Annotated in this window: 52 protein-coding genes, 1 tRNA gene and 3 pseudogenes; 34 read left to right on the top strand and 22 right to left on the bottom strand. The window is 63.3% G+C overall.

The annotated features are described in order from the left end of the window. The 6 genes and pseudogenes from H535_RS26965 to H535_RS26960 form a co-directional block, all read left to right on the top strand. Window positions 1–1,184, top strand: a pseudogene (locus tag H535_RS26965) (DDE-type integrase/transposase/recombinase); the annotation flags it as partial. After that, a complete protein-coding gene (locus H535_RS0120115) occupies window positions 1,181–2,245 on the top strand; it encodes an ATP-binding protein (protein WP_035770298.1) in 1,065 nt (354 codons plus the stop codon). The pseudogene H535_RS26965 and the gene H535_RS0120115, both read left to right, overlap by 4 nt. After that, complete coding sequence (locus H535_RS0120110; protein WP_026820953.1) at window positions 2,220–3,692, top strand: TniQ family protein; 1,473 nt, start codon at window positions 2,220–2,222, stop codon at window positions 3,690–3,692. Before H535_RS0120115 ends, H535_RS0120110 begins: the two co-directional genes overlap by 26 nt. Before the next feature lie 432 nt (window positions 3,693–4,124). Then, entirely contained in the window at window positions 4,125–4,493 is a 369-nt protein-coding gene (locus H535_RS30445) for an ArsR/SmtB family transcription factor (protein ID WP_081416845.1), read from the top strand. Continuing rightward, a complete protein-coding gene (locus H535_RS0120100; protein ID WP_026820951.1) occupies window positions 4,480–4,911 on the top strand; it encodes an SRPBCC family protein in 432 nt (143 codons plus the stop codon). Before H535_RS30445 ends, H535_RS0120100 begins: the two co-directional genes overlap by 14 nt. Before the next feature lie 13 nt (window positions 4,912–4,924). Further along, a complete protein-coding gene (locus H535_RS26960) occupies window positions 4,925–5,398 on the top strand; it encodes an SRPBCC domain-containing protein (protein WP_035770297.1) in 474 nt (157 codons plus the stop codon). 7 nt (window positions 5,399–5,405) lie between these two features. Here H535_RS26960 and H535_RS29205 read toward each other — a convergent pair whose 3' ends face one another. The 3 genes from H535_RS29205 to H535_RS26955 form a co-directional block, all read right to left on the bottom strand. After that, window positions 5,406–5,552, bottom strand: coding sequence for a hypothetical protein (locus H535_RS29205; protein ID WP_155838798.1), 147 nt, complete (start codon window positions 5,550–5,552; stop codon window positions 5,406–5,408). Between the two features lie 6 nt (window positions 5,553–5,558). After that, on the bottom strand, window positions 5,559–6,122 hold the full coding sequence (locus tag H535_RS0120085; RefSeq protein ID WP_026820950.1) for a dihydrofolate reductase family protein: 564 nt from the start codon (window positions 6,120–6,122) through the stop codon (window positions 5,559–5,561). 298 nt (window positions 6,123–6,420) lie between these two features. Beyond that, window positions 6,421–6,912, bottom strand: a complete 492-nt coding sequence (locus tag H535_RS26955; protein ID WP_051299590.1) for a winged helix-turn-helix transcriptional regulator — start codon at window positions 6,910–6,912, stop codon at window positions 6,421–6,423. Window positions 6,913–7,003: 91 nt separating this feature from the next. Here H535_RS26955 and H535_RS0120075 point away from each other — a divergent pair, with 91 nt between their 5' ends. Together H535_RS0120075 and H535_RS28045 are read left to right on the top strand one after the other, a co-directional pair. Further along, window positions 7,004–7,744, top strand: a complete 741-nt coding sequence (locus tag H535_RS0120075) for a DUF899 domain-containing protein (RefSeq protein ID WP_026820949.1) — start codon at window positions 7,004–7,006, stop codon at window positions 7,742–7,744. A gap of 161 nt (window positions 7,745–7,905) precedes the next feature. After that, on the top strand, window positions 7,906–8,454 hold the full coding sequence (locus tag H535_RS28045; RefSeq protein ID WP_155838797.1) for a class I SAM-dependent methyltransferase: 549 nt from the start codon (window positions 7,906–7,908) through the stop codon (window positions 8,452–8,454). Between the two features lie 414 nt (window positions 8,455–8,868). Here H535_RS28045 and H535_RS26945 read toward each other — a convergent pair whose 3' ends face one another. After that, on the bottom strand, window positions 8,869–9,861 hold the full coding sequence (locus H535_RS26945; protein WP_051299588.1) for a GlxA family transcriptional regulator: 993 nt from the start codon (window positions 9,859–9,861) through the stop codon (window positions 8,869–8,871). Window positions 9,862–9,914: 53 nt separating this feature from the next. Between H535_RS26945 and H535_RS26940 the strand changes: the two genes are divergently transcribed. Beyond that, window positions 9,915–11,183 carry an APC family permease gene (locus tag H535_RS26940; protein ID WP_081416846.1) on the top strand — a complete coding sequence of 423 codons (1,269 nt, stop codon included), beginning with the start codon at window positions 9,915–9,917 and terminating at the stop codon, window positions 11,181–11,183. A 171-nt stretch (window positions 11,184–11,354) separates the two neighbouring features. Further along, on the top strand, window positions 11,355–12,005 hold the full coding sequence (locus H535_RS0120055; protein ID WP_026820948.1) for a class I SAM-dependent methyltransferase: 651 nt from the start codon (window positions 11,355–11,357) through the stop codon (window positions 12,003–12,005). Between the two features lie 111 nt (window positions 12,006–12,116). On the opposite strand, the gene H535_RS0120050 is transcribed toward H535_RS0120055, so the two are convergent. Beyond that, window positions 12,117–12,893 (bottom strand): SDR family NAD(P)-dependent oxidoreductase, encoded by a 777-nt coding sequence (locus H535_RS0120050; protein WP_026820947.1) that lies wholly within the window; start codon window positions 12,891–12,893, stop codon window positions 12,117–12,119. 318 nt (window positions 12,894–13,211) lie between these two features. Between H535_RS0120050 and H535_RS0120045 the strand changes: the two genes are divergently transcribed. From H535_RS0120045 to H535_RS0120025, 6 genes are all read left to right on the top strand, one after another. Further along, window positions 13,212–13,760, top strand: a complete 549-nt coding sequence (locus H535_RS0120045) for a P-loop nucleotide/nucleoside kinase family protein (protein WP_026820946.1) — start codon at window positions 13,212–13,214, stop codon at window positions 13,758–13,760. Further along, entirely contained in the window at window positions 13,643–14,485 is an 843-nt protein-coding gene (locus H535_RS30440; RefSeq protein ID WP_081416843.1) for a DUF4111 domain-containing protein, read from the top strand. Before H535_RS0120045 ends, H535_RS30440 begins: the two co-directional genes overlap by 118 nt. Beyond that, complete coding sequence (locus H535_RS0120040) at window positions 14,377–15,039, top strand: TetR/AcrR family transcriptional regulator (RefSeq protein ID WP_425387306.1); 663 nt, start codon at window positions 14,377–14,379, stop codon at window positions 15,037–15,039. The genes H535_RS30440 and H535_RS0120040 overlap by 109 nt, the downstream gene beginning before the upstream one ends. Then, window positions 15,026–15,256 carry a hypothetical protein gene (locus H535_RS26935; RefSeq protein ID WP_162144919.1) on the top strand — a complete coding sequence of 77 codons (231 nt, stop codon included), beginning with the start codon at window positions 15,026–15,028 and terminating at the stop codon, window positions 15,254–15,256. The genes H535_RS0120040 and H535_RS26935 overlap by 14 nt, the downstream gene beginning before the upstream one ends. A gap of 300 nt (window positions 15,257–15,556) precedes the next feature. Beyond that, window positions 15,557–16,576, top strand: coding sequence for an ATP-binding cassette domain-containing protein (locus H535_RS26930; RefSeq protein WP_245580398.1), 1,020 nt, complete (start codon window positions 15,557–15,559; stop codon window positions 16,574–16,576). Continuing rightward, window positions 16,573–17,403, top strand: coding sequence for an ABC transporter permease (locus tag H535_RS0120025; RefSeq protein ID WP_026820944.1), 831 nt, complete (start codon window positions 16,573–16,575; stop codon window positions 17,401–17,403). The genes H535_RS26930 and H535_RS0120025 overlap by 4 nt, the downstream gene beginning before the upstream one ends. A gap of 253 nt (window positions 17,404–17,656) precedes the next feature. Here the strand turns inward: H535_RS0120025 and H535_RS0120020 are convergent, their stop codons facing one another. Then, entirely contained in the window at window positions 17,657–18,091 is a 435-nt protein-coding gene (locus tag H535_RS0120020; protein ID WP_026820943.1) for a VOC family protein, read from the bottom strand. 199 nt (window positions 18,092–18,290) lie between these two features. Next, window positions 18,291–18,743, bottom strand: a complete 453-nt coding sequence (locus H535_RS26925; protein ID WP_081416842.1) for a hypothetical protein — start codon at window positions 18,741–18,743, stop codon at window positions 18,291–18,293. A gap of 522 nt (window positions 18,744–19,265) precedes the next feature. Here H535_RS26925 and H535_RS0120010 point away from each other — a divergent pair. Next, a complete protein-coding gene (locus H535_RS0120010; RefSeq protein WP_026820942.1) occupies window positions 19,266–19,445 on the top strand; it encodes a hypothetical protein in 180 nt (59 codons plus the stop codon). A gap of 71 nt (window positions 19,446–19,516) precedes the next feature. Here the strand turns inward: H535_RS0120010 and H535_RS0120005 are convergent, their stop codons facing one another. Beyond that, entirely contained in the window at window positions 19,517–19,873 is a 357-nt protein-coding gene (locus H535_RS0120005; protein ID WP_026820941.1) for a VOC family protein, read from the bottom strand. A gap of 234 nt (window positions 19,874–20,107) precedes the next feature. Here H535_RS0120005 and H535_RS26920 point away from each other — a divergent pair, with 234 nt between their 5' ends. Genes H535_RS26920 through H535_RS0119990 form a run of 3 tightly spaced genes read left to right on the top strand, consistent with a single transcriptional unit; the run spans window position 20,108 to window position 21,933 of the window. Continuing rightward, window positions 20,108–20,383 (top strand): SHOCT domain-containing protein, encoded by a 276-nt coding sequence (locus H535_RS26920; protein ID WP_035770294.1) that lies wholly within the window; start codon window positions 20,108–20,110, stop codon window positions 20,381–20,383. After that, window positions 20,370–20,993, top strand: coding sequence for a hypothetical protein (locus tag H535_RS0119995; protein WP_245580397.1), 624 nt, complete (start codon window positions 20,370–20,372; stop codon window positions 20,991–20,993). Before H535_RS26920 ends, H535_RS0119995 begins: the two co-directional genes overlap by 14 nt. A gap of 22 nt (window positions 20,994–21,015) precedes the next feature. Beyond that, a complete protein-coding gene (locus tag H535_RS0119990) occupies window positions 21,016–21,933 on the top strand; it encodes a ketopantoate reductase family protein (protein WP_026820938.1) in 918 nt (305 codons plus the stop codon). A gap of 31 nt (window positions 21,934–21,964) precedes the next feature. Here H535_RS0119990 and H535_RS26915 read toward each other — a convergent pair whose 3' ends face one another. Beyond that, window positions 21,965–22,435, bottom strand: a complete 471-nt coding sequence (locus H535_RS26915; protein WP_081416841.1) for a MarR family winged helix-turn-helix transcriptional regulator — start codon at window positions 22,433–22,435, stop codon at window positions 21,965–21,967. 102 nt (window positions 22,436–22,537) lie between these two features. On the opposite strand from H535_RS26915, the gene H535_RS0119980 reads away from it, so the two are divergent. Then, window positions 22,538–23,623 carry an FAD-dependent oxidoreductase gene (locus H535_RS0119980; RefSeq protein WP_026820937.1) on the top strand — a complete coding sequence of 362 codons (1,086 nt, stop codon included), beginning with the start codon at window positions 22,538–22,540 and terminating at the stop codon, window positions 23,621–23,623. Between the two features lie 63 nt (window positions 23,624–23,686). Next, window positions 23,687–24,916: an MFS transporter gene (locus H535_RS26910; protein WP_051299585.1), complete on the top strand. Its 1,230-nt coding sequence runs from the start codon at window positions 23,687–23,689 to the stop codon at window positions 24,914–24,916. Between the two features lie 83 nt (window positions 24,917–24,999). Here the strand turns inward: H535_RS26910 and H535_RS0119970 are convergent, their stop codons facing one another. Further along, complete coding sequence (locus H535_RS0119970; RefSeq protein ID WP_026820936.1) at window positions 25,000–25,731, bottom strand: 3-keto-5-aminohexanoate cleavage protein; 732 nt, start codon at window positions 25,729–25,731, stop codon at window positions 25,000–25,002. 165 nt (window positions 25,732–25,896) lie between these two features. Here H535_RS0119970 and H535_RS0119965 point away from each other — a divergent pair, with 165 nt between their 5' ends. Then, a complete protein-coding gene (locus H535_RS0119965; protein WP_026820935.1) occupies window positions 25,897–26,352 on the top strand; it encodes an Lrp/AsnC family transcriptional regulator in 456 nt (151 codons plus the stop codon). Window positions 26,353–26,423: 71 nt separating this feature from the next. On the opposite strand, the pseudogene H535_RS26905 reads toward H535_RS0119965, so the two are convergent. Together H535_RS26905 and H535_RS29705 are read right to left on the bottom strand one after the other, a co-directional pair. Then, window positions 26,424–26,882: pseudogene (locus H535_RS26905) on the bottom strand (dihydrofolate reductase family protein); the annotation flags it as partial. A gap of 51 nt (window positions 26,883–26,933) precedes the next feature. Continuing rightward, window positions 26,934–27,122, bottom strand: coding sequence for a hypothetical protein (locus H535_RS29705; RefSeq protein WP_211236644.1), 189 nt, complete (start codon window positions 27,120–27,122; stop codon window positions 26,934–26,936). 22 nt (window positions 27,123–27,144) lie between these two features. Between H535_RS29705 and H535_RS0119955 the strand changes: the two genes are divergently transcribed. Further along, on the top strand, window positions 27,145–27,906 hold the full coding sequence (locus tag H535_RS0119955; RefSeq protein ID WP_026820934.1) for a hypothetical protein: 762 nt from the start codon (window positions 27,145–27,147) through the stop codon (window positions 27,904–27,906). 51 nt (window positions 27,907–27,957) lie between these two features. On the opposite strand, the gene H535_RS0119950 is transcribed toward H535_RS0119955, so the two are convergent. Continuing rightward, window positions 27,958–28,212, bottom strand: coding sequence for a cell division protein CrgA (locus H535_RS0119950; RefSeq protein ID WP_026820933.1), 255 nt, complete (start codon window positions 28,210–28,212; stop codon window positions 27,958–27,960). 218 nt (window positions 28,213–28,430) lie between these two features. On the opposite strand from H535_RS0119950, the gene H535_RS0119945 reads away from it, so the two are divergent. The 3 genes from H535_RS0119945 to H535_RS0119935 are packed head-to-tail and all read left to right on the top strand — an operon-like array spanning window position 28,431 to window position 30,051. Then, entirely contained in the window at window positions 28,431–29,228 is a 798-nt protein-coding gene (locus H535_RS0119945) for a class E sortase (protein WP_026820932.1), read from the top strand. 11 nt (window positions 29,229–29,239) lie between these two features. Continuing rightward, window positions 29,240–29,410 (top strand): hypothetical protein, encoded by a 171-nt coding sequence (locus H535_RS29500; protein WP_026820931.1) that lies wholly within the window; start codon window positions 29,240–29,242, stop codon window positions 29,408–29,410. After that, window positions 29,407–30,051, top strand: a complete 645-nt coding sequence (locus H535_RS0119935) for an anthranilate synthase component II (RefSeq protein ID WP_026820930.1) — start codon at window positions 29,407–29,409, stop codon at window positions 30,049–30,051. Before H535_RS29500 ends, H535_RS0119935 begins: the two co-directional genes overlap by 4 nt. Here the strand turns inward: H535_RS0119935 and pknB are convergent. The 7 genes from pknB to H535_RS0119900 are packed head-to-tail and all read right to left on the bottom strand — an operon-like array spanning window position 30,048 to window position 39,536. Continuing rightward, window positions 30,048–32,093 (bottom strand): Stk1 family PASTA domain-containing Ser/Thr kinase, encoded by a 2,046-nt coding sequence (pknB, locus tag H535_RS26900; RefSeq protein ID WP_051299591.1) that lies wholly within the window; start codon window positions 32,091–32,093, stop codon window positions 30,048–30,050. The two genes, H535_RS0119935 and pknB, sit on opposite strands and share 4 nt — an antisense overlap. A gap of 17 nt (window positions 32,094–32,110) precedes the next feature. Then, complete coding sequence (locus H535_RS26895; RefSeq protein ID WP_081416839.1) at window positions 32,111–33,859, bottom strand: protein kinase domain-containing protein; 1,749 nt, start codon at window positions 33,857–33,859, stop codon at window positions 32,111–32,113. After that, window positions 33,856–35,292, bottom strand: a complete 1,437-nt coding sequence (locus H535_RS0119920) for a peptidoglycan D,D-transpeptidase FtsI family protein (protein WP_026820929.1) — start codon at window positions 35,290–35,292, stop codon at window positions 33,856–33,858. The genes H535_RS26895 and H535_RS0119920 overlap by 4 nt, the downstream gene beginning before the upstream one ends. Beyond that, window positions 35,289–36,722 (bottom strand): FtsW/RodA/SpoVE family cell cycle protein, encoded by a 1,434-nt coding sequence (locus H535_RS0119915; RefSeq protein WP_026820928.1) that lies wholly within the window; start codon window positions 36,720–36,722, stop codon window positions 35,289–35,291. Before H535_RS0119915 ends, H535_RS0119920 begins: the two co-directional genes overlap by 4 nt. After that, a complete protein-coding gene (locus H535_RS26890) occupies window positions 36,719–38,299 on the bottom strand; it encodes a protein phosphatase 2C domain-containing protein (RefSeq protein WP_245580396.1) in 1,581 nt (526 codons plus the stop codon). Before H535_RS26890 ends, H535_RS0119915 begins: the two co-directional genes overlap by 4 nt. A gap of 2 nt (window positions 38,300–38,301) precedes the next feature. Continuing rightward, window positions 38,302–38,784: an FHA domain-containing protein FhaB/FipA gene (locus tag H535_RS0119905; RefSeq protein WP_026820927.1), complete on the bottom strand. Its 483-nt coding sequence runs from the start codon at window positions 38,782–38,784 to the stop codon at window positions 38,302–38,304. Between the two features lie 8 nt (window positions 38,785–38,792). After that, entirely contained in the window at window positions 38,793–39,536 is a 744-nt protein-coding gene (locus H535_RS0119900; protein ID WP_026820926.1) for an FHA domain-containing protein, read from the bottom strand. Between the two features lie 305 nt (window positions 39,537–39,841). Between H535_RS0119900 and H535_RS0119895 the strand changes: the two genes are divergently transcribed. The 3 genes from H535_RS0119895 (at window position 39,842) to H535_RS0119885 (ending at window position 41,612) form a co-directional block, all read left to right on the top strand. Beyond that, window positions 39,842–39,928, top strand: a tRNA-Leu gene (locus H535_RS0119895). 101 nt (window positions 39,929–40,029) lie between these two features. Beyond that, window positions 40,030–40,665, top strand: coding sequence for a hypothetical protein (locus tag H535_RS0119890; protein ID WP_026820925.1), 636 nt, complete (start codon window positions 40,030–40,032; stop codon window positions 40,663–40,665). 14 nt (window positions 40,666–40,679) lie between these two features. After that, window positions 40,680–41,612, top strand: a complete 933-nt coding sequence (locus tag H535_RS0119885; protein WP_026820924.1) for a CPBP family intramembrane glutamic endopeptidase — start codon at window positions 40,680–40,682, stop codon at window positions 41,610–41,612. Between the two features lie 3 nt (window positions 41,613–41,615). Here H535_RS0119885 and ku read toward each other — a convergent pair whose 3' ends face one another. Then, on the bottom strand, window positions 41,616–42,596 hold the full coding sequence (gene ku / locus H535_RS26885) for a non-homologous end joining protein Ku (protein ID WP_035770292.1): 981 nt from the start codon (window positions 42,594–42,596) through the stop codon (window positions 41,616–41,618). Window positions 42,597–42,682: 86 nt separating this feature from the next. Here ku and H535_RS0119875 point away from each other — a divergent pair, with 86 nt between their 5' ends. Beyond that, a complete protein-coding gene (locus H535_RS0119875) occupies window positions 42,683–45,316 on the top strand; it encodes an ATP-dependent DNA ligase (RefSeq protein WP_026820923.1) in 2,634 nt (877 codons plus the stop codon). Further along, window positions 45,313–47,811, top strand: a complete 2,499-nt coding sequence (locus tag H535_RS26880) for a phosphoketolase family protein (protein ID WP_081416838.1) — start codon at window positions 45,313–45,315, stop codon at window positions 47,809–47,811. The genes H535_RS0119875 and H535_RS26880 overlap by 4 nt, the downstream gene beginning before the upstream one ends. Before the next feature lie 70 nt (window positions 47,812–47,881). Here the strand turns inward: H535_RS26880 and H535_RS0119865 are convergent, their stop codons facing one another. Next, on the bottom strand, window positions 47,882–48,304 hold the full coding sequence (locus H535_RS0119865; RefSeq protein ID WP_026820922.1) for a ChaB family protein: 423 nt from the start codon (window positions 48,302–48,304) through the stop codon (window positions 47,882–47,884). A 203-nt stretch (window positions 48,305–48,507) separates the two neighbouring features. Between H535_RS0119865 and H535_RS0119860 the strand changes: the two genes are divergently transcribed. Both H535_RS0119860 and H535_RS26875 read left to right on the top strand, forming a co-directional pair. After that, window positions 48,508–49,512: a pirin family protein gene (locus H535_RS0119860; protein ID WP_026820921.1), complete on the top strand. Its 1,005-nt coding sequence runs from the start codon at window positions 48,508–48,510 to the stop codon at window positions 49,510–49,512. A 149-nt stretch (window positions 49,513–49,661) separates the two neighbouring features. After that, a pseudogene (locus tag H535_RS26875) lies at window positions 49,662–50,239 on the top strand (hypothetical protein); the annotation flags it as partial.

The raw sequence follows: 50,239 nt of genomic DNA, 5'->3' as shown, positions 1-50,239 counted from the left end.
ATGTCGCCAATGTCCTGTTCCAGGTGGTGCGCCCACCGGCCGGTGACGATGCCGGGGATGGTTTTCCGTATCACGGTGTGCCGAAGAATGTTCTCGTCCCCGGCGGTGAAGAGGCCTTGGATCGGGGGTGTGTGCCGTCGACGGTGGTGGTCGATCACGGCAAGCAGTATGTGTCTGATCATGTGATTGGTGCCTGCGCCCGGCTGGGGATTAATGTGCAGCCGGCGATTCCGCATAAGCCGACGGACAAACCGGCAGTGGAGCGGTTCTTCAGGACACTGCGGGAATCGTTCCTGCAGCACCTGCCTGCCTATAAGGGCCCGGACGTCTATTCACGTGGTAAGGATATCGAGGATCAGGCGTACTTGTTGGTCACGGAGATGGAGCAGTTGATCCGCGAATGGGTCGGGACCGTGTATCACGGAACGAAGCACTCGAGCCTGCAACTGCCCGACCTGCCGGGGATGTTCTTCTCCCCGGCGGAGTTGTTCGATATCGGCCGGGCCCGCACCGGTGTGCTGCGGCTTCCCGCCCGGCCGGAATTGGCCTATGAGTTCCTGCAGGTGCACTGGCGGACCATCCAGCATTACGGGGTGGAGGTGAAGGGCCAGATTTATAACGGGCCGGGACTGAATGGGTACCGGAACATCAAGTCCGCCTACCGCGGCCGTCACGCCGGCAAGTGGCCCTTCTTCTACGACGCCCACGACATCCGCCAGATCTACTTCCGCGACCCCGAGACCGGTGACTGGTCGGCACTGGAGTGGCAGTTCGCCCAGGGGCTGGATGCACCATTCAGCCAGGACGCGGCGGACTATGCTAAGACGGTTGCCATCCGGGAAAACCGTCACGTGGACCCGCATGAGGCGGTCGGGCAGCTGCTGGCCAGTTGGGCCAAGGGGGAGGTCGGCAGCCGCCGCGACCGATCACTGGCGCGCCGGCTCAGCGCCCAACGCACCACCGACCCGTCCCTCGACGACGAAAGCCGGCACGACGGCAAGGATCGTGAGGATGCACGCGTGGCGGCCTCCTATCCCGGTGTCATTGACTTGTTGAGCAGGCGCAGCCCGAAGAAACCTGAACCGGCCGGCAATCCGACCGGGCAGGAGGATGATGAGGGGTTGGATGTGTTTGAGAGGTATTACCGGGATCATCCCGAGGGCGGGTTGGAGTTCATGGAATGAGCACCAACATCTGGTCCCGTTGGTTGCGGGATAATCACCCGCGGGGGTTGGGGTTTTCCCATCGGTCGGGGTGGTTCGCCTTCGCCGAAGATCAGTCCCGCCGCCCGTTGCGGCGGTTGTCGATGGCGGAACTGTCGAAGCTGGGGGAGGAGGAGCGGGAGGATTATGATGAGTGCCGCCGGGTATGGAATGTGAATATGCCGGTGATCCGCACCCACCAACTGACCGCGGTGGTCAGTGTGTTGGATCAGGTGATGTATTCCAATGCCCGCGACGGCGGCCGGATCAAAGGCGGCGTGGCCATTGATGCTCCGCCGGGGTTGGGCAAGACCACGATCGCTGCCACTTACGCCCGGCGCTTCCACCGCCGGCAGATCCGCCGACTGGGTGAGAGGACTTCGGCGGGGCATCAGCGGGTGCCGGTGGTGTTCGTGTCGTTGGCGGCGAATATGACATTGAAGTCGCTGAACCGTCAGATCGTGGAGTTCTACGGGCACCCGGCCATTGAGAAGCTCACGGCGGCGAAACTCGCCTCACTGGCCACCGAATATGTGGGCCGGTGCGAGACGGGACTGATCGTGGTCGATGATCTGCATTTTGTGGATTTCCGCCACCGTACCGGGGTGGAGGTGAGTAATCATTTGAAGTGGCTGGCCAACGAACTGCCGGTCACTTTCCTCTATACCGGCGTCGGGCTGGCTTCGAAGGCGTTCTTCAATGAGGGGATGACCGGTGAGTCGGCTGCGATGGCGCAGACGGCGAGGCGGACCACGTTGTGCCCGGTCGAACCCTTCACGATCTCCACTGATGCCGGGGCGAGGGCCTGGGCCGACGTGCTGGCAACTATTGAGCAGCACATCATCCTCGCCGACGCCCGAACCGGGATGCTGACCGATCATGCGGAGCTGATGTTTGAGCGGACCCAGGGCCATATCGCCTCGCTGGTGTCGTTGGTGGACCGGTGCTGCTTTATGGCCATCACCGGCGGGGCGGAGACGATCACACCGGCGATGATCCGTTCAACGGCACTCGATAATGCTGCGGCCCGCGCCACCGCCTGAACCAGCCGAGCCAGGCGCCGGCCCCGGTGCTGCCGACGGGGTGGTGCCATCGGCGGATACGGGGCCATGGCCATTACGGATTGAGCCGGTCGGGGGCGAGACGTTTGGCAGCTGGCTGCAGGCCATGGCCGGGATCTACCAGTCGGACCCGAAGACTATCGCCAAGGCCATGGGCCTGCCGATCAGGAAACAGAACCTGGACACCTTCCACCGGGCGGCCGCCCGGGACGGGTGGCAGGCCGCATCGGCCACCGGCCACCCCACCTCGACGATCCGGGCGATGGGTGAGGCCTGGTTCCGGCCCACCCTGACCTCCTACATTCTCCGGACCCATGGGACGGTGCTGGGTCCGGCCATGCCGGGCAGCTCGTTCTGCCCGGCCTGTTTGCAGGCGAATCATGGGCGGTGGCTGGCCGATTGGCTCCACCCGATGGCGGTGATCTGCCCGGCCCACCACGTCCGGCTGGAAACCGTCTGCCCGGCCTGCGGGCAGCGCCCGTGGCGGGGCACGGCCTGGCTGTGGACCCGGGCGCCGGGATGCGAATGCGCCGGCACCATCATTACCCACCGGGATGGGCGGCGGCGCACCCGCCGCTGCGGCCACGACCTGCGCCAAACCGATCCGATAGCGGTAGACGATCCTCAGGCAGCCGCCGGACAGCAGACACTGTTGGAGTTGTCCCGGAATGCAGACCGGTGGCCCAACGCCATCAGCGAGTGGTTCGGCACCGACGTGATCAACCGCGAAGCATTCAACCACTACCTGGGAATCCTCGACTTCCTCGACGGATTCACCCTCAAACCCACTCCGAACCCGGCAGGGTCCGCCGCCCGAATCAGGGCAGCCAACCTGCTATCCAAACTCGCCGCCGGACACCGGAAGCTGATAGAAACCATCACCACCATCGACGCCACCACGGCGCTTCCAGCAGCAGCCACCACAAGCGTCCAGCCGCCGGCAGCACGCACGGCGGCGGCCGCCGCGTGCAGTGTGCATCTGGCTGACCGGGTCCCGGCCGGATACTTCCCCGACATCCTCGACACCCTGAACATCGGCATATCGACGTTGAACCGGATCGGGATGGCCGTGCTCACCGTCAGGCTCGGCACCGGCGAATCATGGTCCCGAACCGGCAACCGGCTCGGACTGCAATACAAGGACCACTTGCGCATCCCAAGTTGGTGGCACAAGATTCAAGAACAACACGACACCACCGAAATCACCACAACCCTGCAGCGGCTCGCAGCACGGCTCAGGGACGCCGAGGACCCCATCGACTACGGACAGCTACGCCGCGAAGCGGCCCACCCATCCTTCTTCGACACCGCCGCGGATACTGGCGACGGTTCCCACGGCGGGCAAGGCAATGAGCTGCTGCGGCAGTGGGCCGATCACACCGGCGGCGACCCCAGCTTCCCACCTGCGAACTACCAACACCTCTGCTGAACCGATTTGTCATTGGAACATTTGGACTGGTCGCTATGAGACTGACGTCTGACGGCAGGTGGATCTGTACAGGCGCGTTCTTTGTCAGCCAGGACCAGGGTGGCGTTCCACAGCCTTGACCGATTAACGGGCGAAGCAATATTCGGTGTGGTTGTAGGGAGCATCTGTTAGCGAGGGGTGTGCAGATCAGGGTAGACCTCGACATCGAATTTGAGGTCCGGCGGTTGCCCGTTAGTGAGACCAAAGAAGTGGACTTTGCCGGTCGGTGTGCGGCCCACGACTCCATACGTCGTTAATCGCTTGGTCCTCTGATCTCCGCTGCCGTGAGCTGCTCTCATAGAGGGCGAAGCCTTTCTTCCTTTGATCACGAGAGCGGGGTATTTATTTTACCGAGTGGTTGAATGTTGCTGGTGATCATGTTTTACTGACCGGGTGACAACTCAAAGCGCCACACTTGACAGAACGTTTCATGCGTTGGCCGATCCCACCCGCCGCACCATTGTCCGCAGCCTTAGCGAGGGTGAACGCGGCATCGTTGAACTCGCCGCTCCATTCGAAATCTCGCTTGCCGCGGTTTCCAAGCACGTTCGCGTGCTGGAGAGTGCGGGCCTGGTGCACCGGGAAGTCCGCGGCCGTGATCATCGGTGTCGCCTATGTCCGCAGCCAATGGCTGCTGTAACGCAGTGGCTGCAGCATTATGAGCAGCTTTGGAGCGACTCCTTGAGCGCCATGGACGAACTCCTCCAAGAAGAACCAACACCCGGAGCATCGCAGAAAGGACAAGCAGATGGATTCCGTTAAGACCCTGGACACCGTGGTCACCAAGCAACTGAAGTCCGCGCCGGAGAAGGTCTTCGACGCCTGGATCGATCCCGGCCTCGTGCCGCACTGGTTCAGCCCTGGTCTGGGTGAAATGGTCCGGGTTGAGACGGATCCTCGTGTTGGCGGAATTTTCCGTTTCGACCAGCAAAGAAGGGAAGGACTGGCCCGGCACTGGGGCACCTACCTCGCCGTCGAGCGTCCTCACCGCCTATCGTTTACTTGGTGCGTTGATGAGCACATTGAACCCGACACAGTCACCATCGACATAGCGCCGGCAGCTAGTGGAAGCATCGTCACCATCACCCACCAAATGTCAGCTGAATTCTCCGGCTACGCCGAACAGACGGCTTCCGGATGGGGAACCATGCTTGAAGGCGTACGCTCCATCGTCGAATAGATCAGGAGGCATCATGAGCTCTGAAATCACAGTAGACCGCACCGATCCGAACAATTCCGTCCTGCTCCTGAGACGCAGCTTGCCGTACTCGGCGACGCTGGTGTGGCAGACGATCACCGACCCCGAGGAGCTGGTCCACTGGTTCCCATGTCGTCTCGAGTACGAGCCGCGCGAAGGTGGGCGCATCGCATTCCTGTTCGAAGGCGAAGAGGCGGAATACTCTCGCGTGACAGAGTTCAACCCACCGCGCGTGTTCGCGTTCGACTGGTCGGGTGAGCACCTGCGCTGGACCGTGGAGCCAGACGGCGACCGGTCCGTCCTATACCTGAGCAACACCATCCTCGACCTCGAATGGATGCCCCGCATCGCAGCCGGCTGGGACACCAGCGTCGAAGCTCTCGAGGCGCACCTGGCGGGGGAGCCCTTCGACCACGATCCCAGCGACGACGAGGCAAAAGCCACACACTATCGCGACGTCCTCGGGTGAGGGGAGACTACTCCACCTGGACTTCCACTTCGAAGGAATTGGACTCGGCGTCGAGCACTGGGCCAATGAGATCCCGGCCCATTTCCTCAACTTCGCCGTCGACCAAGGACGTCTCCCGTTTGGGGAGCGTTTGCCGGTGCGCTTCTTGCAGCATGGGGCGTCAGTGGCGATCTACTTCGTAGGTGACTTGGAGCATTCCGTTGGTGAAGCGTCGGTGGCGCGTGAGGCGCAGACCGGCAGAAATGCCCACTGGGAACACTGAGGTTCCCCCGCCGACCAGGACGGGGCAGAGGAGTAATTCTATGACGTCGACGACGCCAAGTTTCAGGGCGCTCTTGGCCAGAGTTGGTCCTTCGATGGTCAGGTCACCTTCCGCCTCGTGCCGCGCCCTTTCGACGGCGGCGATCGACAATTCGGGTTCGAGGCGTGTGTGAGCGGTCCGTACTTCGGTCAGCGACGATGAGAAGACCACTTTATCGGCGGCCTTCCATGTTTCAGCGAAGACAGCGGATTCGGGTGACTGGGCTGCGATGGAAGGGTCGGTTTCCCAACCTTCCATCGCCTCGTACATGCGACGCCCGTAGAGATAGGTGCTCACATCCGCTAAGTCGCCAGTCACTGCAGCGATGACTTCCTCATTTGGCATGGCCCATGAGAAGTCGCCCTGGGCATCGGTGTTGTAACCGTCCAGCGAAGAAGCAACAGAGTAAATTACACGTCCCATTGGTCCACGCAACCAACGTCGGGACTGGTTGCCACTATGCAGCTTGTCATGAATTCTCCCTTCGCTATTTCCATCCTCGGATCTAGACGGGATGTATCACCGAAAATCATCGGTGAACTCCATTCGGGCCCGCTTTCGGGGATGGACTTGCTGTAGGGCATCGTGACATCCTCGCGCAAATCCGATCCCTTGCGTCTGCGGCGCCAGGCCCGTGGAGCTCAGGACCCTCACAGCCAAACTTCGCAGCGCCCGGCGGTGTGACCCGACAGAACCCAGCCCCGTCGCGCCTGCCGATGGTTCACTGGGATGGGCGATTCTCCATGGCAGCGCGTTGATATGCGGTTGCGCCTGGCCCCGTGCGTGCGACCACGTCGGTGCCACTAGGGTGGGCTTCGCAACCGGTGCACGTCGTGGTCATGGCCACCGTACCGCCGCAACCGGCGTGCTCATAGACGACCGGAGGGCCGTTGGGTGCCGCCCACCGGTCTCCCCATGCCGTCAAGACCATGATCACCTCGTTCAGCTCGCGACCCTTGGCGGTAAGCCGGTAGCTCCGTCCGCGCGGTCCCGCCTCACTGTCTACTACTTCCATGAGCCCGTTTGTTACGAAGTCAGCGAGCCGCTTGGCGAGGATGTTGGGCGCCACGCCGAGGCGGCGTTCGAACTCGGAGAAGCGGGTCATGCCGGCGAACGCGCCGTTGCGGATAATCAGCAAACTCCACCTCTCGCCCACGAGTTCCAGCGCGCGCGCCGCGGAGCAGTTCTCGCGTTCATACGTCCGACCCAGCATGACATCGAATCTACCTCAACTACTTGCATGATGATAGTGCGACTCCTTACAGTTACTTGTATCACGCACACTTAGATGCTTGGAGGGAACCATGGCACGTCCACAAGTTGTCACCCGTGAACAGTGGCTGCAGGCTCGTCGGGAGCTGTTGGCCAAGGAGAAGGACATGACCCAGGCACTGGACAGGCTCAGCGCCGAGCGCCGGCGGCTGCCTATGGTGCGGGTCGAGAAGGACTATCGGTTTACCGGCCCGGACGGTGAGGTCGCACTGGTGGACCTGTTCGAGGGACGTAACCAGCTAATACTGCAGCACTTCATGTTCGATCCTTCGTGGGAGAAGGGTTGCCTCAGCTGCACCGGGATGGCCGACGACCTGAGCGACGGCACCCGCGCTCACTTGGCCGCGCGCGACACCTCCTTCGCCGCCGTGTCTCGCGCCCCATTCCCAAAACTGGCCGCCTACCGGCAAGCCCGAGGCTGGACGTTCCCCTGGTATTCCTCGCACGGCAGCGACTTCAACTACGATTTTCACGTCTCGCTGGATCCGGACGTCACACCCAACAGCTACAACTTCCGGGACACCGACGAACTGCCGGCCGCGGGAATGGCATGGCTGGTCGACTATGTCGGTGAGCAGCCAGGGATCAGCGCCTTCCTGCGTGATGGTGACGAGATCTTCCACACCTACGCCACCTACGGCCGTGGGGTCGAGGTGATGATGCACGCCTATCGGCTGCTCGATATCACCGCATTGGGACGCCAAGAAGACTGGGAGGAGCCAAAAGGCCGATTGGCAAACGCACACGTCGCCGATCCAACCTTCACCAGCTAACAGCGCGATTTAAGCTCAGCGGGGGATGGTGCAGCGGACACCATATAGCTGTTGGTGTTTGGTCAATCCGGTCGCTTGGTGAGATGGGGTCGATGTCGTCACTGTGGTTCTTATGCGGGCATCAATTGAGTCGTATGGTGCTGCGGCGCGACAATAATTCTGTGCCTACACCGAGGGATTACGACGCCGACCCAGACCGCTACCGGCTCGGCGTCCGCCTCACGGCCGCCCACGGCGGCCACGGAGCGGATCTGCACGCCCGAATCGTCCAGTTCCTGCTCGAAGCCTGTGCCGTGCAAGTGCTCGACACAGGGTGCGGCGAGGGTGCCCTGGCTTCAGCGGCAGCCGATAGCACGCTGCAGGTGACCGGCGTCGATGCCGCCGCCGCCATGGTCGAAGCCGCGCGCCGGTACGGACCGGCGCTGCACGCCGACATCACAGCGCTTCCCTTCCCGGATGCAGGGTACGACGCCATTGTCGCGGTCAATGTGCTGGACCACCTGGAGCGGCCCGAGTGCGGGCTACGCGAGGCACACCGGGTGTTGCGCCCGGCGGACTTTTCATCGCGGGCACGATCTCCCACGCCGACTCACCGGAGCTGGCACCGTACTGGCGCCCGAGCCGGACCCCATTCGACACCGAGGACGCCCCACGCCTGGTCGAGGCTGTCTTCGGATCGGCTGCAACCGAGCCTTGGGACGCGCCGCTGATCCGGCTGCCTGACTGCGAAGCCATCCGGGACTACCTCCGCGCCCGCTTCGTCCCTCAGCCGCAGGCCGACCAGCTTGCTGGCGTACTGGCTACCCGGGGCCCTCTACCACTGCCGGTGACCAAACGCGGGGCCCTGGTGATGGCGCGGCGCTCACAATAAACGGGCTTGGCCGACCCGTCGCGCGCTACTTCAAGGACCTATCCTGATCATCTCTACCCCGACACCGGCGATCGATGTCCCGCAGGCTGAACGGCATGCGGTGATGCATCAGCCGTGGGCAGGGTACCGTCGGACAACTCCTCCGTCACCGCAAGCGGATCGGCTACCGGGTCGGCGTGGGCCCCTTGAGATCATGACCGAGCAGTCGTGGTCGCCGGGGATGGCACCGCCTTGATCGAAGGCACGTCGTCTTTCACGCCACGCCGTGGGTCGCCCTATCCTGGCCCGGTGTTCGTGTGGCGCCGAAGGTGCTTCGGAAGGCGGATGGGGCGACGCCGAATGTCCGTGTGAACTGTGCGCGGAGGTTCGCGGCACTGCCGAATCCGGCCTGCCTGGCGATTGCCTCGATGGTGAGATGGCTGCTCTCGAGAAGTTCCTGGGCCGCGGTGAGTCGCTCGCGCCGGAGCCACTGCTGTGGAGTGAGGTTGGTGCGGGACTTGAAACGACGCACCAAGGTGCGATGGCTGATCCTGCCGTGGGTAGCCATCGCGGCGACGGTGGCCGTGTCAAGGTGCGCCCTCGCCCAGGAATGGATATCGGCGTCGTCGGAACTCACGCGGCGCGGGCTCCGGATGAACTGCGCCTGGCCGCCGTTGCGGTGTGGCGCGGTTACCACCCGACGGGCCACCTCGTTGGCGATAGAGGCCCCGAGGTCGGCGTGGACCAGCTCCAGGCAGAGGTCGATCGCGGCCGCGCTGCCGGCGGAAGTCCAGATCCCGTCATCCTCGACGTACAGGGCACTGGCGTCAACCTGAACGTCCGGGTAGCGATGGGCCAAGAGGTCGGCGTGCATCCAGTGGGTAGTAGCTCGCCGGCCGCTCAGCAATCCTGCTTCGGCAAGGACGAAAGCGCCCGAGCACAGTGACACGATCCGGGTTCCGCGCCTGTGAGCCGCACGAAGTGCGTCCAAAACATGGGGTGGGCTGGCCCCGTGCACGTTTGCGCAGGCGGGAACGATGACGGTGTCGGCATCAACGAAGGCAGCCAGGCCCCGGCCACTCGGTGCTAGCAAGCCGCCGCCGATGGTGACCGCGTCGCCGCTGGCCACGAGCTCAAAGTCGTACCAGTCGTCCGTGATGTCGCTGCGGTCGGTGCCCAGAATCTCAATGGCGGACGCCAACTCGAACACCGGGACACCGGGAAGAGCGACAGCGACTACCCGATGTGTGTCAGATTTCTTGCGCATACTGGCTATTGTGCCACTTCCTTCAAGTGATGTCCGCTGCCAACGTTGAAGGCATGGCCACACCCGCTGATGCTCAGCAGTCTTCCGGTCTGCGTCGACACATTGGCCTCGGGCACGGGATCGCTCTATACGTGAGCGCAATCCTCGGCGCCGGGGTACTTGTCCTGCCCGGCCAGGTAGCCTCACTAGCCGGACCGGCCTCACTGATCTCGTGGGCGGTGGCCTGCCTGATGGGCGTGCCGTTGGCCATGCTCTTCGCCCGACTCGCTCGACGGTATCCCGATGCGGGAGGAGTAGCGACGTATGTGTCGCATGGTCTCGGTCGAACGGCCGGCGGAATCGCGGGGTGGATGTTCTTCGTCGCCGGCGCAGTCGGGCAGACCATAGTGCCGCTGACCGGTGGCTACTATCTGGTGGAGGCGTTCGGGCTCAGCCACGGCGCTGCCTACCTGATCGCCGGCGTCATTCTCGGGTGCGCTACCGCGGCCAACCTGATCGGACTCAAGGTCAGTGCCGTCGTGCAGCTGGCGATGGCCGCCGGGGTGGCCCTCCTGCTGGTGTTGGCGATCGTCGCGGCCGTACCGGATATGAACGCCAGCACGTTGACACCCTTCGCGCCGCACGGACTGGGACCGGTAGGTGAGGGGGTCATCATCTTGTTCTTCGCCTTCGCCGGGTGGGAGGCCATCTCTCACCTAGTCGGCGAGTTCCGCGACCCCGATCGGGACCTGCCCAAAGCAGTCACCGCGACGGTATTAATCGTGACCATGCTGTACATGGGCGTAGCCGCAGCCGTGGTGCTCACCGCGACCTACGGCACCCCTGCCATCGATCACGTCGCTATCGCGCTGCTCCTGGAGAACCTCGCCGGGCCGCACGCCACGCTCATCGCCGCCTTCGGGGCGCTGATCATCAGCCTGGGAACCACGAACGCCTTCATCGCCGGCGTCTCCCGGCTGGCGTACGCGCTGGCCCGCGACGGTTGGCTACCACCGACAGTGGCGCGCGTGTCGACCTCGTCGGTGCCGTGGGGCGGCGTCATCGCCGTCGCCGCGATCGCCTACACCGGGCTCGTGCTGGCCTTCAGCCAGGACTGGGGCACCGAAACCCTGATCGTCGTTCCCTCCACGCTCGTGGTCGCCGTCTACATCCTGGCCTCCCTCTCAGGCGCCAAACTGTTGCGAGGAGCCGGCCGAACGGCCGCCGTATCAGTGATCGCCATCTGCGCCATCGTGGCGCCCTCGGCCGCACCCAACCTGCTGATCCCCGTCGCAGTGATCGCTCTCGCGCTACTGGCCCGCCTCATCTGGCGCCCAACGTAACTTGTCCCAGAGGTCATCGACAGGCTGAATGAGCGATACGATGACGACACCGCAGAGCCGAATCAGCAGCTGGCGAGCGGCCGTCCCGATTGACGATCGGCTATCGGGCATAACGGGCCAGCGGGCGCAGTTGGAGCGTCTATTGCGACGGGGACGCAGTACGGTTGTGTGATGGGACTGCTCGCGGCGTTCGACCGTTTCAATCGGGCTCACCCTTGGTCGCACAATGATGCGTTCGCAGGATTCGTTCTCCGCCATGCTCGCGGCGTGAAACGCGAGGGTGGGCACTCTGTGATGGATGTCGGGTGCGGTACCGGGAAACTGGTCGTGCACTTGTCGCGACTGTTTCCCGAGGTCGTCGGTGTCGAGCCTGACCCAGGCGCCGCGGCAACCGCAGCAGCCCACCTTTCAAGCTTTGCCTCGGTTCGTATCGAGCAGCGACCGTTCGGGCACGAGGAACCGGGCGGGTACGACCTGATTGTGTTCGTTGCATCCCTGCATCACATGCCTCTGGCGGCGACACTCCACGAGGCAAAACGTAGTATGCGTCGGCGCGGACGGATCGTCATCGTGGGCCTCGCCCGCGAAACGCCAGCCGATACGCCACTTTCCCTGGTCTCCTTGGCGTTCAATCCGCTCGTGGGTCTGATGCGGCATCCGGGCCGCGCGACACAGCCGTCATCGCACATGCAAGCTCCTACGGTCGCCGCGACCGAGTCGTTCGAGGAGATTCAGCGCGTTGCTCGGAGGGTCTTGCCTGGGATCCGCATGCGTCGCCGACTTTTCTGGCGCTACACCGCCACGTGGACATCGCCTGGCTAATGTGCCTTGGTGAGGGATCGGTCTACGGGGTGGCAGTTCGACTTGCCATGCTGATTGGTTGGTCGATGGACAATCCGCTCACGGGACTGGGCGACCCCGACGCTGACGCCGTCAGATCGCGTGTCCGCCAGCGACTTGTATGACCTGGCCGGTGATGAACCTGGCTTGGTAGGAACTCAGGAAGACACAAGTATCGGCGATGTCATCGGGGTAGCCGACCCGCCCCAGCGGGATCATTTCGGGTGCTCGGGCGACCATCTCCTCACTCATCCAGCCAGTCTGAATGGGGCCCGGCGCGACGGCGTTTACACGCACGCCGGTCGGGCCCAGGTCGAGCGCAGCCGCGCGGGTGGCAGCTTCCAGTGCTGCCTTCGAGGTGCCGTATCCGATCTGACCGGGGAAGGCTCGGGCCGCGTCGGTACTGATGTTCGTCACCGCCAGTTCAGTGTCCGATCTCCGCCGGGAAACCTCCGCGATCAGGCGGATCGGTACGGCGCTATTGAGGAGGTAGTGGCGCACTAAGCCATCCTCAGTCAGGTCTTCGAACGTGTCGGGAGATTCGCAGTGTGCGGCGTTATTGACCAAGACGTCAACCGGTCCGAGCTCCTGCTCGACCTTGTCCACGAGCGTCGTGCACGCATCGGGTTCGCTGAGGTCTTGCTGTACTGCCACGCCGTCGCGCAATGAGCGTACGAACTCCAAAGCGGCAGCAGGCTTCGGGGTGATGTGCTCCCAAGAAGCGCCCTGCGGCGGCTCTGACGCCGCTTGGACGAAGTGCACAGCGAGACGAGCTCCGACCGCATCGAACGCCTGGCAGATCGCCGCCCCGATGCCGCCGGAACCGCCGGTAACCAGCACAACTTTGCCTTGTAGCTGAGGATTGATCATCTGTTGCGCTCCTTGACCTTCGCGATGGTTGAGCGCCAACAGGACGGCCGCAAGAGTAGCGGCATTCGGCGCGACTAGCCGGTCGGCGACCAAGACGATGCGTCTCATCCCGTCGCTAGAATAACATTCCGCTCAATCCGACGATGAGAGCGGGCCGCCGGCCGAATAGATGCGCATCAAGTGGGACCAGAGTACCCGAGCTTTGGAGATGAGTGCTGAGCGACCTTGAGCGTCCCGGTAAACCCAAGCATGGTCATGCGGGATGCTGCTGACAGCCGATGACGAAGCGTGTTGTGCACGCCGGTAGTGTTGGTTTCCGTGATCATTTGGCTTAATGGCACCCACGGTGCTGGCAAGACGACGACGAGTACACTCGTACAGCAGCTGATCCCGGATTCACGGGTGTTCGACGCCGAGAAGGTCGGCGAGACGCTCATGGACATCACGCCAGGGTTGCCCTGGACGGACAACTTCCAGCACTGGCCGCCGTGGCGACCCCTTGTCGTCGAGACAGCCCGCCGAGTACTCGACTACACCGGCGGCACTCTGGTGATGCCCATGACCGTCCCCGTCGAGCAATATTGGCGCGAGATCAGCATCGGCCTTGCCGACCATGCCATCCCGGTACGCCACTTCGTCCTCCACGCTGACCAAGACACACTGCGCAGGCGCATCCAGGAGGACACCAAGATGGGGCCCTCCGGATTTCGTTTCGCGCACCTTGACGCCTACGCCGAGGCCGCCCGTACATGGATGCACGAGGAGGCCGAGGTCATCGACACCACGCAGCTGAGGCCCGCACAGGCTGCCTCGCGCATCGCAGACGCCGTCTTGAGTCGAGAGTCGAACGAGTCGCGAACAGGCTGACCACTCGGGGGGAGTGGCTCCGTGAAGACCTCGTTGCTGGCAGCCTTCCGCAACCCGCAACTGATCCCGACGTTATTACCCTGATCGCAACTGCGCTATCAGCACATCGCGTGCTACGCGGACCTGCCCTTGATGAAATTGTGCCCGAGGTTCCGCTGACAATGCTCCGAAGCGCTGTTATGGACAACGTTCCGGAAATCCTTCATGGCCTGGAAGGCGACGAACGGAACACAGTGCTCACCCTGGCTCGAAGTATCGTCACCCTCGACACCGGTCAAATAGTGTCTAAAGACGTTGCGGTGAATGTCGGCGCGCCGATGCTCGCTGAACCAGATCGGGCTCTATTGGAACGCGCTAAGGCAGGCTACCTCGGCCTTGAGAACGACGACTGGAGTGACCTGAATCCTGAGGTGACTTCTCTTGCTGAAACCCTCGCGAGCATCACTCCGTCTCCTGCACACCGCCAGCATCCCGTAAGGGGGGTGGGCCTGGGGACAGTTGGTATCGGCTGCGGCGTTCAGTCTGAACTGGTGCACCTAAACTTAACACTGTTATATTTGGATTATGAGCAACACCAAGATGCGGCATGCCTGATAGGGAATGCCAGATCGGCACTGTGTGGTTGGAGAAACCACCGGCTCGCAAGCGTGTCTCCAAGTTGTCACGTGAGGCGATTATCGTGCGGGCCGTGGAGATACTGGACCAGGAAGGAATCGACGGGCTGACTATGCGTCGCATGGCCTCTGAGCTTGGGGTCACGGCGACGGCCTTGTATTGGCATGTCCGGTCCAAAGACGCCCTGATGGATCTCGCCTTTGACCATATCTTTGGGTCAGTTCCGATACCTGCGCTGTCGGCGCAGTGGAAGTGCGATGTCGTTGAGCTACTCGACGGCTGGCGTTCAGTCATGCTTGACCATCCTTGGTCGCCGGCCCTGGTCGGACGGCCTCCGATCGGACCCAATGTACTGAAACGCACTGAATTTCTACATGCCGCCTTGGAGTATGCAGGTCTGCACGGACAACAACTCATCAGGATCAGGCATGTCCTGGCTAACTATGTGGTCGGCGTAGCGCTCAACGACTCCACCTGGCAGCACATGGCCGGAGTTGAGCTGCAGGATGCCGCCCGTGCGCATGTCGTCGCACAAGAAGACCAGTACCCCCATCTGGTGCGCGACGGCCATTTAGAGACGAACCAACAAACAGACCGGGCGCTTTTTCTGGCCGGTTTGGATACGATCCTGGGAGGAATCAGCGGTGCCCGTGATCAGAATTGAACTCGACAGCGACCGGGAACGGGCCAAGAAGTTCCATCAGAAGGTAACGAGTGGAGCGCCGTTCCCCAAGGAGCGTGAACTCGTTGTTGAAGGAGCATGGGCGCGTGGCTTTACCCCGACCGGCACGGTCCACTATCGCGGCATCAGCAACGGCCAGCCACCCGGCCTCAAGTTCGACGTTGAAGTCGCCATTGACCATGAAGAACACCAGCACTGAACTTGCTGAACGTCGGAAGCGCCGGAGCGGGAACCAGCGATGGCTCCAGCACGCGCGTCCGCAGTTCGTCTGCCTGGATGACGGGCCCGGTCCCGGGCGCCTATTGGCCGTTGTGGGGTGTGGCGACAGTTTGCGCTCGAACTGCCGCCCTGTTCTGCACTGTGGCAACCATCCAGGAACCAGCGGCGAAACCAGCACCCAAGCAGGATTGGTTGTGGCAATGCCTGCCGCTTGCGTAAAGTGTGCGCTGGACCACTGGACGTGCCGGGCCCCTTTCTCGTACCTATGCAGGAGGCAGTCGTGAGTGCTGAGTTGGCTGTCGAGGCCACTGGACTCGTCAAACATTTCAAAGATGTCAAGGCAGTCGACGGGGTGGACCTGCGTGTCCCCGCCGGTTCGGTCTACGGCGTGCTGGGGCCGAACGGTGCGGGCAAGACCACCGCTGTGCGGATGCTCGCCACGCTGTTGCGGCCGGATGCCGGGACCGCGCGGGTGCTCGGCCACGACATCGTCGACGATGCCGACGATGTCAGGTTCAATGTCGGGCTGACCGGTCAGTTCGCGTCGGTGGATGAGGATCTGACCGGGGCCGAGAACGTCACCCTGCTGGCGCGGATGTACGGGTTCTCCGGCTCTGAGGCGCGCCGACGCGCCTCAGCCCTGTTGGCAGCGTTCGAGCTCAGCGACGCGGCGGACAAGCCGGTCAAGTCCTACTCCGGCGGGATGCGCCGCCGCATTGATCTGGCGGCGAGTTTGGTGATGAGCCCCAAAGTGCTCTTCCTCGACGAGCCGACCACCGGGCTGGACCCCCGCAGCCGCAACCAGGTGTGGGACATCGTCCGGCTGCTGGTGGCCGAGGGCACCACAGTGCTGCTGACGACCCAATACCTCGAGGAGGCCGACCAACTCGCCGACCGTATTGCCGTGATTGATCACGGCAAGGTCATTGCCGAGGGCACGGCCCCGCAGCTGAAATCCTCGGTGGGCACCGGTAGCGTCCACCTGCGGGTTGCCGACGCCAGGCAGCGGGAGGACGCCGCGGCCGTCATCGAGCGCGTGATCGGTGACGAAGTCACCCGACCCAACGACCCGTACGCGCTGGCGGCACGCGTGCCGCAGGGGATGGAGGAACAGGTGGCACACCTTTTGCCCCGGCTGCACGAGGCCGGCATCGCCGTGCCGGAGTTCTCACTGGGTCAGCCCAGCCTGGACGAGGTGTTCCTCGCCCTCACCGGCAAGATGCCCGAGCCGGAGGACCCCGAGAACGAGGACTGGGACGAGGAACAAACAGAACAGCACACCGAGGAGGAGGCCCGATGACGACGCTGGATATCGGTGACAACAGCGCACTGCGTCAGGCCATCCGCGTGGAACGGCGGCCCAAGCGGCCCTCCGCGCTGGCCACGACGCTGACGTTCACCCACCGCGCCCTGCTGAAGATCAAGCACGTGCCCGAACAGCTGATGGACGCCACGCTGACCCCGGTCATCTTCACCCTGATGTTCGTTTACCTCTTCGGCGGCGCCATCGCCGGTGACCCGCAGACCTACGTGCAGTTCCTGCTGCCGGGCATCCTCGTGCAGTCGGTGCTGCTCATCACTGTCTACACCGGCTTCACCATCAACACCGACATCTCCAAAGGAGTGTTCGACCGGTTCCGGTCCTTACCGATCTGGCGACCGGCACCGATCGTCGGAGCCCTGCTGGGCGACAGCGTCCGATACACGATCGCCTCGACCATCACCATCGGACTGGGACTGATCCTGGGCTTCCGCCCGGAGGGCGGCCTCGTCGGTGTCGTACTGGCCGTGATGCTCCTGCTGATCTTCGCCTTCGCACTGAGCTGGATCTTCACCATCCTCGGCCTGTTGATGCGGACCCCGAACGCGGTCATGGGAGTCTCGATGCTGATCCTGATGCCGCTGACCTTCGCCTCCAACATCTTCGTCGACCCCGCCACCATGCCCTCGGGCCTGCAGACCTGGGCCCAGGACATCAACCCGGTCTCATACCTGGTCACCGGGGTGCGGGGATTGATGTACGGCACCGCATCCTTCGGCGACATCGCCTGGGTACTCGTGGTCTCGGCCATCCTCACCGGCGTGCTGGCGCCGATCACGATGCGGATGTACCGCAACAAAACATGACAGTGGCCATGCGGTCCCATACCGCTTCGTCAAGGGAGGCCCCGCTCCACACACAGCCCGCGGGATCGAGTCATCCCCCTCGAGAAAAGTGCCAGTCACCGCAGTCATACCGGCGAGCAGAGTCTCGTCGAGGTCGAGATCAGGCGGGTTCATGCCGCGAAGAGCGGCCGCGGACGCGTTGGCTATGTAGCTCCGCACACCCTCCCGGACGCCCATCTTCCGGGACACAGTCCGCTGCACGTCCAGCCAGCCCCTATGATCCTCGAATGCCCTCGGTCAGCTTCTGCACGTAATGGGGACTCGAGATCAGCCCAATGATGTTGCCGAAGGGATCTATCACCGATGCGGTGACGAAACCGGCTTCGCGTTCGATGACGGGTTCGTTTTCGCGCGCCCCGAGCACAGTCAGGCGCTCGACGGTGTCATCGAGGTCCTCCACATGCCAGCGGGCGATGACACCACCCGTTGGTGAGCTTGAGTGCTCCGGCAGGTAGCGGCGGTCAATGATCCCGAGTTCATGTTCGTAGTCACCGAGCCGGAATTCGACGTAGGCCGGACTGTCGGCATCGGGTCGCTGAAAGTATGGGTCGACTCCAAGAAACTCGGCATACCAGTCACGCGCCGCGACGACATCCTCGGCCGAGACGTTGACTTGGGCAAGACCCCGCAGCGCGCTCTTCGTTGACATGTCCAGTTCCTTTCATCGTGCACGGCAATCAGTCCACTGGACTCAACGTCCATCCGGGCATACCCGCAGTCACCTCGAACAGCCGGAAACCCCGGCCACTGACAGCACTCTAACCCGGCTACCGAAGCTGGGGCAGAGTGACCCGGACGCTTAGTGTCCTAATACCGACGCTGAGTCTCTTCGTAGCAGTTGGGGATCCCTATTCGGAAGCCAGTAGGCGGTGAGCCCGCCGCAGCACGCGGGGAGCAAACCGGCGGTGCTGGGTCGAAATCAGCCGCCAGACAATGCGGGACCCGCGCCGCTCGTACCGGACCGCGGTGGTCAGTGAGGCTCCCTCGGCGTCGACGCGTACGACCACCTGGTCGCTGGTCAGTTGAGAGGTCGACTCCATTCGTAGCCACCCCGCCGCGGTGTCGACCACCATCCAGCCGGCGACACGACCCTCCGGTTGAGGCGGGCTCAACAGTGCGCCCAGGAGACCGAGGTCGCGCATGCGCTTCAACAGCGACCGGCTGTCCTCGAACATCGCCCGAGCCCATTGCTCCGGGGACCAGCGCTGAGCGTCTTCGGCGATCAGGGCGTGGTGGTCGACGTAGTGCGCGCCGACCAGGGTGACCAGAGCGCGTTCCTCGGTAGGGACATCAGATCCCATCAGGCGTCGCACCACCTCTAGCATGGCTGACACGCTATCATCACGGGCCAGTCAGTTTTCGGACTTCAAGGGTGCCGACAGAACGTCGATCGACAGCGCCGACTGATCGCCAGCCGCCGGCCCGCTGTTCTATGGCAGCACGGCACGAGATCGAGTGTCCCGCAGGCCGATCCTCAAATGACACACCGTGCCAGCAGGCATCGGTTTGGCGATGTAGGTGGATCCGAGGTTGTTTGCACTTCGCAGTCAGATGGATCAGGCCGAATATTTATGCATTCGACGGATCTCGAAATGGAGAAGGCCCGCCGAGGATCGCCAGAGTAGCGCTTGGATCTGACTGTAGGAAAATGTCACGAAACGCGGAATTTCGATGCTGGGTGGGTAAATAAAGCCGCAGGTCAGCGGCCTGCAGCGATGACAGGTGAAACAGGATCCTACAATGTTTGTAGGTTCTTGTTGGACCTGTCTGGTCCCGCGACGGGGCTGTACCGTGTAGTTGTGCAACGAAACAGCCTGCCGCTAGTGGCCACCTTCGTAGCGCTTGGTTCCGGGGGCTTGGCCCTGGTCTCCCCGGCTTTCCCACAGCAGTTTCAGCTGGTGTCCATCATCATTGCCGTGATCGGTATCGCCGCCGCCGGCGTACTGCTGGGCGTCTCGATGTCCCGTCGGTCGTCGAAGAGCAACGCTGATTCAAATAGATAAGTCGGCGCAGCCTTTTTGTATGTTGGAATCCCAGGGTCCTTCGCCCTGTGGCATCGCGCTAGGAGGCGACGCTAGGGGTCGTGGTGCTGGGCGATGTTAAGCACCGTCCCATCGGGCGCACGGACGAAGAATCGGCGAATACCCCACGGCTCTGTGGTCAGGGGGTGAACGATCTGGTATCCGCGTCGAAGGGCTTCCGCGTACGCGTCGTCGACGTCGTCGACCTTGATGGTGAGCAGTGGGTTCTCGGGCGCCGTTACGTCCCGCGACACGAGCTGGATGTGCTCTCCTGAACCGGGCACGACGAAGCGGGTGACCCAGTGGAGCCCCATGTCCTCTCCATCGAGTCCGAGATAGTCCGTGTAGAAGGCCCGCGCCTCCTCGATGTCGGGCACCGTGAGGTCGGTTGTCACGCGGATGACACGCATGGGCTGCTCCAGCTGTCGAGGTCCCTCAATTGTCTCCCGCCGCCCAAAAGGGTGTCCACCGTAGACGACACCCTTTGCCGGTGGCGGCGTGCGAGGTGATGTGCACCGGGTCGGGCGGGCGACCTACGCCGCCCACCGTAGGCGAGGTTACGTTACTGAGCGGATGCTCGCCCGACCGGAGAGCGCGATGATGGTGATTCGAACCAATCGATACAGCGACTCCGAGGAGGACGCATGTTCAATCTCACGACGACGGTTGCCGCGGCGCCAATGGAAGTCCTCGGCCCATTTGCCTGGGGCGCCCCACCGTTCCCGTTCTTCCTGATCCCCCTGTTCTGGCTGCTGATTTTCGGCAGCATCGTGACCGCCCTTTTCCTGACCCGGCGGCGCCGGCGGCGCCTCTGTGCGACACAATCCGGTGAACGAGCTCTGGCTGAGCGATTCGCTGCAGGCGACATCGACGAGGACGAGTTTCGCCAGCGGCGGGATGTACTCCATGAGAGGCGATGAAGAGGTCAGCAGGCAGGCCCGTCCCGGAATCGTCGATCTTGAGCGTGCCCCCAGGCCGCACGTCAAGCGTGAATCAGGCCAATACGGTGGTCCGCGGATCCGGCTCGGACGGCGCATGCGCTATACGGTACTGACCATTCATATCCTCTCCGCCGGAGCGTGGATCGGAATCGATGTCATGGTCGCGGTGCTCGTGACAGTCGGATGGTTCGGCCAGGAGTTGGCGACTCGCGGTGCTGCGTATCAGATTCTCGGTGAGTTCGTCGTCGTCCCAATGATGGTCTCGGCCCTGTTGTGCGCGGCCACGGGACTGATCCTCGGCATCGGCACGTCATGGGGGCTGCTGCGCTATCGGTGGGTGCTGGCCAAACTCGTGATCACGTTCGGGTTGTGCACCCTGATCGTGGTCGCTCTCCGTCCCAGAATTGGCGAGGTCGCTCTGGTCGGGATGCGACTGGGGCGAGGCGGGGCCGTAGAGACGGATCTGGCCTGGTTGTTCTTCCCGCCGGCTGTGTCCCTGGTCGCACTTTCGCTGGCACTGATGTTGGCTGTGTTCAAGCCATGGGGGCGCACTCGACGAATGGGAAGGCACGTGGAGGCCCATCGATGAAGCATCCAGGAATGAGGATACGATGAAGATTCTGGTATTTGGTGCCGGAATCATCGGCCAGATCTACGCGGCACGGCTTACCGCCGCTGGTTGCGAGGTCTCGATCCTGGCCAGGGGCGCACGCTATGACGAACTGGCCGGGCTCGGCATCCGGCTCAACGGACCTGACGGAACGGAGACCAGCAGGCCGACGATACTGGGTCCGGCTGAGCCGCTGACCGGGTTCGATCTGGTCATAGTTGCTGTTCGGCGCGATCAACTCAAGACGGCACTTCCCACGCTGGAGACGATCCACGCCGGTCGGTTCCTGCTGCTGGGTAACGCGCCCTTCGGGATCGCCCAGGAGTTAGGGCGGCGGAAGAAGGTCCGCACGCTCTCTGCCTTCCCCGGCGTCGGCGGTTACCAAATGGAAGATGGACGCATCCGCTACGTGGAGCCGTTGTCGACAACGGTTGCAGAGGCGGCAGGAGACGAACAAGCTGTTCTGGAACTCCTGCAATCTGGCGGCTTTCGGACAGCTACCAGCACCCAAATGAACGTGTGGTTGCAGGGTCAAGCCATATTCATCACAGCCGCCGCTGCCGCACTCAGTGTGGCCGGGGGAGACCCCCGGCTGCTGGCCACTGACCGGCGTCGGCTGCGACAGCTCGTATACGCCGTCAGAGAAGGTTTCACGTCGCTGGAGCAACACGGCGGGCAGCGAATAGAGCCCCGATCACTGCGATTCATCTTCATGTCAATACCGGTGCCACTGGCCGCGCTCTTATTGGGTCGACAGCTACGTGGCGACTTGGGCACGCTCATACTGGGACCGCACGCTCGGACTACTCGCCATACCGAAACACCCGCGATTCAACATGACGTGCAAGCGACGCTCAAAGGTGCGCCGCCGACTCCTACCCTGGATCAGCTTATCGCTGAGGAACGCCGGATCGCCTGACAAGGTCGTCGCACCGGCCAAGCTCGCGCGACTAGTTGTCGAGCATCCGCGTGATCAGCGTTGTCAGGTGTTGCCGGTCATCTTGTGCGGTGTCGCCGACATATTCTCCCAGTCGGGAAATCACGCCATCGTGGGCAGTGGTGCCCACCTGCAGCCCCGCAGTTGTCAGCGCGACCTGGTACGCGCGGCGGTCCCGGTCGCTCCGAGTCCGGGCGACGAGTCCGCGACTCTCGACTCTGTCGACGAGCCCTGAGAGACCGGATTTTTCCAAGTCGAGCATCCGGCCTAAATCTGCCATCCCCACTGGACCATCGACGAGGCGGCACAGCAATTGGGTTTGTTGCGGGGTGAGGTCATGGTCCCGGCTCACCTCGGCGAACACGCGTTGCACCAAGTGTGACAGGCGCACCAGCGCCACTTCCAGGCTGATCCCTGCGGCCCCGGCAGCCATGCGTTGGGCGCGTGCCTCGCCCCCAACCTCGACGTCGGTTGTGTGGCTCATCTCATCGCCTCCTTTGCATCAAGCATAGTTGACGAACGTTCCTACTGCGAACTACTTTAGTTGGTACTACGAACAGTACGCAATGAGAACTAAGGAGTATCAATGGCCGCGAACGTATTGGTAGTTGGTGGTGGGTACGGGGGCGCCGCGGCAGCGAAGGCACTCGACGACGTGGCGGACGTTGTGTTGGTCGAGCCGCGTGACCGTTTCGTGCACAACGTGGCTGCCTTGCGGGCACTTGTCGATCCGGATTGGGTGGAGGCAATTTTCCTTCCCTACAGTGAGTTGCTTACTCGCGGCCGCGTCATACAGGGCCGGGTCACATCAACAGATGGAGAGACGGTAGTTCTGGAGTCGGGGCAGCGTTTTACCCCGGACTACCTCGTATTGGCTTCGGGTTCCGGTTATCCCTTCCCGGCAAAAGTGAACATTGAGCACAACCGGGATGCGGTCGCCACGATGCGCACAACCCACGCTTCGCTTGCTGAATCCAAACGAATCCTGTTGCTCGGTGCCGGACCTGTGGGATTGGAGCTGGCCGGCGAAATCAAGGCTGCCTGGCCGGAGAAGGAAATTACTATCGTGGATCGGGGACAGGACATCATTACCGGTGGCCTCCCGGACGAGTTCCGGGCAGAGCTGCGTGGCCAGCTTGCTGCCCTGGACATCGAATTGGTCCTTGGTACCTCATTGGCTACTCAGCCACCGACGGGCCCGGGGGAACTCGGTGCCTTCACCGTGCCGACCCACTCCGGCCGGGACGTTGATGCAGACATTTGGTTCCGCTGCTACGGCGTCATTCCAAACAGCGCGTATCTCAGTGGCAGCCTCGCCAGAGCTCGACGCGAAAGCGGCCATATCGAGGTCACCGATGACCTCAGAGTGGCCGGACACAGCCGGGTCTTCGCCATTGGGGACCTCACCGCCCTGCCGGAATCCAAGATGGCCAAGGCTGCGGGCGCTCACGCAGAACACGTCGCCGACAATATCCGCAGACTGCTCGACGACCCATCATCCTCGCTGGCCGGATATGCCCCTGCACCGGCGTCCATCTCCCTGCCGCTGGGCCCGGCCGGGGGTGCGTCCTACGCCCCGGGCGTTGGGGTACTTGGCCCTAAGGAGACCGCTGAGATGAAAGGCGGGCATCTGCGGATGGACGACTATCGATCGCTGTTTGGCCTCGCCTGAACCAGGGATTTCAATTCACGTCTCCACTCTTGTTGCTGATGGGAGCAAAACCTGATGATTCCAATGACCAGAGCGACCGGCCACTCATGGTCACAAACCACCCCGGCCCGGGCGAGCACGCTCGCTCTGCTGCTGATCGCCTCAACACTTGTCGTGATGACCGGCTCAGTTGTCGCCCCGGTGCTGGAAGTGATTAGATCCGACCTCGAGGTCAGTGGCACCGAAGCCGGGCTCATCGTCACCGCGCACAGCCTGGCCATCGCGGTATCCAGCCCCCTGATGGGAAAACTGACCGACCGCTTGGGCGTGCGCCCACTACTGGCAGCTGGCCTCGCGCTGTATGGAATTGCCGGTGGGGCAGGTCTGCTCGCCGCCTCATACCCGGCCCTGATTGCCAGTCGGCTCTTCTTTGGTATCGGGGCCGCAGCAGTATTCAGCACTACTACTACCGCCCTACTGATCTTCTACCAGGGACAGCTCAAAGACCGGGTGATGGGGTGGCGCACCACCGCCACCAGTGTCGGCGGTATGGTGTGGCCTCTTCTGGGAGGAGCACTCGGCGGCCATTCGTGGCACGCGCCGTTTGCGATCTACCTCGTAGGGATCCCCCTGGCCATCGCGACACTGGCAGTCCTGCCACCGGCCAGACCCGGCCGAAAGACGCCCTCCGGCGGACACGGGCTGGCCCAGCTACTCATGCATAATCCCGCCCTCCTCAGCGTTTACGGGATGCTTATGGCCAGTGCAGTTTTCATGTACGTAGTGATCATCTTCGTGCCGCAACGATTGGCGACGCTCGGCGTCCATGAGCCATTCCTCGTGGCCATCTACTCTGTTACCACCTGTTCAGCTACGATGAGCTTGGTCGGTCTCGCATACGGTCGACTCCGTGCGAGGCTCCGTTACCGCACCCTGTTACGCCTCGCCGCAGCAGCGTGGATCATCGCGTTCGTCGTGATGGGGACTGCGAGCCAGCCGCCTATCCTGTTGGCCGCCCCTGTCCTCTTCGGTATGGGGCAAGCATTGGCAATACCTTTGCTGACCTCCCTGGTCGGCGCGAGCGTGGCACCCCAACAACGAGGCTCGGCCACCTCCATGATCGGCACCGCAGTTTGCACCGGACAATTCCTGTCCCCACTCCTCATCGGGCCCGTCATCGCTGCCACCAGTGTAACCACCGGCTTCCTCATCACGGCCGGAATCGCCTGCCTCATCCTTGTTGCCTTGAAAGTTCGCCCGTCGGTGCTCGAGCACCGGAAGACGACGTCCGGTCGCGACCGGAGTCGCGTCTGATATTGCCGGTCCGCTCTACTGCGCACATAGTTTCAACTTGTCTCGTGCCTCGTGAAGGGTTCGCCTTTCGGGGCCGTCAGTTTTTATTCCCGGCGGCGCAGCATAGACGTTGCGGTGGCAACGAGATCGCGGTTGTCCCGGGCAATCCTCCCGTCGGGAAGGACCGGTGTGTCCTCGAGTCCGGTACGTATTCCGTGGCCACGAGCAATGGCACGCTCGTTGACGGCCCACGAGGCCACGCCGTCTCCGTGATGGATCTGCTCGAGCCTCACACCGGCACCGGCAAGTGTCCGCTCGATGGCGTCAGCATGCGCGGTAGCTTCGTCCGGGTCGGCGTCGAGGGGTTCGACCATGGCGCGAACACAGGAGGGGGCAACGCCGGAGTTAACGAATTGGCGTGCGTCGTCGAGCGAAAGCAGACCGGCCTCGATGCCGATCCCGCGGACAGTCAGCAATTCGCACAGTTCGATGATGCCGTCTTCGCCTTGGTTGGCGGTCACCACGTCAGGAAGGTCGGTCCACGCCTTGATCAGCTCAATGCGCCGGCGGGGGTCGGCTTCCACCTCCGCTGAGGTGCTCAGCGAAATGGAGATCCCCGGGCACGCGGCGCGGACGGCACGAAGTGTTGCCGCAGATGGTTCGGCAGCGAACGTCTGTCGACCGTCCGCATCAAAGACGTGCAGGTGCACCGCCCGCGCCCCGGCGTCGACGGCGGCCCGAGCCTCGACCGCGGTCTCTTCGGCTGTACGTGGAGCGGCGGGATGCTCGCGGTCACCGTTCAAAGCTGCCTGCAACAGCGGCCTGACTTCCGACATCGGGTTACCTCCTGATTGCTTACTGCCACGAGAGTCAGCCCCGGCGGCGTCGCTCCTGCGAAGTGGCACAACCCTGACGACTTTAGTGGGGCAGTGCCGCCATTGTGTAGCGAAATCCACGGCTGTTGCCTCCAATGTCACTTGATTCCACGTTAAAGTAGGGATATGAGTGACGATTTAGACGACATCGACTGGGATCTCCTTCGAGAACTGCAGACCGACGGGCGGGCCAGCATCGCGCAGCTCGCCCGTCTGGTCAGGCTGAGCCCCACCGCCACGGCTGACCGGATCAGGCGACTCGAATCCAAAGGAGTCATCACCGGCTACACGGCCCGCGTCGATTTGAAGAAGGTCGGTGTGGCCGTCATGGCGGTCGTACGACTTAAATACCCCGGCCGTGCCCGCGAACCGCTCGGGGTGGTGTTCGACAAACGGCCAGAGATTCTCGAGTGTCAGCGCGTCACCGGTGAGGACTGCTACATCCTGAAACTCGCCGCAGCGTCAATGGACCATCTTGCGGCGGTCGTCGATGACCTCGGCGACATTGGCGGCGTCACCACGAATATCGTCTACAACGAACCGATGCCTTATCGGGGTCTCGAAGCACCGCTCTCGGGATAGGAACAGTGACGACATTCCGGAATCCCACGGTGCACGTCTCTCTGTCACATAGCTGCCCGTTCGACGTCGGATCAGCTTGGCCTTTCAGCGAGCATGGTGGGGACGTACTCGAGCAGTTGGAGCCCGCCGTCGAACGTCCTGCTGTCGACCATCTCCAGACTGAAGTCCTGATAGTTGTCATAAATCCGTTCCCGTCCGGTTCTGCCGGTGATTACGGGGAAGACGACCAACCGGAACCGGTCCGCCAGGCCCGCTTCCATCAGTGACCGGCACAGGCTGAGACTGCCGATGGTGAGCATTGGCTTCGCGGCGCTCCGCTTCATTTCTGCCACGGTCTCGACGGCGTCGTTGCTGACCAGCTCAGTGTTGGGCCAGGTCAACGGTGTCTGAAGCGTCGAAGAGAAGACCACTTTGGACACGGCGACGAGTCCGGTCAGGCTGGACGCCTCGTCGGTGGAGAAGTCCGATTCCGCGGCAGCCGCTTCATCGGACCTACCGGACATCGCCCGGTAGGTGTTCGCGCCCATTAACTTTGAGTCGCCGCAGCGGTATGTCTATTCGATCGAGAACAAGCCGGGACCTTACCCCACCGTTCCTTCGCCGTAGAGCCGGGCGAAGTCCGGGGAGTCGAGCCATCCGCTGTACGCCGGAGACTGGGGCCATCCATCGGGAAGGTGCCCCTTGTCGGGGCCGGCGCCCCAAGGGACGCCCCGGCGTACGCGGATTTGCGTAGGTGAATGTGGTTCCAGCAGCGGACGACCTGCCTGCACGCGGTTGCCTAGCCTGACGGGTATGACTACTTCAACCACCACCCGCACCCGCAATATCACGGCGATCAGTGGACTGTTGTGTGCCGTCGTATTCATCGGCGGCCTATTCGTCACGGGTCTCTTGATCCCATCCTCTGCGCCGGCGAACCTCCCCCGCAGCGATCCCGCCGAGATCCAGCAGTTCTTTGTGGAGCAGGGAGACCTTGCCCAAGTCCAGGCATTGATCCAGACCGCCTCGGCCGCCCTGTTGTTGATATTCAGTGGCTCGTTGGCCTCATTGTCGCGCCGGTCGGGCAAGGACACCCGCGGAATGGCGGATATCGCACTGGCTGGAGGCGTTCTGGCCTCCGTGTTCCTGATAATCTCGGCGCTGATTGCAGCCACCCTCGGGGTGGAACAGGTGAACGACAGCCCGGCGGCTGTTTCGCTGCTGCGTCAGCTGAGCTTCTTCGTGGGCGGAACCGGTCACACGATTGGCCTGGGGATTCTGGTCGGCGCTTCGTCCCTGGCCGCACGGGGCGCAGATTTACTGCCCCGCTGGTTGACGACGGCGGGAATGGTCTCCGCCGTACTCTCCCTGCTGTCGGTGCTTTCCCTTATCCTCCCGCCGACAGCCGTCTTCATTCCATTGGGACGATTCTCTGCACTGTTGGTGATAGCAGCGGCAAGCGTGCTCATGGTCCGAGGTAGGACGGTAACGTCAAAGCGCTCACGGGCGGGCATCTCGGTACTGAGCGGCGTGGGAGTGGTGCTGCTGGCCGTCGTCGTCATGGTCGCGGTCTGAGCCACGGATGGTGCGACGCGGTGGGCGGCACGGCCTACCCGGCCCCTATGGTCAGGACCGCCAGCGGGTGGTCATCAGGAACCCGAGGATGGCGATCCCGAAGCCAATGGTGATGTTCCAGGCACCGATGCCCGGGATCGGGTACTGGGTTTGCGTGATGTAGAAGACCAGAATCCACACCAGGCCCAGAAGCATCAGCCCGAACATCACCGGCTTGAACCATACGGGGTTCGGCCCGGGTTCGCGCGTATCCCGGGGGCGGCGATCGGCCTGCTGCGGCTTCTTGCGGGATCTCGACTCGGGCACGAACTCTCCTTGACGCGCTTACCGGTGGTGGTGACCGGCCATTTCGGCATAGTGGCTGCTGTAAAGCTGCTGCTGCCGGCAAGGTATCCTGCTCAGTGAACCATCATCGCCATGCAAGATGTTCAGCAGGGGCCGGTACCAGTGCTTTCTGATGCTCCAGTCTAGCGAACTTCAGCGGCGCAGGGGGTGACGCAGGCAGACAATGAGGGGGAGGCGACGTGGCACACGCATCCGGGCCGTCTTCGGTGCCCCCCGGGTCCCCCGCACCGCGACGCGGCAGAGTGCTGCGTACCGTGATCCAGGTGCTGGGTGAGCTGTTGGTGACTGCCGGCGTCGTGCTTTTGCTGTTTGTCGCCTGGCAACTGTGGTGGACCAATGTACAGGCCAATGACCGGCACGAGCAGGTGGTCCAGGGGTTGGCTGACACGTTCGACGGCGGTTCGCGAGGTGGCCCGGCAAGGTCGCAGGCGGAGCCGGAGGGGCTGCTGTCGGATTCCGGTCCGCCACCGGTGACCGAGGCAGCGGGCCCGCAGGAGCCGTTCGGGATTATGTACGTTCCGCGGTTTGGTGAGGACTACATGCGGCCGCTCATTTCCGGCGTCGGGCCTCAAGTTTTGGACAAGCTCGGGCTGGGCCACTATCCGGAGACGGCGATGCCGGGGGCCGTAGGAAATTTTGCCATCGCAGGCCACCGGCAAACCCATGGCAAGGTCCTCGACGAGATCCATACCCTGGTTCCCGGAGACAAGCTGTACGTGCAGACCGCAGCCGGCTACTACACCTATGTGTTCCGCAATAAGCAGATCGTGCTGCCGCACCGTTCGGATGTGCTGCTGCCGGTTCCGACCCGGCCTGGTGCGGAGTCGCAGGAACGGATCATGACAATGACCAGCTGCAACCCGCGTTTTGGGGACGAGGAACGGATTATCGCCTACTCGGTATTCGAATCGTGGCGACCGCTCGCCGCCGGTCCGCCGCCGGCGATTGAGAGCCAAGTGGAAGCGGCCGGAAAATGAGGGATAATTAGATGTACGGATGGATGTTCCGCCACCTGCCGGGACCGCTGTGGATGCGGATCGTGTTGTCCGTGCTGTTGCTGGCGGCCGCCGTGGTGCTGCTGGCGCAGTTCGTTTTTCCCTGGCTGGAACAGTTCACGCCGCTGACAGACTCTACGATTGGTGCCGCGCACATCCCATGACTACCCGAATCCTGGTGATCGACAACTACGACAGCTTCGTCTACACACTGGTCGGCTACCTGCAGCAACTGGGTGCCGAAACCACAGTGGTAAGGAACGACGACGTCACGCTCGCTGAAGCGATTGAACTCGCTTCGGGCCGCGACGGGGTGTTGGTCAGTCCGGGCCCCGGCGCTCCAGCCGGCGCCGGTGTGTGCATCGAGCTGATCCGGCACTGTGGCGAGACCGGCAAACCGATGCTCGGCGTCTGCCTGGGACACCAGGCACTGGCTGAAGCATATGGCGGCGTCGTGACCCATGCGCCGGAGCTGATGCATGGCAAGACCTCACAGATCCTGCACGGCAGCGGAAATGTGTTTACCGGGCTGCCGAGCCCGCTCACTGCCACCCGGTACCACTCGCTGGCGGCGGTCAGCGACAGTATCCCGGAGATCCTGGAGGTGACGGCGCGCACCCCGGGCGGTGTGGTGATGGGTCTGGCGCATCAGACCGCGCCCTTGTGGGGTGTCCAGTTCCATCCGGAGTCGGTGCTGACCGAAGGCGGATACCAGATGCTGGGCAACTGGCTGGAGTCCCTCGGTATGGCCGGCGCCGGGGCGCACTCGGCCACCCTCAGCCCGTTGATCGCCGCAGCCGACTAATCTTCGGGCGGCGTCGACGCCGTTCCGGTCGGATCCGGACTGGGCGAAGCAGAAGGTGAGGACGAGGGCGAGGACGAGGACGAGGGGCTTGGCGAAGGTGACGGGGTTGGCTCCTGAGTTTCCGGCTCTTCCTCCGGTTCAACCGCCACGGTCAGCACGATCTCCGTCTCCTGGGTAACGGCAGTGCCTGCCTGAATGCTCTGGCTGACAACCGTGCCCGGGGCCGCATCCGCTGTTTCCTTCTTGTTTGTGGAGTAGGGCAATGAAATGGCAGGGTCCTGAAGAGCGGCTTCGGCGTCTTCAATTCGGTCGCCGGTCAACGCGGGCACCGTGACATTTCCCGTGGAGACAATCAGGTCCACCGTCGACTCGGCAGGTACGGATTCGCCCAGTTCAGGATTGGTCCCGATCAATTGGCCGGCAGGTACGGTGGCGCTGTCCACCGACTCAGTGGTGCCGCCGACCAGGCCCAACTGCTGCAGGCTGTCCCGCACGGATGCCTCACTCTGGCCTTGTAGCTTCTTCGGGATGGTGACGCTGTTGGGGCCGGTGGAAATCAGCAGCTCAACGGTGCTGCCTTCCTCGACTTTCGCGGCTGCCTCGGGCGATGTGCCGATAGCTATGCCTTTGGCGACCGATTCGTTCTCCACCCGTTCGGTCTGCGGATCCAGGTCGTTTTCGTACAGCGCGGACAGGGCTTGCGCCTCCGTCATGTCCGCGACGTCGGGAATCTTCACCAACGGCGGAGGAGGCGGTTCGGCCGTCATAGTGCTGTAGAGGTAGAACCCGGCTGCTCCCAGCACCACCAGCAACCCGACGACCAGGGCGGCGATCCATCCTCCCCGCCTCCGCTTCCGCGGGGGTTCGTATTCTTCCTCGTGGAAATCGATCGGACCGCCGTAACCGTCGTCGTCGCCGGCAGCTGGGGCAGGATCGGTGCCGGAGCCACCGGCAGCGGCGTCGTCGATATCCAGTTGCGCCGTGGCGACAGCTGTCATGGCGCGGGTCTGCGGATGGTCAGCATCTCCCGATGCGCCGGCGCGGGGCATCGCCTCAGTGCGGGTTTCATCCGCCGCCGCTGTTGCTCCGGCCGCTGCAGCTCCTGCAGCACCAGTTGCCACGGGCGCGGTCACTGCCTCGGTGTTCCTGCCCTGCTCTTCCGGCACCGCAGGGGCGGGCGGGGTAAGTGCGACGCCGGTGCGGGCTGCCCGAAGTGCCCTGCGGAATGCGGCGGCGTCCTGGAACCGTTCCTGGCGGTCCTTCTCCAGCGCATGGTTCATCACGCTGTCCAGTGCGGAGCCGACTTCCGGATTGAAGTGGCTCGGCGGTTCGGGCATCTCGCGGACGTGCTGGTAGGCCACCGAAACCGGGCTCTCGCCGACGAAAGGCGGGCGGCCGGTCAGCATTTCGTAGAGCAGGCACGCGGCTGAATAGAGGTCGCTGCGCGCGTCCACCGATTCGCCCCGGGCCTGCTCGGGTGAGAGATACTGCGCGGTCCCGATCACGGCCTGGGTCTGGGTCATCGTCGCGGCCGAGTCAGCAATCGCGCGGGCGATGCCGAAATCCATCACCTTAACCGTCTCGTCGGGAGTGACGATGACGTTCGCCGGCTTGATATCGCGGTGCACGATGCCGGAACGGTGGCTGTATTCCAAGGCGGAGAGCACGCCGAGCGTGTGCTCGATGGCATTGCCGATGGTGACTTCCTTGGAACGTTCGAGATCCCGCAACGTCCTGCCGGCCACGTATTCCATGACAATGAACGGCACCGTGACGGCGTCTGTTATTCCATTCGCCACCTCCTGGTCACCGGTGTCATAGACGGAAACGATGCTTGGGTGATTCAGCCCCGCAACAGCCTGTGCCTCCCTGCGGAACCGGGTCCGGAACTGGGGGTCCCGGGCAAGGTCGGGGCGCAAGAGCTTGATGGCCACTGAACGGCCAAGCCGGACGTCACGGCCGAGATGAACATCGGCCATACCGCCGCGGCCGATGAGTTCACCTACTTCGTAACGCCCGTCGAGGACGCGTTGCTCGGACACGTTGCTCCTGTCAATGGTCACTGGGTGGAGGTTTCGGTTGGGGCAGGCTCAGTCGTTTCGGGCGGGGTTGTGGATTCGGGCGGGGGCGTCGATTCCGGCGGTGGCGTTGTCTCCGGTGGGGTGGTGGGAGTGGGGTCGGGTGACGGGGTTGTGGTTGGCTCCTCCTCAGGACCTTGGGAGATGACGTATTCCACGGTGGAACCCTCGTCGACTTGCGTGCCCTGCGCCGGGGTAACTTCTATGACGCTTCCCTCCGGAATGCTCGGGTGGTTTTCGGCTCCGATCCGGCTCGCTATGAGTCCGGCGTCCTCAATCGACTGCACTGCATCCTGTTCCTCGGCGCCAACGAGCCCGCCGGGCACTGTCACCTTGTCGTTGGAGTAGGTGACCGTGAGGGTCGTTTCGGAGGGGACTAAAGATCCTGTCGGTGAAACGCCGGTCACCGTGGACGCGGGCTGGTCGGATGCCACAGGGTTCCCGTCAACGTTGAAACCCAGTCCCCGCAGCTCGGCGGCGACTTGGTCGAAGGGTTGGCCCACGTAGTCGTCGGCGGCAATATTGACTGTTTCCGTTTCCGTCGCCGACTGCGAACTGCTTGGGCTGGTCGCTGGATCGTCCCCGCCGCCCATCAATGGGCTCAGCAATAGCCAGCCGACGACGGCGAAAAGGATCAGCACCAGCAGCGCCACCAATGGCAGCGTCCAGGGACTGCGCCGCCGCGGTCGGGACTCCTCGGGCTCTTCGGGCGGCTCCTCGTCATCTGCCACCCAGGTCCGCTCGGCTTCCACGGATTCGTCCCGGCCCATGGCGGGAAGGGTCGACGTCGCAGGCGCAGTCACCGATGGCGTAGCCTCGGTCGGCTGTTCGTTGATCGGGGTCGTCGCCGCTTCGCCCGGCGAGCCTCCGAACAGGAGCATGCCCGGCACTGCAGCTTCGGCGGCCCGCACGTCGCCGCGGCGGATGGCGTCCACCGCGTCAGCCAATGACTTCGCGTCTTTGGGGCGGTCCTCCGGAGACTTGGCCAGCATCGACATCAGCAACGCACGAACCGGGGCCGGCAACGTCTCAGACAGCTGCGGTGGTTCATCATTTACCTGTGCCAGTGCGATGGCAACCTGCGACTCACCGGAGAACGGCCGGGATCCGGCGACGCATTCATAACCTATAACCCCAAGCGAATATATGTCGCTGGAACCGGTGGCCGTTTGTCCCGTTGCCTGTTCCGGCGCCAGGTACTGGGCAGTTCCCATGACCTGCCCGGTCGCGGTGAGTGGAACCTGGTCCGCGAGGCGTGCGATACCGAAGTCGGTGATCTTCACCCGGCCATCCGGAGTGATCAGCAGGTTGCCGGGCTTGATATCCCGGTGCACAAGTCCCTGCGCGTGGGCGGCGGCAAGCCCGCGCGCAGTCTGGCCGACGATGGACAATGTCCGGTCCGGCGAGAGCACCCGTTCACGATCGATAATCGTTGACAACGGAACGCCGGGCACCAGCTCCATGACCAGATATGCGGAGCCGGCCTCCTCTCCGTAGTCAAAGACATTGGCGATACCGGGGTGGTTCAGCAGCGCTGTATGCCTGGCCTCGGCCCGAAAGCGCTCCAGGAACCCGTCGTCGCCGGTGTACTCCTCCTTGAGGATCTTGATGGCAACCACGCGGCCCAGCACCTTGTCCTGGGCCTTCCAGACCTCTCCCATGCCGCCGATCGCTATGCGATCGGTCAGCTGGAATCTGTCACCGAGAGTGATACCAGAGGTTGGTCTCACTGATTCAACACCGCCTCAAGAAGTCGCTTGGCACCTGGTCCCACTATTTGCCCGCCGGTTTGCACGTCGACGTCGGACACGACGATGGACACTACGGCCTGGGGGTCGTCAGCGGGGGCAAAGCCGGTGAACCAGGAGTTGTTTTGGCCAGGGACCGCGAGTTCGGCGGTGCCGGTCTTGCCGGCCACCTCGACTCCGGGGATCGCCGCCGACGAGCCGATACCCTCATCGACCACTCCGACCATCCACTCCGTGACCTGATTGGCGATCTCGGGGCTCGTGGGGGTGGAGAATGTTTGCGGTTCGGGCGAGCTGACTGGTTCCAGATCAGGACTGCGCACGGTGTCGACCAGCTGCGGCTTCATGATCGTTCCGTCATTGGCAATCGCGGCCGACATCATAGCGATCTGCAGCGGCGTGGTCCGCACATCCCGCTGACCGATGGCCGATTGCGCCAGCGCTGCGCCTTCCAAGTCGTCAGGGAAGACGCTGGGGGTCACCCGCAGCGGAATGGACAGCTTCTGGCCGAAGCCGAATTCCTGGGCCTCGGCCTGGATCCGCTCGCCACCCAGCTCCAGTGCGATGTTGGCAAACGGGGTGTTGCAGGATTGTTGGAGCGCAAAGGCGAACGACGCTTCGGACTGCGCGGCACAGCCACCCTGGGCGTAATTGGGAAGCGAATAACCGCCAAAGTCGATTTGCTGCGGATTCTGCAGGGTGCTGTCCGGGCTGTACTCGTCGGATTCCAAGGCGGCGACGGTGTCGATAATCTTGAACACCGACCCGGGAGCGTAGAGGTCGCCCTCAATTGCCCGGTTGTAGAGCGGATTCTTCGACGCGGAGGTGATTTGCTCGTAGTTCTCCACTACTTCGCTGGTGTTATGCCCGGCCAGTTTGTTGGGGTCGTACGTGGGCGTGGACGCCATAGCCAGAATGTCGCCGTTCTCCGGATCCATTACGACGACGGCGCCCGAGTGGTTGCCCAGCACATCGTGGGCGATTTTCTGCAGCTCCGGGTCAATGGTCAACCCGACCGAGTAGCCCCGGGGTTGGTTGCCCGAAAGCATCGCCATGGCACGGTCAATAAACAATTCGCTGGCCTCGCCGGAGAGCTCCTCGCCCATCACGTCTTCCAGCGCCGTAGCACCATAGACCAGGGAGAAATAGCCGGTCAGATGAGCATAGAGGCCTCCGGGATCGTACACCCGCTGGTAGTTGAACTGATCATTGGAGGGCTCGGAAAAGGCAATCTGCTTGCCGTCCACCAGAATGGACCCGCGGTCGCTGCCGAATTGCTTGTACAACTGCCGGTTGTTCCAGGCGTTGGCCTTCAACTCGTCGGCGGCGAAGAACTGTACGTAGGTCACCGCCCCGAGAACGAGGGCGAACATGGCGATGGCAATCACCCACGTATTCCTGATCGCCTGATTCATTGTTTCTTCACCGCCTCGGTGGCTGCTCCATTGGTCGAATTCTGCTTACTTGTCTCCGCCACGGGATGCTGGGTAGCGGCCGTGAGATCGTCGTCGGGCAGCGGCCCGCGCGCCACCGGGCGTCTGGATGCGTCGGAAATCAGCAGCAACAGCGCAATGATGATCCAGTTGGCCAGCAGCGAAGACCCTCCGGCGGACATGAACGGCGTCGTTAAACCGGTCAGCGGAATCAGCCGGGTGACTCCGCCGATCACCACGAAGCACTGCAGCCCGATCACGAAGGACAGGCCGGTTGCCAGCAGCTTGCCGAATCCATCGCGGGTACCCAACGCTGCCCGGAATCCGCGGGTCACCAGCAGCACGTACAGCATGATGATGGCCGACAGCCCGATCAGTCCCAGCTCCTCACCGAAGGCGGCGATGATCATATCGCTGTTCGCGTAGGAGACCAGGTCCGGACGGCCCTGTCCCAGGCCAGTGCCGGTGAGACCCCCGCTGGCCAGACCGAACAGGCCTTGGACAATCTGGCCTGAACCACCCGGTGCGCGGTTGTAGACCTCCGGATCGAAGGCATTGATCCAGCTGTCGATGCGCAGCGCGACGTGTGAAAACAGTTGCATCGCCACGAATCCGCCGACGGCGGTCAGGCCCAGACCGATCAGTACCCAACTGACACGGCTGGTCGCCACATAGATCATGGCCATGAACAGCCCGAAGTAGAGGACGGACGAGCCGAGGTCGCGTTGGAAGACGAGCACCCCGATGCTCACCAGCCAGGCGGCCAGCATCGGGCCCAGGTCCGCGACCCGCGGAAATTGCAGCGGCCCGACCTTCTTTCCGGCCAGCAGGATCAGGTCCCGGTTGGTGGATAAGTAACCGGCGAAGAATATAGCCAGCGTGATCTTCGCGACCTCGCCGGGCTGGAATGAATATCCGGCAACCATGATCCAGATCTGGGCACCGTTGATCTGCGTTCCCAGGCCGGGCACCAGGGGCAGGACCAACAGCAAGGCACTGACGGCCAGGGAAATGTAGGTGAACCGGCGCAGGATCCGATGATCCTTGATCACCAGCAGCACCGCAATGGCGGCGATGATGGCGACAGCGCTCCACAGCAGCTGGCTGGCGGCAGCGGATTGGCCGGTGGCCAAATCGATACGGTGGATCATTGCCAGCCCGATACCGTTCAACGCCGTCACAATCGGAAGTATTACCGGATCGGCATATTTTGCCCGGAAGCGCAGCACGATGTGCACGGCAAGCACGATTCCGGTCAGCGTACCGGCCTGGATAAAGAAATCATCGTTGAAGGGCTGGTCTGCTTCCAGCCCGACCAGCATGTTTGCGCCGATGCCCGTGACGAGGGCCAGCAGCAGCAGGAGCAGTTCGATATTGCGTCGTGGCTTGGTTGCGGTCATCATTTGGCTCATGAGCCACCTCCGGCCTCGTTGGTGGCAGTTGGTTCCGGTCCGGACCCGGTGGGCGAGGCTCCCGACGTCGGGTCGCCGGTGGGTTCTGTGGATGCATTATCGGTGGGTTCCTCGGTCGGTCCTCCGGTCGGGGAGGCAGATTCCGATGGTGTGGCTCCGGGTCCGGAAGTCGACGAATCGGGGCGCGGGAACTGCAGGTCACGGACGATGCGGAACGCTTCATTGATGTCTTCGGCCGGCAAGGTCCGTTCCAACCGCTGCTGGGCATATTGCGGCAGGGACTCCACCTCGATCACCGTTTTGCTGCGCAGGGTGGAGAGGGAAATTGGCCCCAGATCCTGGGAAATACCGCGGTAGACGGCAACATGGCCCTCAAATTGACCCACGTAGTAGCGCGTCTGGGTCCAGGCATAGCCCGCCCACAGCCCGGCAGCCACAATGACGACGACGGCGGCGGCCAGCGCGACGGCCAGCAGTTTTCGACCCCGGGGACGTCGTTCAAGCTCTGCCCCTTCGACTTCTTCGGCTGTCTCCGGCGACTTGTGGGTCAACAGCATGGCCGCCCGCCGCTGGGCGGAGCGGGTGGCCGACCGTTCGGCGACCTTGGGAATCTGCCCGGTGGCAGCGGCACTCGCCGCCGACCCAACGAGCACATGCTGTCGGTTGGCCAGTTCCCGTCGCAGTACCTCGGCATTGAGGTGGTCCGGGTTGTCCGGTTCTTCCGACTCAGCGTCGCCGGCCGCGTCCGTGCCGCCGTCGGGCCGTGCCGCCGACGTGTCAGCAGCGGTTGGGGAGGTTGTTGAACCGGAATCGATGACGGTCAGGCTGCGGGTGGCGACGTCGTCCGGAGTCTTGTGCACGATGTCGGCGAGGACAACTGTGACGTTATCCGGTGATCCGCCATCGAGGGTGACCTCCACCAGCCGGTCTGCACATTCCTGCGGGTCGGAATATGCACGGACGAACTGCTCAATGGTGCGCTCATCGACCACCGCGTTCAGTCCGTCGGAGCAGAGCAGCCACCGTTCGCCAATGTCGGCGTCGAAGGTGGCCAGGTCTAGTTCGGGGCTGGCGTCCACATCGCCGAGCACCCGCATCAGAACATTCTTGTGGGGGTGGCTCTCGGCGTCTTTCGGCCGGAGGCGCCCTTCATCGATCAGCCGCTGCACGAACGTGTGGTCCACGCTGATCTGTTCAAACACGCCGTCTTTGAGCCGATAGGCCCGGGAGTCGCCGATGTGGGCAAAGTGCAGCTTGTCCCCGGACAACAGCATGGCCGTGACGGTGGTTCCCATGCCTGCCAGCGCGGGGCTGCTCCGCACCAGGTCGGCGAGCAGGGAATTGGCGGTCTGGATCTCGTCCGCCAGGGCAGTGCCTGCTTCGTCACCTTGGTAGCCATCCTCATCCAAGTGGATCATTTCCAGCACCGTCGATGCCGAGGCAATATTGCCCCCGGCATGACCGCCCATGCCATCGGCGACGACGGCGAGGTGGTGGCCGGCGTAGGCAGAGTCGTCATTCTTGGACCTGACCCTGCCCACATCCGATCGCGCTGCGAAGCGCAGGATCTTGGCCACGGTCAGGGCCTCAACTCGATGACTGTCTTACCGATGCGGACAGGGACTCCCGGCTCTACGGGCGCGGCACGGGTCAGTTGTGTATCGGCCAGATAGGTGCCGTTGGTGGAGCCGAGGTCTTCGATGAACCAGCGGCTGCCTTGGGGGAAGAGCCGCGCGTGGCGGCCGGATGCGTAATCGTCGTCGAGCACCAGCGTGGATTCCTGGGCACGGCCGAGCAGAATCGGGCTGGATGCAAGTTCGACGGTCGTGCCCTGCAGCGGGCCTTCGATGACCACCAGTTCACGCAACGGACGCCGGCCGGACTGCGGGGCGGGAGCCGCGACCTCCGGATGTTTACGCGCCTGCCGCGCCGTGGGAGCCCCGGTGCGGGTGCGCCTGCCAACGGCCAGGTCCCGCCGCAGAGCCGTGACGATGCTGAAGATCAGCACCCATAACAGGAGCAGGAAGCCGAAACGCAGGGCCGTGATGGTTAGTTCGCTGATTTCCGGGCTCACCCGCGTCCCCCACTCCGCGCCGGCAGCAGGCGGAACCTGAGCTTGGTGCGGCCCATGGAAATGGTGGCGCCGTCCGTCAGGTCCACTTCGCCGTCGATCCGCTGGCCGTTGACGTAACTGCCGTTCGTCGAGCCAAGGTCCACAGCCCGTGTGCGCCCGCTTTCGCTGCGGATTTCGAGGTGCTGCCGGGACACACCTGTGTCGTCGACCATGATGTCGGCCTCGGAAGAGCGGCCGAGGATGATGGAGGCAGCATTGAGCGAATACCGCTGCCCATTCATATCGAGCACCGGCTGCAACTGGGTGGGCTGGCGCGCCGGCGCGTTGGGGCGCTGCTGCCGGGGCGCCGACTGGGCCGGGCTGCCACCGGATTTCTCGGTCCGTGACTTGATCTCGAAGACGCCGGCTTTGAGGTCGGTGTCGCGCGTGAAAGAGACGCGGACGGGCCCCTGCACGGTGTAATTCTGGCTGTTCACGTGGCGGATGACGACGTCGCACAGCTCCTCGGCCAGTGACGAACCCCACTCTTGGGCACGCTCGAAATCCGGGCCGCTGAGCCTGGTATCGAAAATGTTGGGCGCCAGCGTTCTGCCGGCATCGACCGTCATCGCCTTGTTGTCGAGTTCGCGCCGCAACCGACTGGCGATCTCCACCGGCTGAACCTCGGCCTTGGCACCATGTGAGAAGGCCCCGCGGACGACCCGCTCAATGCCGCGTTCCACGTTGTCCAACAGGCCCATTGCGCTCCCTCCTCACGGTGATCGAATCGTGCCCGGCGCCGCGCTGCCTGCAATCAAGCAGCGGCCGCCGGAGACCGGCATACCAATACTTCAAGCGGGCCCTTGCCACGCCTGACTCTTACAGATACTACTTGCGTCAGTGACAATTGACCTTAAACGCTAACGAATCGCAACCCTGATTTGTTCTTCCACTGCCCGGGTGTTGACTCATCTCACACAGACTAAGGGTTATGGCCGTTTATGCATGTGAGGCACGGATCGGTTATGCTGGATTGCGCTGTCACGAAGGTTTGTGGCGGTCCGATGCGCGAGTGGCGGAATAGGCAGACGCGCTGGCTTCAGGTGCCAGTGTCCGCAAGGACGTGGGGGTTCAAGTCCCCCCTCGCGCACCAGCGAGTGCAAATGGCAGGTGCTCCGGTCTTCGGATCGGGGCATTTTCCATGTGCAGGCCGTTGTGCCCCGTTGCACGAACCGGGTCTGGAAACATGGGTGCATGGCCAACGATGCCGCGCACCCGGAGCCGGGACACCCGGAATCGCAGTGGGACCGGGGACCGCTACCCGATACAAACCAGCACCCGGTGGACACGCCGCCACCGGACCCGCCCGCCGACTGGTTTGTGCTGCTTGATCGTATCGAGGCGGAAGTGCGGCAACTCGAGGAGCACCGGCAGGCCTGGCGTGCGTTACTCAGCGCCTGCGATGCCGGACCCACCGTGTCCGACGCCAGCGCTTGCAGCAGCCCGACTGTGTCCGGCCGTACCGTGTCCAAGCCCACCGTCTCCGGTGGTTCCGGTTCCGCCTGGATCGGGCACCTATACTTCCGCAGCCAAGCCCTCGGCGTCCGGAGAATGGTCGACGGCGATCGGCGGGCCGGGTCCTTCAAGCGGCTGCTGGGGCATCTCGACTCGGAGGTGCCCCGATCCGACCTCAGGACCCTGGAATCCTCCTGCAACGGTATTAAACGGTATGTGGACCAGTACGTCACCCATGCCCAGCTCGATCCGGACGCCGCAGCCCCCGCCGATGCCGACGTCGACGCCGCCATCGATGTGCTGCAACAGCTGCTCGGAAAGTACACGCGGCTGCTGCGGCCAGGCCCCCGGCACGCCGGGGACGAGCGTCTGTAGTGTAATTTCGCCTTATGAGCAGTCCCTTCCCCGACCCGGTCAATCAGCCGTCCAGGTCACGCCACCGCAGCGACCGGACACTGAGGCTTGCCAATCCTGTCCAGACGGGCGCTGCCGACGGCATCACGCGGCCGGCCTGGGGTTTGCCCGATGCTGCTCTGGGGCTGCTGGCATTTATGCTCGTACCGCTCGCCGGCGGAGTGCTGGTTGCCGTGCTGGGCGGTGGCCAACTGACTCCGCCGCTGATACTGCTCTCGCTGGTGGTGGTGTGGGTGACGATTCTGGGCGTCTGCCTGCTGGTGTCGAGGCTGCGCGGTTACGGTTCGTTGGCCAAGGACTTCGGACTGCGCTTCAAATGGATCGACATCGCGATTGGAATCGGCTGCGGAATTGTCGCCCGGTTGATGATCCTCGGGCTGACTGCGCTGCTGGTGTTTCTGTGGCCGCCGCCGGACGGGCACATGCCGACGACGAACATCGGTGTGTTCCTCACCGGCGATACCCTCTGGTTGATCATTAATGCGTTCATCGGCGGCGTGTTGATTGCGCCTGTGCTCGAGGAGTTGTTCTTCCGCGGGTTCATCCTCCGCGCGGTGCAGAATGCCTGGTGGTTGCGCCGGCAGAAGCCAATGCCGGCGTCGGCCCCGGTCGCTGCGCCGCCGATGAACGCGGTGCCGTCCCGGATCCGCCAGGCTGTCCCGGGCCGTTCCCTGAAGGCAGCGTCGACGGCGGCCGTGCTCATCAGTGCGGTGGTCTTCTCACTGGTGCACGCCGGTTCCGTCCCGGACCTCTATTCCACCGTCATCCTGCTGGTGTCCATCTTTGTGATGGGCATTGTCTGTGCCACGTTGACGGTGCTGACCGGACGGTTGGGCCCGGCCATCGTGACGCATATGGCCTTTAACGGCATCGCCATGGTGCTGGCGCTGGTGCTCAATATCGGTTGAGCATCACGCGCCCTTCTTCTGTCCCGACTTGCTCTTGGTGCTGCGGCTCTTCGACTTCGTGCCCGTGCCGGACGTGGACCCGGACTCCCCTGATGACGTGGATGAGCGGGATTTCGACGTGCCGGACGGGGAGGGCCCGGATTCGGACGGTTCCCCTTTGTCTTCCTCTCCTTCCTCTTCAGCTATTGTTCCCGCGTCCCGGTTCTTCTCCACGCTGCGGCGCAGTGCCTCCATCAGGTCCAGCACCTTCGCGCCCTCTTCTTCCTTCTCGCCGGTCTCACCGAACGTCTCCTCGGTGTCGAAGCCCTCGCCCTTTTCAAGCTTGGCCTCGACCAGCTCCTGCAGCTGCTCCTGGTACTCGTCGTTGTAGTCCTCGGGCGTGAAGTCGCTGGAGAACGAGTCCACCAGGGCCGACGACATCTGCAATTCCTTGTCGGAGATCTTCACCTTCTCGTCCAGCGACGGGAACGACGCCTCGCGCACCTCGTCCTCCCACAGCAGGGTCTGGACCACCAGCACCTCGTCACGGACCCGCAGCGCCGCAAGCCTGCTCTTCTGCCGCAGCGTGAATTTCACGATCGCCGTGCGGTCCGTCTGCTCCAGCGTCCGGCGCAGCAGCACATAGGCCTTGCTGGACTTGGAATCCGGCTCCAGGTAATAGGCCCTGTCGAACATCAGCGAATCCACCTGGTCGCTGGGGACGAATTCGACGACGTCGATCTCCCGGCTCTTCTCCACCGGCAGCGAGTCGAAGTCCTCGTCGGTGAGCACCACGGTGCGGTCGCCGTCGTCGTACGCCTTGTCGATGTGCTCGTACTCGACCGTTTCGCCGCAGACCTCGCAGCGTCGCTGGTAGCGGATCCGGCCGCCGTCCTTGTCATGGACCTGATGCAGGCGGATATCGTGGCTTTCGGTGGCGCTGTAAACCTTCACCGGGACATTGACCAGCCCAAAGGCTATCGCGCCCTTCCAGATGGCTCGCATACCTCTAGTGAACACCTCGCATGGCTCTAGTCAACACCAAGGGTGCTTACTAGGCTAGAGGTCCGGCGACATTTGGAGATTTCAGCATGGCTAAAACTGACAACCGACAGGTGGTCACCGTCGAAGGCCGCCGGATCAGGCTCACCAGCCTGGACAAGGTGATGTATCCGAAAACGGGCACCACCAAGGCCGACGTGCTCTACTACTACGGACAGATCGGCAGGTGGCTGATTCCCCACGCTGCCCACCGGGCGGTCACCCAAAAGCGGTGGGTCAACGGCGTCGGCACGGCCGAGGAGCCCGGGGAGGTCTTCTTCCAGAAGAACCTGGAGGAAAAGTCGACCCCCGACTGGGTGCCCCGGCAGTCCATGACGCACAAGACGAGCACCAACTGCTACCCGCTGGTCAACGACCAGGCGACCCTGACCTGGCTGGCGCAGATGGCAGCGTTGGAACTGCATGTGCCGCAATGGAAGTTCGACGACGACGGCGGCGGCCGTGGCAGGCCGGACCGGATGGTTCTCGACCTGGATCCGGGAGAAGGGGCCGGGCTGGTCGAATGCGCCGAAGTGGCCAGTCTGGCGCGGGCGATACTGCAGGACATGGGACTGGAGCCGATGCCGGTCACCAGTGGCTCCAAGGGTATCCACCTGTACACGGGGCTGAAGCCCGGCCAATCGTCTCAAGACATCTCCGCCGTCGCACATGAACTGGCCCGCGCTTTGGAGGCCGACCACCCCGACTTGATTGTCAGCGACATGAAGAAGACGCTGCGCAGGGGCAAGGTGCTTGTCGACTGGAGCCAGAACAATGCTGCGAAGACCACTATTACTCCCTATTCGCTGCGCGGGAGGCTGCATCCCATGGTCGCCGCCCCCAGGACGTGGGAGGAACTGGACGGCGAAGGCCTGCAGAACCTGGACTATAAGCAAGTGCTGGAACGGATGGAGACCGGCGAGGACCCATTGGCGGCGCTGTCCGCCGGGTCTGTCGGCGGGAAAGCCCCACGCCGGGCCAACGTGCCGGCAGGGGAAAAGCCCGAAGCGGAGAAATCGCCTGCGGCCTGGACATACGACCGGCTGACCACGTACCGGAGCATGCGGGACCCGGAGAAGACCCCGGAGCCGGTGCCGGACGAGGTGGCTCGCGCGGAGGCGGGTCGCACCTTTGTCATCCAGGAGCATCACGCCCGGCGGCTGCACTGGGACTTCCGGCTGGAGCGGGACGGCGTGCTGGTTTCGTGGGCGCTTCCCAAGGGTGTGCCGGCCGATGTGAAGAAGAACCATCTGGCCGTGCAGACCGAGGACCACCCGATTGAATACGGCAGCTTCGAGGGAACGATTCCCAAGGGGGAGTACGGCGGCGGGGACGTCTCGATTTGGGACGCCGGCACCTATGAGCTGGAGAAATGGCGTGACGACAAGGAGGTCATCGTCACGCTCTACGGCCAGTCCGACGGCGGACTCGGCGGCCCTCGCAAGTATGCGCTGATCAACACGGGAGGAGGGGACGATGCGAAGAATAACTGGCTCATCCACCTGATGAAGGACCAGCCTTCCGAATCCGGCGCCGGCCGGAACAAGAAGGACCAGCCTTCCGAATCCGGTACCGGCCGGAACAAGAAGTCCCAGCCTTCCGAATCCGGTGCCGGACCGGACAACACCGACCTGCCCGGCGATGACCCCGGAAAGCAACCACCCGACGTCGTGCCCATGATGGCGAAACAAGGGAGAGTCGAAGATATCGCCGATGAGGACGAGTGGGCCTTCGAAATGAAATGGGACGGCATCCGCGCCATCGCCACCGTTTATCAAGGCAAGCTCAGCCTGACCAGCCGCAACGGCAACGACCTGACGGTGTCCTATCCGGAGCTGGAGGAGTTGGCGGACCTGCTGGGCAACAACACGGCCGTGTTCGACGGCGAAATCGTCGCCCTGAACACGGCCGGACGGCCGGACTTCGGGCTGCTGCAGACGCGGATGCAGCTGAGTCGCACATCCGACGTCGAACGGGAGGCGAAGAAGACCCGCGTGGAATTCATGGTCTTCGACCTGCTCTATTTCAACGGCACCTCGCTGCTGAAGGAAAGTTATCGCGACCGGAGGCAGGCACTCGACGTCGTCCTGCCAGAGCCCTCCGGGAACCCGTCCGGTGGCCCTTCCAGCGGCCCTTCCACCCGCTCCAGCACCGGCCACATCCACGTTCCGCCCGCCGTTGAAGCTTCGGCCGCCGACGCGCTCGACTCCAGCCGACAGCTGGGATTGGAGGGAATCATGGGCAAGAAGTATTCCTCGACGTACTCCTCGGGCCGGCGCAGCGCCAGCTGGATCAAGATCAAGAACCAGCTCACCCAGGAAGTGGTGATAGGCGGCTGGCGGCCGGGCAAGGGCAGCCGCGCCAAGCAGATCGGTTCGCTGCTGATGGGGATCCCCGACGGCGACGGCCTGCACTATGTGGGGCGGGTCGGCACCGGTTTCAGCGAACAGGAACTGGACGCGTTGACGGTGAAGCTGCAGAAGCTGGAAAGGAAAACCAGTCCCTTCGATGAGGTCCCCAAACCGGACGTATCGGATGCGCACTGGGTCACCCCCAAGCTGGTGGGGGAGGTCCGCTATGCCGAGCAGACGTCGTCGGGCAGGCTGCGCCAACCGGCGTGGAGAGGATGGCGGCCGGACAAGGAACCCGAAGAAGTGGACCTCGAGGAGCAGGTGACGGAATGACTACTGAGGATCAGGCGAACACGGGTCCAGCTGATCCAACGGGACCCACAGAATCGGCCGGGGATCGGGCCGGCGGCCCTACATTGGACGTACTGCATGCCTGGTGGCGGGCGGCGAACTACCTGTCGGTGGGACAGATTTACCTGCGGGACAACCCGCTGTTGCGCCGACCGCTGGAGGCGTCCGACGTCAAGAGCCGGTTGCTGGGCCACTGGGGCACGACGCCGGGGCTGAACTTCATCTATGCGCACTTGAACCGGTTGATCGCCCGGCGGCAGCAGCAGATGCTGTTCATCACCGGGCCGGGCCACGGCGGTCCGGCCAACCTCGCCAACGCCTGGCTGGAGGGGACCTATTCGCAGATCTACTCCCATGTGGGACAGGACGAAGCCGGGTTGGCCGAACTGTTCAAACAGTTCTCCTATCCCGGCGGCGTGCCCAGCCACGCGGCACCGGAAACCCCGGGATCAATTAATGAGGGCGGCGAGCTGGGCTATTCGCTGGCCCACGCGTACGGGGCGGTGTTCGACCATCCGGAGTTGATCGCCGCCTGCGTGATCGGCGACGGGGAGGCCGAAACCGGCCCACTGGCCGGCAGCTGGCACTCCAACGCGTTCCTGGATCCGGTCCACGATGGCGCTGTGCTGCCGATCCTGCATCTGAACGGATACAAGATCGCCAATCCCACTGTGCTGGCCCGGATGCCGGATGAACGGCTGGCCAAGCTGATGGAAGGCTACGGATACCGGCCGCATTTCGTCACCGTCACCGACCCCGACGACGTGATGGCGGCGCACCAGGACTTCGCTGCGACGCTGGACAGCTGCGTCGACGATATCCACCGAATCCAGCAGGACCGGCGCCACGATACCGGTGGCCACCACTGGACAGTTGGTTCGGACGGGACCGCAGCACACGACGATGAGCCGGACACGCACGGCACACCGGGCTGGCCGATGATCATCCTGCGCTCGCCGAAGGGCTGGACCGGCCCCGAAGAGGTGGACGGCAAGCAGGTGGAAGGGACCTGGCGGTCACACCAGGTGCCGCTGTCCGGACTGCACGAGAATTCGGAGCACCTGGCCCAGCTGGAACGGTGGCTGCAGTCCTATAAACCGGATGAGCTCTTCACGGCTGAGGGTGCGCTTCGGAGTGAGATCGCATCGCAGGCTCCGCCCGGCGACTTGCGGATGAGCGCGACGCCGTACGCCAACGGCGGCCGCATCCTGCGGGACCTGACGATGCCCTCCTTCGAAAGGCATGCCGTCGACGTCGCCGCTCCCGGCCGTGAGCGGATCAGCGCCATGGTGAACCTGGGCACATGGCTGGCCGCCGTCGTCGAGCTTAATCCCACCAATTTCCGGATGATGGGCCCGGATGAGACTGCATCCAATCGGCTGCAGGAGGTCTATAGCGCTACAGACAAGGTCTGGGAAGCCGGAACGGACGACGCCGACGAGCACTTGGCGCGGTCCGGCCGGGTGATGGAGGTGCTCAGCGAGCATCTCTGCCAGGGGTGGCTGGAAGGCTACCTGCTGACCGGGCGGCATGGGATTTTCAACTGCTACGAAGCGTTTGTGCACATCGTCGATTCGATGTTCAACCAGCATGCGAAATGGCTCAAGGTGCATCAGCAGCTGCCCTGGCGGCAGCCGATCGCTTCGCTAAACTACCTGCTCTCCTCCCACGTCTGGCAGCAGGACCACAACGGGTTCTCCCACCAGGATCCGGGTTTTATCGACCATGTGGTGAATAAGAAGGCGGAGGTGGTGCGGGTTTACCTCCCGCCGGACGCGAACACCCTGCTGGCCGTCGCCGACCACTGCCTGCGCTCGCGGGACCACGTGAACGTCATCGTCGCCGGCAAGCAGCCGGCGCTGACCTGGATGGCCCCGGAGGAAGCGAAACTGCACTGCGCCCGCGGAATCGGCGTGTGGGACTTTGCCGGCCACGAAATATCCGGTGAGGAGCCCGACGTCGTCCTCGGTTGCGCCGGTGACGTGCCGACGGTGGAAGCGGTCGCGGCCGCCCAGCTGCTGCACGAATCGGTGCCGGCGTTGAAGGTGCGGGTGATTAACGTCGTCGACCTGATGCGGCTGCAGGACGAGAAGGAGCACCCGCACGGGTTGTCGCACCGCGACTTTGACGGGTTGTTCACCTCCTCCAAACCGGTGATCTTCGCCTACCACGGGTACCCGTGGCTGATACACCGGCTGACCTACCGGCGGACCAACCACCCGAACCTGCACGTGCGCGGATATATCGAAGAAGGGACCACCACGACGCCGTTCGACATGGCAATGCTCAACCGGATTGACCGGTACCAGTTGGCGATCGACGCCATCGACCAGATCCCGGGAATGGCAGCGCGGGAAATCGGCGCACGTCAACAATTGCAGGACCGGAGGCTGAAGGCCTGGCAGCACACCAGGACTTATGGCGAGGACGCGGACGAAGTCACGGCCTGGACGTTAGGCGGCGATGCAGCGACATAGGTTCACGCCGACTGGTTCGCTTAATTGCTGCGGTGCTGTATTCTTCAGTCGCCGCGGTCGGCCTGTTCCCTCAGTCTTCGCGCGCCTCGCGGGTTTCACGCTCGTTGGCCCTCTGCAGAGCCTCAACCAGTTCGTCCTTGTCCATATTGGACCGGTCCGGAATGTCCATCTCCTGAGCCAAATCGTATAGATGTTCCTTGGACGCATTGGCATCCACGCCGCCGGCGGTGTCCCTGGAGGTGTTCTTGCCGCCTTCGGCCTGCTCGTCGGAGGGCCCACTCTCGTCCTTCGGCTCCCAATGGTCGCCGACCTTTTCATGCGTATGTTTCAAGGCGTCGTACGCCACTCGGTGGGCCCGCTCCTCGTCGCCGTACTGTTCTTCGGCCGAATCCAGCGCCTTGGCGAAAGTTTCCTGGGCCTTCTTATCCGAGCGCTGCAGAGTGCTCGGCAGTTCGTCCACCTTAACGTTGCCGTTCTTGTCGGTCTTAGGCATCTGAGCTACTCCTTCCGTTCCGGCCGACGTCGGACTCCCTCAAGGTTATAAGCTTACTTATTATGCTGCAAGGGTTGCGCTTCTCCGACCGCCGCGCCCCGGCGTCTGGCCCTGCGGTCGGCTATGGACATCTGGCCCGGCGGGCGGCCGTGGTCATCCGGCCCGGCGGGCATTCTGTGGGTGCCTCGGCGTAGGCTTTAGCCATGAGCAATACCGAGCTCGTACCCAGCGAAATGTTGTGCGGAGCTGCAGAGCCGACATCCGACGTCGAAATCCTCGTCCCGCGCGATGTCCCGCTCGGCGGCCCAAGAGCGATGAATGTGCGCAGGACGTTGCCGCAACGGCAGAAGAGCTTGATTGGCGCGTGGTGCTTCCTGGACCATTACGGGCCGGACCAGGTGGCTGATTCCGGCGGGATGAAAGTGCCACGGCATCCGCACACCGGGCTGCAGACCGTGAGCTGGCTGTTTACGGGTGAAGTCGAGCACCGGGATACCGCGGGTTATCACGCCATCGTTCGGCCAGGTGAATTGAACCTGATGACTGCGGGATATGGCATCAGCCATTCAGAGTTTTCCACGGAACAGACACAAATTCTGCACGGTGCGCAGTTGTGGATAGCGCTGCCGGAGCAGGCCCGACATAAGGATCCCGGCTTTGAGCACTACGGTCCGGAACCCATCGACGGAGACGGTTGGACCGTGCGGGTGTTCCTGGGTTCCCTGGCCGGGAGCACTTCTCCCGTGGCCACCCATACTGCTTTGTTGGGTGCGGAAATCCTGGTCGACGCCGGAGCTGAAGTGGATCTCGACATCAATGCCGCCTTCGAGCACGGTGTTTTGCTGGATGCAGGGGAGCTTCAGGTCAATGGCCATGATCTTGCGGCGGATCACTTGGCGTACTTGCCTGTGGGGAGTGGCCGGGTATCGCTGAAGGCCGGGTCCGAACCAGTGTGTGCGCTGCTGATTGGTGGAGAACCGCTCGGCGAGCAAATTGTCATGTGGTGGAACTTTGTTGGACGCAGCCATGAGGAAATCGTCGAATACCGGGCCCAATGGCAACAGGAAATCGGCGTTGATGATGCAGACGCGGCGGGTCGAAAGCCTGCAACTGATACGGCGCCGCGATTCGGGTCTTTCCCGGCCGACCAACCTTCCCCGCTGCCTGCTCCTGCACTTCCGAACGCGCGAATGCGGCTGAGAGGCTGAACGGGTGGGCTGGCTGGTTGCCAGGTTGCCTGTTGCCTGGAGACTTCGGCCCGCAAAACGGATGCGAGTTCAGGGATTCGTTATCATTTAGTTATCTAAAGCCGTCGAAATCTTCTAATAATGTCAGTGGTCGGTGGTTGACTATTTTTATGACGGTTCGAGTGGGTGTTGACGACGACGGTGGTGGCCGGCCGGGTGCCAAGGGCCGCAGTGCCTTTGACGACGACGGCGGTGGCCGGCCGGGTGCTGGTGCTGGTGGCGCGGGTGCTGGTGGTGAGTCGGTGTTTGAACCGTTGTTGGTGACGTTGTTTTTGGAACGTGACGTGGTTCGTGGCGCGGGGTTTAAGGACAAGGCGGTGCTGGCCAGGGGCATTATCAACGGGCTGACCCGCCTGGATCCTGAGGCGTTGGATTATCGGCAGGCGGTGAATCTGCTGGACGAGGCGTCCAAGCTTGTCTCGGCCGCCGAGGCCCTCAAAGCTAAAGCGGTTTCGCGGGTGTGTGCCACGGCCGGGGACCGGGTCGATGAGCAGGATGTGTTGCCGCCGTCCGGTCCGGATGCTGACCAGTTGGCGTCGATGGTCGCCGAGTCGGAGATCGGCACGGTGCTGGATTTGTCCAAGCGGGCGACCGACCGGTTGGTCCAGCACAGTCGTCTGCTCACGACCGGCCTGCCGGTCACGTTGGACGCGCTGGCGCAGGGGGTGTTGCATCCGGATCAGGCTGA

This window comes from Arthrobacter castelli DSM 16402 (assembly GCF_000430705.1).
Taxonomy (GTDB): Bacteria; Actinomycetota; Actinomycetes; order Actinomycetales; family Micrococcaceae; genus Arthrobacter_C; species Arthrobacter_C castelli.
This window is presented reverse-complemented; position numbering and strand designations above follow the sequence as displayed.

What these genes read in the sequence shown, in the direction of transcription:
- H535_RS0120115 (WP_035770298.1), top strand. Translation starts at nt 1,181, where the DNA reads ATGAGCACCAACATCTGGTCCCGTTGGTTGCGGGATAATCACCCGCGG.
- H535_RS0120110 (WP_026820953.1), top strand. Translation starts at nt 2,220, where the DNA reads ATGCTGCGGCCCGCGCCACCGCCTGAACCAGCCGAGCCAGGCGCCGGC.
- H535_RS0120100 (WP_026820951.1), top strand. Translation starts at nt 4,480, where the DNA reads ATGGATTCCGTTAAGACCCTGGACACCGTGGTCACCAAGCAACTGAAG.
- H535_RS26960 (WP_035770297.1), top strand. Translation starts at nt 4,925, where the DNA reads ATGAGCTCTGAAATCACAGTAGACCGCACCGATCCGAACAATTCCGTC.
- H535_RS29205 (WP_155838798.1), bottom strand. Translation starts at nt 5,552, where the DNA reads ATGCTGCAAGAAGCGCACCGGCAAACGCTCCCCAAACGGGAGACGTCC.
- H535_RS0120085 (WP_026820950.1), bottom strand. Translation starts at nt 6,122, where the DNA reads ATGGGACGTGTAATTTACTCTGTTGCTTCTTCGCTGGACGGTTACAAC.
- H535_RS26955 (WP_051299590.1), bottom strand. Translation starts at nt 6,912, where the DNA reads ATGCTGGGTCGGACGTATGAACGCGAGAACTGCTCCGCGGCGCGCGCG.
- H535_RS0120075 (WP_026820949.1), top strand. Translation starts at nt 7,004, where the DNA reads ATGGCACGTCCACAAGTTGTCACCCGTGAACAGTGGCTGCAGGCTCGT.
- H535_RS26945 (WP_051299588.1), bottom strand. Translation starts at nt 9,861, where the DNA reads ATGCGCAAGAAATCTGACACACATCGGGTAGTCGCTGTCGCTCTTCCC.
- H535_RS26940 (WP_081416846.1), top strand. Translation starts at nt 9,915, where the DNA reads ATGGCCACACCCGCTGATGCTCAGCAGTCTTCCGGTCTGCGTCGACAC.
- H535_RS0120055 (WP_026820948.1), top strand. Translation starts at nt 11,355, where the DNA reads ATGGGACTGCTCGCGGCGTTCGACCGTTTCAATCGGGCTCACCCTTGG.
- H535_RS0120050 (WP_026820947.1), bottom strand. Translation starts at nt 12,893, where the DNA reads ATGATCAATCCTCAGCTACAAGGCAAAGTTGTGCTGGTTACCGGCGGT.
- H535_RS30440 (WP_081416843.1), top strand. Translation starts at nt 13,643, where the DNA reads ATGGATGCACGAGGAGGCCGAGGTCATCGACACCACGCAGCTGAGGCC.
- H535_RS0120025 (WP_026820944.1), top strand. Translation starts at nt 16,573, where the DNA reads ATGACGACGCTGGATATCGGTGACAACAGCGCACTGCGTCAGGCCATC.
- H535_RS0120020 (WP_026820943.1), bottom strand. Translation starts at nt 18,091, where the DNA reads ATGTCAACGAAGAGCGCGCTGCGGGGTCTTGCCCAAGTCAACGTCTCG.
- H535_RS26925 (WP_081416842.1), bottom strand. Translation starts at nt 18,743, where the DNA reads ATGGGATCTGATGTCCCTACCGAGGAACGCGCTCTGGTCACCCTGGTC.
- H535_RS0120005 (WP_026820941.1), bottom strand. Translation starts at nt 19,873, where the DNA reads ATGCGTGTCATCCGCGTGACAACCGACCTCACGGTGCCCGACATCGAG.
- H535_RS26920 (WP_035770294.1), top strand. Translation starts at nt 20,108, where the DNA reads ATGTTCAATCTCACGACGACGGTTGCCGCGGCGCCAATGGAAGTCCTC.
- H535_RS0119995 (WP_245580397.1), top strand. Translation starts at nt 20,370, where the DNA reads ATGAGAGGCGATGAAGAGGTCAGCAGGCAGGCCCGTCCCGGAATCGTC.
- H535_RS0119990 (WP_026820938.1), top strand. Translation starts at nt 21,016, where the DNA reads ATGAAGATTCTGGTATTTGGTGCCGGAATCATCGGCCAGATCTACGCG.
- H535_RS26915 (WP_081416841.1), bottom strand. Translation starts at nt 22,435, where the DNA reads ATGAGCCACACAACCGACGTCGAGGTTGGGGGCGAGGCACGCGCCCAA.
- H535_RS0119980 (WP_026820937.1), top strand. Translation starts at nt 22,538, where the DNA reads ATGGCCGCGAACGTATTGGTAGTTGGTGGTGGGTACGGGGGCGCCGCG.
- H535_RS26910 (WP_051299585.1), top strand. Translation starts at nt 23,687, where the DNA reads ATGACCAGAGCGACCGGCCACTCATGGTCACAAACCACCCCGGCCCGG.
- H535_RS0119970 (WP_026820936.1), bottom strand. Translation starts at nt 25,731, where the DNA reads ATGTCGGAAGTCAGGCCGCTGTTGCAGGCAGCTTTGAACGGTGACCGC.
- H535_RS0119965 (WP_026820935.1), top strand. Translation starts at nt 25,897, where the DNA reads ATGAGTGACGATTTAGACGACATCGACTGGGATCTCCTTCGAGAACTG.
- H535_RS0119955 (WP_026820934.1), top strand. Translation starts at nt 27,145, where the DNA reads ATGACTACTTCAACCACCACCCGCACCCGCAATATCACGGCGATCAGT.
- H535_RS29500 (WP_026820931.1), top strand. Translation starts at nt 29,240, where the DNA reads ATGTACGGATGGATGTTCCGCCACCTGCCGGGACCGCTGTGGATGCGG.
- H535_RS0119935 (WP_026820930.1), top strand. Translation starts at nt 29,407, where the DNA reads ATGACTACCCGAATCCTGGTGATCGACAACTACGACAGCTTCGTCTAC.
- H535_RS0119920 (WP_026820929.1), bottom strand. Translation starts at nt 35,292, where the DNA reads ATGAATCAGGCGATCAGGAATACGTGGGTGATTGCCATCGCCATGTTC.
- H535_RS0119915 (WP_026820928.1), bottom strand. Translation starts at nt 36,722, where the DNA reads ATGAGCCAAATGATGACCGCAACCAAGCCACGACGCAATATCGAACTG.
- H535_RS0119900 (WP_026820926.1), bottom strand. Translation starts at nt 39,536, where the DNA reads ATGGGCCTGTTGGACAACGTGGAACGCGGCATTGAGCGGGTCGTCCGC.
- H535_RS0119890 (WP_026820925.1), top strand. Translation starts at nt 40,030, where the DNA reads ATGGCCAACGATGCCGCGCACCCGGAGCCGGGACACCCGGAATCGCAG.
- H535_RS0119885 (WP_026820924.1), top strand. Translation starts at nt 40,680, where the DNA reads ATGAGCAGTCCCTTCCCCGACCCGGTCAATCAGCCGTCCAGGTCACGC.
- ku (WP_035770292.1), bottom strand. Translation starts at nt 42,596, where the DNA reads ATGCGAGCCATCTGGAAGGGCGCGATAGCCTTTGGGCTGGTCAATGTC.
- H535_RS0119875 (WP_026820923.1), top strand. Translation starts at nt 42,683, where the DNA reads ATGGCTAAAACTGACAACCGACAGGTGGTCACCGTCGAAGGCCGCCGG.
- H535_RS26880 (WP_081416838.1), top strand. Translation starts at nt 45,313, where the DNA reads ATGACTACTGAGGATCAGGCGAACACGGGTCCAGCTGATCCAACGGGA.
- H535_RS0119865 (WP_026820922.1), bottom strand. Translation starts at nt 48,304, where the DNA reads ATGCCTAAGACCGACAAGAACGGCAACGTTAAGGTGGACGAACTGCCG.
- H535_RS0119860 (WP_026820921.1), top strand. Translation starts at nt 48,508, where the DNA reads ATGAGCAATACCGAGCTCGTACCCAGCGAAATGTTGTGCGGAGCTGCA.